The organism is Crystallibacter permensis, assembly GCF_025960875.1.
Classification (GTDB): Bacteria; Actinomycetota; Actinomycetes; order Actinomycetales; family Micrococcaceae; genus Crystallibacter; species Crystallibacter permensis.
The window spans coordinates 56,766-109,707 of record NZ_JAODLR010000007.1; the positions used below are offsets into that span (position 1 = coordinate 56,766).

Consider the following 52,942-nt stretch of genomic DNA (forward strand, 5'->3'; position numbering starts at 1 on the left):
CACTGAGCTACTGGGGCTGGTGGGACGGTACTTTGCGCCTTTGCGACGTCGATGCCACCCTGCATGGGGCCTACGGGTGGGACTGTGGCATACAAAGCTTGACCGGCCCTTCGACCGTCCCGGCCGGCGTCTCACGACGTGCGGCGTTGCGCTTGACCCTGCGCGGGAGATAGGGCCACCTAGCCTTTCAACTCGGCTGTACCTTATCCGTAACCATCCTGCGCGGTAGCGGTGCGCGTGAGGTTAGGTCTTCGGGGTCCAACGCAACGAGATGGGGCGCGAGCGATACACGCCGCCTTCGTCCTCGTCGTAGTCCAGGCTGATGCCACGATGGCCGGAATGCATTTCCGGTTGACTCGTGTACGCGTGTGCGTGCTCGGCTTGGCTGAACACATCACCCTGCGGTGCGTCCCCGGTCTGGTTGTTGGCTGCGTACGCTTCCAGTGCGGCGCAGAGTGCCCGATAGAGGCGCATACGAGACTCCTAGAAGATGCGGTAGTGTTCCCAACCGCCGGGCAACTGTGAGCCAGCGACGAACGTGGTAACACCGGGACGCGAGTACATGCCCGACTGGTCCAAGAAATACTTGGAACCAGGATCCACGGTGGTGGCCTGGATGCGCGTGTATGGTCCGTAGTCTTTTACGTCCGCGTGGTGTTTGTGGGCGGTGAACCACAGTTCGGGGATGAACCGGCGGGCTTGGGTGAGGTACTGGGATTGTTTGGCGAGCCAGTTCTCTTCGTTGCCGCTGATCTTGTGCCCGTGCGCGGAAGCAATGTTGAGGCCGGACGCGGTGAATGTGGTGATCATTTCGTCGCGGGGGATCACCCATTCGATGCGGGACAGATCGGGGTGGAGGTTGCACACGACTTTGAGGGTGTCGCCGATGAGCCCGGTGGCGTTGTCGGCGTCGTCGGTGACGTTGGTCTTCCCGGCGCCCCGGGCCAGTTGCCCGTGGTTGCACATGCAGGCGGCGTAGGTGGCCGTGTGGAACATGGGGACCAGTGTGCGGATCCATTGCATGTTGACTTCGAGGGCGAGGCTGATTTGGTCGCGGGTGTTGAGGTCAACTGTGTGTGTTTGGGATGCGTAGGATCCTTGGACGCCTTCGGTGTGGTCGCCGAGGTTGACCAGTGCGAGGTGTTGGAGGTTGACGCCCTGCCCGCGCAACTGTTCGATGTGCCCGGTGACGCCTTCAAGCGCCTTGTTGAGCCGGCGGAGTGTGCCGGGGGTGCCGTCGCCTTCACCTTTACCCAACTGTAGGTCTGCGAGGCCCACCACGTAGGAGAGCCCGGGCCCGGCGTGCGTTGCCGGGCGTGTAGTGGGGGTCCATGCGCGCAAATGGTTGATGATGTCCTGCGTGTCGGGTCCGGCCTGCGTGATGCGGCGGAAGGACGCCCGGTAGGAGAACAGGTTGACGATGTCGCGGGTGCCGTCTTCGAGTGCCTTGGACTGTTGCCAGGTGGAGACGCGCACGGTGTCGCCGACTACCTCGAATGCTTGGGGGTCGAGGTTGAAGCGTTGGAAGATGTGCGTCCAGTCGGTGACTGGTTCGGTGGTTTGGACGTCAATGAATTCGCCGCCGTCTTTGGTGACGTCTGCTTTGCCGGTGAGTGTCGGCTCGGCTGTCACTGGGGCGGTTGGCTTGGCTTCGCGGTGGCACATGCAGACGCCGGCGCGGTGGTCTTTGATGGATGTGAGGCCAACAACGATGCCGTTGCCGCGGAGGTGTTCGCGGATCCTATGGGCGCCGTACCCGTCAGGGATGGGGATGTTGGTGGTGGCTTTCGCGTATTTGCACTTCATCGTGCCGCTCACCCCTCGTTCCCCGGAAGTCTCAGGGCGCCCCGGTTGATCAGGGCGCCCCTATATTTTGTTGTTGCCTGCCCTAGTTATCAGCCGTGGGCATGGCTGAGGCCCCGGAGCGCTTGTGGGGGGACACATTGTGCGCTTCTACGGGGCCTCGTGTGCGGGGGAGTGGGGGTTTCCCAGCCACTTTTCGCACTATGAACAGACTACGGGGACAAACGATTCATTGTCAACTACTGATTGTGAGAACCGCTATTGCTGTTAGGGATCGGCCAGCATCTCCAGTTCGCGTGAAAGCTGCGCCGCGAGCAGCGGCGCAGCTGCTCTGAGAGCAGTCCGAGCTTGGCTGCGCCAGTACGCCACCGAGATTTGCGGTAGCCCTTCCCATGCTTTCTGCACGTCTCCGCCGAACACTTGACGGCCGAACATGGCAACAGCGGCTGCCTCGATAGCTTCGTCTGTGATACTCATTTCTTGATTATCCCTTCATCCAGTAAATCGGCTTCGTAGCGGTACATGGCGGTGAGTAGCATTTGGCGGGGGTTGATGGCGCCGGTGGCTTTGGTGAGTTTCATGAGGGTGCGGAGGTGTGGGCCTTTGAAGCTGATGTTGAAGTGGGCTTTCTTCTCCCGCGGCAGCATGTTGCCGTTCCCGGGGTTTTCTGGTGTCCCGCGAGAGTGTTGGCCTTGTTTCGGCGCGTTATTGCCGGTCGCGCCGCTCATGTCAGCGGCTCCCAGATGACAGTGACGGGCAGTGCAATGTCGTCGTCTGCTAGGTCTGGTGCTCCGGCGCAGCGCCAGTCATTGTTCCTTGATAGGAGTGACCAGCGCTCCCACACATACTCGTCGGCGTCACGAATAACCGTGTCCATCGGCAGTGCGTCGAGTTCTTCCGCCGTGGTGATGGTTCGCGGCTTGCGGTAGCCGGCTGCAAGGGTGGCTTCGGCGAGGTCAGCGCCCATCACGTCGTCGCCCGGGCTGTACGTTTCCTCGATTGTTGTGTCTATGAGTTGCGCTAGTTGCTGGGCGGGCGTAGGGACTGCTTCGCTCACTGGCCCGCCAAAGCCAAGTGCGGAAATTGCGGCCTCGATTGGCTTGCTCATGCTATCCTCTTTCCTGCTGCTGTCTCGGTGTAGTAGTCGTACACGGCGGCCGGGGTGACGCCGAGTGTTCGCGTGGCGATGTGGCACATGGTCGGAACCTTGCCGCGTTGCACCCACTTCTTAGCCCGTTCCAACGGGATCCTGGCATGCCCGGACTCTTTGAGCGCCCGGAGGACCAGTGGGAGCGGGGCGACGACGTGCCACGATTCTTTGATCATCCACACTTGCTGGCCCTTGACATCGAACTCTTGGCCGCAGGTGTCGCACCGGCCGATGGTGGCGTGTTCGAATGCTTTCAGGATGCCGGGGCATTCTTCGTCCCAGCAGTCGCCGAGCGTGATTTTGTGTGCAGCGCGGTCTGTTGCGGACCGGAGTTTGTTGAGCCATGCGGTCAAATCGTCGAGCAGTTGGCCGGCGTCGGTCCACCCGGTGATCTGTTGTAGTTGGGTGGGGAGCATGATCCAGGCTGCGAGGACGTGGGGTTCGCCGATGGGTGCGATCCCGTTGAGCCGGCGCGCCCATGAGCGGAGAAACAGGCGGAAGGCTTGCGCTTTGTCCAACGCATCGAGGTTCAACGGTTCGCGTGATCCGGCGTGGTTGCCGCCGCCACCGGGGGATGATGCGGCCCGGTCCCGCCGTTCGAGCGTGGTGACGAGGTCGGCCCACACGCCGGTGACCTCAGCGAGACGGTACTCGAGGGTGAGGGTGTCGCCGGGACAGAGGTGGATGCCGTCGGGGGTTGCCGCCCCGCAACCATTGGCCGTGCACTCACTCACTGGCAGGCTCCTGTGATGGGATCAACGGCGCCCACATCTTCCGCATGTACTCGGCATGTGGCAGCAACCATGCGCGCACGGCGTCCTCCTCGTTCGGCGTTACGGCTATGACGGACCGGGCCATGATGCCCTTGCGTGGCATCATCCAGAACAGTTCCAGCTCGTGGCCTTCTTTACCGTCGGGGTAGTCCTCCGGGTAGTCGATGTGCCATGCGTGCCAGTCCCAGCGGTAGAGGAAGTTGAGCCCCATGATTGCGCCATGCATGCTGTCGCCGTCGACGAAGCCGGCCCATGAATCGAACCGGTTGATGTACGGGCTTTGCTGCATGCCGTTGCCCCAGAATGAACCTTCCGGGCCGTAGAAGTCATGCTCGTGTTCCCATAGGCGATTGCTCATGGTTTTCCCCTTTGGCTGATAACTGCTGATATGTTCCATTCTATACCAGTAGTAGCGGTGGCGGGCATGGTCTCACCCGCTGATGGACCTCAGTATGGGTGGCACAACCTGGGGGATGAGCGCACGCTGATCCGGTGTGAGTTGCATGGCGGACAGGATCCGGTTGATCACATCAGCGACCTGCGCCGCCTGCCGCTCCTGCAAAGCGAGAGTACGTTCCTCAATCCCCGCCTTCAACGCCATCGAGGACCACTTCACGATCTGATCCTCAACCTCGTTCAACAGTTTATACCATGCGTTCAGGTCGGCTTTGAACGTCTGCTTATCAATCGGACCCTCAGGGCCTACACCTGTTTCGTGCTGGGCTAAACCCCACACGAGTTCTTCCTCTTTGAGCTCCCGGACCTTGGACCGCAACCATTCGCGTTCCGCGTACTTGGCTTGGATGATGTTCAGGATCATCTCAATGGGGTGTTCACGGGGGGCGTCGGGGTCTATTTGACCGAGGATCACGCGTGCATCCGCCAATCGTTTGGTTTGTGGTGCTTTGCCGCCGTGCCGCCAGCACCTGTCGCCGCCTTTGATGGGCGGGGATTTGTCTGGTTCGCCGTTCTTTTTCTTGGCGCCGCAGATGACTTTCCCGTTGACAACCTGGCCGGGCGCGTACTTCGGGTCACCCTTGTATGCCATTGGGTTCCTCCTGGTAGGCGTGGATGATGTTCCCGCCGGGGCTTATGCGTGTGGCGAGCTCGAACCTTATCCAATCGACGTCTCCCATGTGGCGGGGGCGGTCCATGAGTTCGGCCCGGTCGTAGGGTACGCCGGTTAGCTTCACGCCGTAGGCCCAATGGCGGGTGCCGTCACTGTCGAGGCAGCCTTGTGGGTTGGCGGTGCGGTGGTAGATGCGTGCGATGCTTTCAGCCATGCCGTGCCCTCCTATCCGCGTATGCCAGAGCGCGCTTGTGGTCTTTGAGTGGGAAGTTCCGGTCGGGGCGTGGCACGGTGTCGCCCGAATGGAACCACGCAGTGTAGGTGGAGGCTGGCGCCGCTACATGCCACATGTGGTGCCGCCGGTAGACGCGCCATTTCTCGGATTCGGGGCGGTGCCGGATGCGGGCGAGCGGGTTACCGCCGGGCAGGTACTTGAGGTCAGGCAAGGTATCCGCCTTTCGCCGGGAAGAACGAGTCCCCGGCGTGGTTGGGATTGCCGCCGTGCAGGATCGTGCGCATCCGCTGCGTGAACGCGCTCATGTCCGGTGCGATGTCCACCTCGACTGTCTGCGTGTACCTGTCGTCGAAGTCCCGTTGTTCTTCCATGAACGTGAGCAGGGTGAGGGCGTGGAAAGCAACAGCGGCCATATGCGGGGACTGGGTTTCTTCGTCAATGTCCTCGCCGCCCCAGAACGCGTTCAGGTGGCGTTGCAAAGCTGCGTAGGACTTGGACCATTCGTAGCCGCGCCGCCAGTTGTGGGCAGCGTATTTCCTTGCCCCGATGCCGTAGTGGCGTGCAACGGCGGCGAGCGCTCCGGTGGGGATGAGGTCGTAGCGTTCGTCTTTGGTGCCTTTCTCACCGCCGGTGGATGAGGTGGTGCGCACCTCGCTCATACTGTCACCTCGGCACGATCGAACAGCCGGTAGCCATGCGCCGGTATGCCTAGCGCGTTCGCCAGTGCCACCTCAGCGTTGGCGCCCTTTGACCTGGTCCAGCCGGGCAGGAGCGCGACGGCTTCGGCATGATCGCAAATCCAAGACAGATCATCTTTGAGTGCTGCCCGCAGGTCGAACCCGTGTTCTGCTGCATCGTGCCCGTTGGATCCTTCCGGGTTGTATCCGTTGTCGCGGTCGTTTTCGGCGGGGGAGAACACTTCGTGGCCGAGTTCGCGGAGGTGTGCGGCGGCGGCGTCGAAGGCGGGGAAGTTGTAGTTGGGGAGCCCTGTCATGGGGCCGGCAAGGTAGATTTTCAAGGGGCGTCTTCTTCCTTTTTGGGTGTGCCGTAGGGGCCAACGTAGGGTTGGTTGCCGCGGTAGACGTAGGGTTTCCACCATTCGGGGAGTACGGGGCCGGACACTAACCGGAGGGCGCGAATGATGGGTGGTTCAACGCTCATTGGTCGGCGCTCCTGCTGTAGGTGTTGTGTTCGGGGATGACCAGTGTGGCTTGCATGCGCTCACGGATGGCGGGGGCGGCGTGGCCGGGGATGATCACACTGACCAGTAGGGCGCCGCACAGTGTGGGGTGGGGTGTGGTGGCGTACACCCTTCCGCGTATCTCCCGGCTCACGCTGCTGCGTCCTTCACAGTGGCGAATGCCGGGCCGGGGAGTTCCCGCAACTGTGCGACGGCAATGTCTCGTTCGGCAGTAACCAGTGCTAGGGCGGCCAGCAGGTCGCGGATGGCGTCGGCACCGTGGATGAGGATGCTGTCGTCTTGTTCGCCGTGCATCCTGAATCGGCGTAGCCGTTCTTCCGTGTTTTCGGGTGTGCCGGCGATGCTGCGTGCGGGCATGGGCCGGTTGTAAATGGTGTCGGTGTACAGCGGGTAGGTGCTCATTGTTCCCCCTCGGTTCGGTACGGGTTTGGGCTAGGCGGGCCGGGAAATGCGGGGCGGCCTATCTTGTGGGCTGCGATAGCGCGGGATGCGTAACGCATGCCGGACTTCTGTCCTTCGTCCCATGCTTGTGCTTTGGCTGCCCGGATCAGCTGGTCCACCCACGGTTGAGCCCGTGACGTGATGCTGATGGTTCGGTCGGTGAGCGGGTACTCCACCGCGTCAATCATCCTGGCGGTGATGCTCATAGTTAGAACGCTTTCGCTGAGTAGTAGGCGTCACGTGCTGCAGCTTGTTCGGGGCCGTTCATGTCGAGCCAGTCCAGGTAGCTGATGTTCTGGTGCATGATGACCTGCAGTTCCTCAGCTGTGGGTGCCGGGATGTTCACGGGGCGGCTGTCGGGTTCCACCCCGTCGTGGCGGGTGGTTCCCCAGTAGATGAGGGTGGCGCCGGCCAATACGATGCCCACACCGATGATGATGAGCGCGGCGGTGAGAAACGTTTCCCCGCTCATGACGCGGCCTGTTCGAGTTCAATGATGCGGTCAATGAGCTTCTGCGTGTAGGGCAGCTGGCCGCTGTACCCCGGGACAGAGGTGAACTCATCCGCCAGAGCGTCCCGGCGCTTAGTCAAGGCTTCGGCTTTCGCACGTTCGGCGCGGCCCTCTTCGTGAACTTCCAGCGCAAGGATGGCTTCGTGGACCTTAGCGGGCGCTTCGAACGGCGGGTGTGCTGCATCGAGGATGGCCAGCGCGATGGCGGGCGCGTCTGCCGGGTTGAAGAATCCGCTGGTGGATGTGTGCGTGGTCAGTGAGATGCGGAGTCCGGACGGGACCTTGGTGATTTCGAGGCGGTCGAAGTCTCGGCCTTGTGTGACGATGCCGCTGAATTCGGCTCTTGGGTTGGCTTTCATGGTGTGTCCCCTTGGTTTGGCTGATGAAACGATCGTACCTACTAGCAGTTGTGTTGTCTACTACCAGCAGTAGTGTCAGCGGACATGAGTGCGGGCACCGGTCAGCAGTGCGACCAGGTCGGCCATGGTCATTGTCACCCACTGATCCTCCGGCTGGCCTTTGCCATGGCGTTTGTGCACGATCACCCCGGCCAGCGCGTCGTCGTTCCCGCGCTCGGTTTCGGTTTCGGCTGCCCATGTGCCGAGCATCGTTTTCGCGGTGTTCTTGCACTCGATGACGAGCCGGCCGCCCATGTGGCGGACGCCGCCGATGTCGCCGCGGTCCTTCGCGCCCGTCTTGGCGCGCCGTTCGATCCGGTCGTCCACGTGCTCGTTCAGGTAGCCGGCAATGGATGTTTCGAACCTGGTTCCTGCCTGTTTGGCGCTTGCCCTTGTGCGTGCCATGTTTCTCCCTTGCGCCCACAGAATCGTTTCTGCGGGCCTTATTGATGGTTGCTGGTCCAACTACTGCCAATAGGTATTCTAGGCAGCCCTACCCCGCAAAGAACCGTTACGGGCGGCACGTTCCGACCTAGGCCGCACCCGCTGATCCATAACACCCACCTTCGGAGCCCGGTAGTTCGGGTACAACTCAGCCACACACTCAGCCAACCTAGCCCGCCCCACAGCAAACGACGTAGGGTTCCGAGCCTCAGCGGCGGCCTTCACCGCCAACGCGCCCTTCATCACCGAATACGTGTCAGCCTTCGCCTCAAAATACCGGCGCCGACGCTGTGCCGCTTTGATCTTCGCCCGCAACAACTCAGACTGCACTACACGCAGTTCATCGGACATGGCTGCGTACTGCTCGGGGCTTACCGGTTCGGTGCTCATGATGGTTCTCCGTTCGTAGAATGTTGGTTCCCCGTAGGGAGGGTCTGCTCGTCTTCGTCGTCGGGGAGGTTGCTGCTCATGTGGTGGTGCCCGCAGAGGGGCCAGATCATTCCGCACCATGAGCAGTTGGGGCCGTTGCCGTCCATGTCGAACATGGGTTGCGCGGTGTTGGCACCGAATCGTTCCATTTTGTTGAGGATCCAGTCGGCGGCTTTGAGTGCTTGGTCGTCGTCGAGTTCGAGTTCGTCGCGGACTTCGCGCACGAATTTCATGGTTGCCTGGTACGGGGCCGGCTTGCTCATGACGGGCCGGTTCCCTTGGGCGGGGATCATTATTGCTTGGAATTCGGGGTTTAGGCTCATGGTGTTTTCCTTTCGGTGGCGGCTCGGATCATGTCCCTGAAATTCGGGGGAGCCGGTTTCTTCAACGGTTTGCAGTGCTTGCAGGTGGACATGTCTTCGAGCGGGTGTTCCTCGCATGGTGGTTCGTTCCCGATCGCGGCAGTGTGTGCTGGTGATGCGGCTTTCTCGTCGGTGAGCCAGTGCTTCCCGTCTTTGAAAATGATGATCGGGGTTTTCTTCTCCGGATTCCTGGCAACCTTCACGGCAGCTTCCACGAGGGCGGGGAATGGTGCGTAGGTCCGGTGCTCCCACAACAGTTTCATCATGGACGGGACTTCCCATTCCGGGCGGAGTTGCTTGAGTAGCTGGGCTAGTAGCGTGGCTTGGATTTCGGTTAGCTCGGATGAATGATTTTCAGCAGGCAAACGTCCGGTTGGGGAGTTCGGCGGTTGCGACGGTTCGAGCATTCTGGTTCGCGTCTCCTGGTTAGTTAACATCTTTGGTGAGTATTGCTTGCTGGTTGTAGGGATGATGGTTGTAGGAGTAGGTAGAAGGGTTAAGGGAGTAGGCCACCCCTTTCATGGAGGGGTCCAGTTACCCTTTCCGATACCCTTTATGGACCCCTATCGGGACCCCTTTTCGGTCATGTTCCCCAACCTGTTAGCGATACTGTTTCGGGGACCCTTTCCGCTGCTATTTCGGTGGGGTTGAGGGAGGGTTTCCGTAGGATTTCGGTGAGGCTATCCCACCCCTTCAACATGGGGTCATCGACCTGTAACCGCTTGAGCTCATGAACCAGTACCCCGCGCAGTTTCCGGGACGCGACAGCACCGTAAGCCTTGGCCACAGCGACACCCATTTTGGGTTGCTTGAGCAGCCCGTCGTGGCGGATGAACGAGCGGATGAGCGCTTCCTCCGTGTCCTCGTCAATGACCAGGTAGAGTGCGTCCTGCAGTTCGGTGGCAGCGGATTCGAGGACGTCGAGGGTGAGGCCCTTGGACTTGGGGATGATGCGCTTCGGCCGCCAGTCAGCGACACCAGCGAGGGACAGGTCGTCGGTGAGCAGGTAGAAGTACAGCCACTGCGCGATGGGTGACAGGTCTAGGAAGTCGTCGTCCAACCAGATGAGACGTTTGATGCGAGCGTATTCGCCGGCCATGGTGAGTCCTTTCCCCTACTGCTGATTGTTGCCAAGGCTACCAGCAGTAGGTTTGCCGGGCATGCTAAGCGGCGGCGGTTTCGGTGAGGTCGAACAGTGAGGGCATGTCGCGTTTGCGTTCCTCCGCCTGCAGGTACTTCACGGAGTCGAGGAAGTACCCGGTGTTGAGCTCGGATGCGCGTCCGCGGCGCCCTGCTTTGATGGCGCGGAGGGGTACGGTGCCGATGCCGCCGAAGGGGTCGAACACGAGGTCGTCTTCGTTGGAGTACCGGTTGATGAGCCTGTCGACGATGTCGAATTGGAGGGGGCAGACGTGCATGGCCAGGTTGCGGCGCTTCTGCTCCCCGTTGAGCGTGAGCATGCGGTTGACGTCGTGCCACACTTCGGGGTGCCAGGATCCGGGAGCCAATGACATGAACGTGGCCGGCAGTTTGCCTTTGCCTTCGAGCTCTTCACCAATGCGGATGTGGGATTCGTAGTCGTACACTTCGCGGAGGGTTTGCTGCGTGAACATGCGGGACATCTGATCACCGGGCAGTGCTGCGAGCTCGTCAGGCGTCATTGGCCGATCGCCGGAGGACCGCCAGAACGCGTGCGCGTCAACCTGCCAGCGTGCCCGCGTGTAGTCGGCCTTGTCCTTCGTCACAGGGGCGTCGGCGTAGCCCTTGGAACGGTCGGTCTGCGGCTTGTGGAACAGCAGAATGTACTCCGGTGACCCGGCACCCATTTTGGAGCCGTCCTTGCACTGCTCGGACCAGCCGAGCCGGTACGTCTGGTTGTTCTCGCGGACAACATCTGTGACGACGGTGATCATGCCCATGAAGTCGAAGCCGTGCTTGATGCCGTGCATCAGCGCTTCGGCGTGGAACGGGGAGACGGTGGGCACGCCGGCCCCGGTGACGTTGCCAAACAGGATCCGGTCTTTCACATGGCAGGCGTAGATCCTGCCGGGCGCCAGGATGCGGTGCAGCTGCGGGGTAAGGAAGTCCATTTGCGCCCAGAAGTGCTCGTTGTTATCGGTGTGCCCGAAGTCGTTGTAGGACGGCGTGTATTCGTAGTGGTTGGAGAACGGGATGCTGGTGACGATGAGGTCAACGGAGTTCTCGTCCATGATGCTGGTTTCGGCGACGCAGTCGTTGTTGGCGAGGGTCCAGCCTTCGCCGTTGGCTTCGATGCGGTCGATGCCCATGGAGCGTGTGAGAGCGTCGTTGATGGACGTTTGCGATAGACCGTGCTCTTGGATGATTTTGGTCATGTTCTTGGTCAGCTCCTTGTGTGCGGCCCATTTGGTTTTGAGGGTGGCGACGACTTCGCGCTCGGATTCGGCGTGCACAATGTGGACAGTGCAGGGCCGATCCTGTCCGAAGCGTTGGATGCGGTGGACGGACTGGATGAAGTCGTTGAATTTGTGGGTGATGCCCACGTAGACGGCGGTGTTGCACTGCTGCAGGTTCAGGCCTTGGCCGAGCATGACGGGCTTGCCGATGAGGGCGTAGGTTTCCCGGTTGCGCCACGCTTCGATGCGACTCTCTGTTTCCTCAATCGACAGCGAACCGTGCACAGATGAGTAGGTGAGGCCGGCCGCCTTGAGCGCTTGCTCGATGGCCGTTTGCTCGTCGTTCAAGTCGCACCAAAGAATGATCTGATCATCCGTAGAACCGCCATGCTCGAGGACGAGCTCGGTGAGACGTTCCACCCGGGCGGGCAGCGTGTCCCGTTTCTCCTTCGCAGCCTGGGGGAGTCCCATGCCGATGCCGCGCAGCAGCGTGCCCTGCCCGTCACGGTCCACGGCCGCGGTGGAGTGGTCTACCCCTACTTCGTGCCAGAGGTCGGTGAGCGGCGGCAGGTCGTAGCCGGTGGCGTCGAATCCGAGGTCGGCGGGGGATTGCAGGAAGATGGACCAGGAGTTCAGCCACAACCAGAACTCCTGTTCCTTGTGCGGGTACAGGGTGAGGTTGTTCGCCTGCGTCGAGTCGCGCTGAAAGAACCGGGTGAGCGCCTGCCCGGTGTCCATGACACCTAGGAATCCGGCGTAGTGGATGAGTTCCTTGTACCGGTTGGGGGACGGGGTGGCGGTGGCCACGAAACGGTAGGCGACGTCTTCGAACAGGGTGAGGAACGTCTGATAGGTTTTCGATCCGAACGAGCGGAGGACGCCGGCTTCGTCGAGGGACACGGCGGTGAATAGTGCTGGGTCGAGTTTGCCGTCGCGCACGGTTTCGTAGTTGGTGAGGTAGATGCCGGGCCCGTCGATTTCCTCGGCACGGCGGATGAACCTGGCTTCGATGCCGAGCTTGCGGGCGTCGGTCATGAACTCTTGGCGGACGCCGAGCGGGCAGACTATGAGTCCGGATCCTCCGGCTTCCTCCAAGGTGAGGCGTACGGTTTCGAGTTGCATGATGGACTTGCCTAGCCCGAACGCGGCGAAGATGGCGCGGCGCCCGCCCTCGACTGCCCACTGGACAATGGATTGCTGGTGGTCTTTGAGGATGGTATTGATCCGGTCCGCGTCGATTTCGAACCCGTACCGCTTATCGAAGTTCACCTTCTCCTTGAGAAAGTCGGCGTAGTCGATGCTGCTCATATTGTGGTTTCCTCTCCCCGCGCTTTGAGTCGTTCGAGTAGTTCAAGTTCGCCGCGGTGGCGGAGCATCGCATACATGGGCCGGACACTCTCGTATCCGATGCGCACAGCGATTTGGTCTGGTGGCGTGCCGTAAGACGCCAACCATGTGATGTCCTCCATGCGCTCTTCGTTGCGGCGGGTGCGGGCCTCGTTCATGGCCAACGTCGCTTTCGTGCTCATGCTGCAGCGTCCTTCCTCAGTTCATCCATGTCTGCGGCTGATTCAAGCTGTTGCATGAGTTGCCCGCCAATGAACCGCGTATATGCGGGTGGGATGGCTTCGGCGATGGACTTGCGGTTGTTGGTCCAGTCGATGCCCATGGCAACCTGCCATTCGGCTACGGTTCCTTTGCCGCCGCCTTCGCCGTGGACTGCGAGGTATGGGCCGTCGTAGTAGGTGCCGTGGCGCCATCCGCGGACCCTGCCGCGGTGTGGTTTGTGTCGGGTGGGGAATGCTTGCCAGCCTTCGACTTCGAAGTACCTGTGCCGGATGACGCCGAGGCCGAACATTTCACCGCACAAAGTGAGGTCGCGGCGCAGGTCGGAGCCTTGAACGTTCTCGATGACGGTAGGTTTGTCGATCTGTGCGAACAGTGCGCGGGTTGCCGGGATCAAGTTCACGTAGAGCTTTCCTTTGTTGGTCCCTTTGGTGAGGGCCGTTGATGCTTGGCATGGCGGGCTCGCGTGGATGGCGTCGAAGTCCTGCCAATGTGCGGCCAGGTAGGTGAGCGCGTCGCCCTGTACGAATATGTCTCCGGCGTAGTCGGGCTGGGCTGCGATGTCCACGCCGGTTACGTGGAAGCCGGCCTCTTTGTAGCCCTTTCCGGCGCCACCTGCGCCACAGAACAGATCGAGAATTTTCATGCGGCTGCCTTCCGAATGTCGGCTTGGGCTTGTCGTCGTTCGCGTGAGTAGTGCGTCCAGGCTTCGCGGCAACTGTCGCAGCGGCAGCCGTAGTTGGCGTAGCAGTTGGGTGTTCCGTGGCGTGGGTCTTGCGGGTTTGTGACCGGGTGTGCGGCCATTTTGTTCCCCCTATATCGTGCGGACCTTGTAATAACACTATATACCAGCAATATGTATTTACACAATCAACAGTAGTGGCCCCCGGCAAGGTTCTGCCGAGGGCCACAAGGGTGGGGGAGGGGTTAGGCGGCTAGTCGCGCCCGGCACTCGAGGTGCATGGATTCGATGGTGTCGCGCCAGTCGTCGCGGGCAGCAGTCCGCAGCTCGTCCACGTAGGCGCGGACGTCGCTCTGGAAGTCGTACTGCTCTCGCACGCATTCATCAAGGAAGTCCATGTCCATGATCTGAGTGCTTGCGTCGCGCAGGTTCTCAAGTACGGCCATGGTTAGGCTCCTGGCAGTCGGACCGGCATGAGCAGGTGCCGGAGGTCGGTGTCATCGGTGGGTGTGATCACAGCGGGCTTGGGTGAGGCGGTGAATCCGATGATCACAGTTTCGGTGGGCATCGTCTTGAGCGCGTGTTCAAGGTAGGCGGGGTTGAACGCGGCGGTGATCGGGTCGCCGTCGAGTTCGCAGTCCATGAACTCGCGGCCCTGCGCGTCCTCACCTGTCCCTGCGTCGAGCTCAATCTCCCCGTCGCGGACCTGCAACCGGAGCGGCGTGTTCCGTTCCGCCACCGTGGAGACGCGGGAGACGACGTCGGCGAGCATGGCCCGGTTCACGGTCACGTTGATGGGAGTGTTGTCGGGGAACAATGCGCTGATCTTCGGGTAATCCCCGTCCACGGTCAGGGATGTGGTTGCCCGGTTGCCGTTGCGGAATCCCACCTTGTCATCGGCGGACAGCACCTGCAGTTCACCGGCGGCGAGCTTGGACACATCAACGAGTGTCTTGGATTTGATCAGCCAGGCGAACGAGGTTTCCGGGTCGACGGGCTCCCACGGGATGGTGCGCTCGGCCAACCGGTACCGGTCCGTCGCGGAGAGCCGTAGTTCCTTGCCTTCGGCGACGACGTGCACGGCCGCGAGGATCGGCAACGTGTCGTCGTTGGCCGCGGTCCCAGCAACCTGGGCGACAGCCGCGGCGAACGCGTGCCCGTCCACGGTCCCAGCCTTAGCGGGGAGCTCGGGCATGGCGGGGAACTCAGCGGCGGGCATGGTGGATAGCGTGTACTTCGCCTTGCCCGATGTGATGGACACCCGGGTGCCGTCGACGGTGACCTCTACTGGTCGGTTCTTTGGGAGTTTGGACAGGATGTCCGTGAGCATGCGGCCCGGGACCAGCACGTGGCCGGCATCGAGCACTTCGGCGGGCGCGGTGATTCGGTTGGACACTTCATAGTCGAAACCGGAGAGGCGGATGGTTCCCTCAGCGGCTTCGATGAGCAGGCCGGAGAGTACCGGGGTCGCGGGTCGGGGGCTGATGGCTTTGGCAGCGAATACGGCGGCTTCGGCGAACGTGGTGGAGTCGATACGGATCTTGGTCATGTTCAGGCTTCCTTAGGTGGTTAGGCTGCGGCTTGGGCGGGCTTGCAGAACTCGGACAGCAGGTCCGGGCGGAATCCGAACCAGTGTTTTTCGTCGTGGGTGTCGCCGTTGTCGTTGACGATGACGACGGGGGCGGCCTCGTATCCGAGTGCTTTTACGGCGGCCAGGTCTTGCGGCGACTTGGAGAGGTCGACGGTGTTGTAGTCGGCATGGTTGCGGTCGAGCCATCTCTTTGTGCTTACGCACTGGCCGCATGCTGGTGTCGTGTAGACGGTGATTTTCAAAGCGTGTTCTTTCTGGTTGGGGTGGTGCCGCCCTTCCCCCAAGGTAGGGCGGCACCGGTTCATGGGTTTAGGTCCAGCCGTTGCCAGTGTTAGCGGGGGCGCCCCACGGGTCCGCGCCGTCGCCGTTCTGGCTGGTGTTGCCGCCGAAGCCATCGTTGCCGATGCCCTGCCGCTGTGCACGGTTGACCTGCGCGGACACCCAACGCAGGTCCGGGCCGATGGACTCGATGCGGGCCTCGGTCACGGTTCGCTTCTCGCCACTGGTGGTTTCGTAGGAACGGGATTCCAGTTCGGCCAGAGCGATGACCGCCATGCCTTTATCGAGGGATTCGGATACGTTCTCAGCCATTTCCTTCCATGCCGAGCAGCGCCAGAAGATGGCTTCCTTGTCCTTCCATTCGTTGGACTGTTTGTCGAACTGGCGGGCGTTCGCAGCAATGGTGAAGTTGGCGACTGCGGCGCCGGACGGCGTGAACCTGAGTTCGGGCGGGCCAGTCAGCCGGCCCCGGATGGTGATGAACTGTTCATTGGCCATGATTTGGCTACTTTCTTGCTAGGTGGACGAATCTGCAGATACCGCATTTGTAGGCTCTTGGTGTGCCGGTCATTTTGGCGGCGACCAGTGCGGCGTCCTCTTTGGTTTGGTATCGGTACTTCGCTAGGCATTGGCTCCCGGCGGGACGCCCATATCGCATGTGCGCCCGACGTTTCTTTGCCCCTGCGCTCACGCGGGTACGGGCGCGGGTTCGGGCCATGCTGCGTCATCGCCCTCAGCGGCTGGCAATGCCTCTGCTACGAGGTTGGTGAAGTGTTCGAGCATCCGGTTCGCTTCGTCGGCGGTGATGTCCTGGGGTCCACCGGTTTCGCGCTGCAAGAACCCGTTGACGGCGGCGCCCATGGACGGCTTCGTCTTGTGGCCGGCACCCTTGAGCGCCACGGTGAGGTGGGTCCACTGGTCAGGGGTGCACATCGGGATTTCGCCTGCGGTGTCGGAGGCAGCCTCATCCACGACTTCGGGATCCGCTTCCGGGGCGGCTTCCGGTTCGGGTTCCGGGGCGTCGTGCACAATGTCCGGCAGCGACGGGGCAGGGGCAGCTTTCCGCTTCACTGTGCGCTTCGGCTTATCCTCCACCGAGGCGGCCGGGGCTTCGCCCATATCCTCGATGGGGTCCATGAGTTCGACGTCGGCCTCGTTGTAGGCGAGGCCCGCCAGCACGTCCGGCGCCACAACCCGGCACACGTCGCCGATGGCACGGGCGCGCAGCATGGCGATCGGCTCCGTCAGGTACTTCTTGTTCGTGTCGTAGCCTGCCTTCTTGGCGCGCTCCGGCGTCCAGCGGGAAGTGCTCACCGTGTCGGCGCCCTTGCGCTTCCCCTTCACCACGACTTCCTGCGGCGACTCGGATTCCACCCACACCTGGTGGCCGGCGGCGAGGACGATGGCGTGCATGGCCTTGGAGTAGAGCCCGGGGCGGCCGGAGACAACGAAGATGGACGACATTGACGCCAGCGGATCCAAGCCCAGAGACTTGCCGTGCAGAATGGCTACAGCTGCGGCTTCTGGCTTGCCCTGAAAGTCGCGGGGCGCGAACGGGGTGCGGCAGATGCGTTCCGCCAGCGTGTAGGCGTTCCCAAGGTCGTTGACCCATGCCGCCAGGTCGGTGCCGTTGCCGACGTCGGAGAGTGCCACACCTGTGGCGGGCGCTTCGTTTACTGCTATCTCGGTCATGCTGCTTCCTGTTCTGTGATTGCGATGGTGATGGGGTCTGTGATGATGCCGTCCCGGTACTTCGTCATCTTGTGCGTGTACGCGGCAGCCAAGAACTGCCCGTACTGCACCTTGATTTCGTCCCGGTCAGCGGCGAGCTGGTAGAGGCTGGTGCCGAGCGGCCACCCGTCGTAGCGGGCGTTATCCCCGTCCCGGTCCAATGGGGTGACGTGTGCGACGTAGGTTGCCACGACTTCGGGGAGCGGTTGCTCGTCGCCGTTATCGTCCATGTAGAACTCACCCAACGAGTAGGCTGCGGTCTGCAACGCGGTTTCCCCGTACACGCCCTTGGACGTTTTCAGGTCGATCTGGATGACCTTGCCCGCGGCGATGTCCTCCGCGCTCATGAGCAGGGGGGAGGTGGCGAACAGGTCGAACGTTCCCGCCCACCAGTCCTTACGGTTCCCCACGGGGCGTTCCGCCAGGACTGCGGTGATCTGGAAGCGGTCCAAGAATTCGACGTACCCTTCCACGAAGCTGATCAGGTCTTCCGGCACGTCCGGCGCTTCCCCGGTGGAGTGTAGGGTTTCGGCGTGCCCGTGGACTGCGGTTCCTCGGATGCCGGCGGCGTCGCGTTCCTTCGTGGGCAGTTCCTTGAGTTCGCGGACGGCGGCGTCCGGGTCCCCGGCGAGCAGCTGCTCGAGTGCCTCCCGGTTGGCGGGGTTGGCCACCCATTCGGCAACAACCTTGGGCGCCCAACGGACCAGCGCGGGCTTGGGGATGCCGCCACCGAGCAGTGTGGTGACGCCGGAGACGGGAAGGAACTTGTTGTCCGGGCCGATGACGCCGGGCTTCTGTGACATGCGGTAGCGGTGGCCGGAGGGTGTGAACTTGAGCCCGCCCTTTTCGGGGGCCTTCGGGGTCCTGGTCTTGGCGGTCATGCTGCTACCTCTTCCTTGATCTGCGCAGTCTTGCTACGTACGGTTTCGACCGAACGGTCGATCTGATCTGTGGTGGTCAAGACGATCCCATGCTCGACCATGCCTTCGCGGTCCCAGAAGACGGCGATGGTCAGGTGTGTGGGCTTTGAGTACTGGCGGTTGTCGAACTTGAGATCGATGCTGAAACGTGCACTGGGCACAACCTCACGGAGTTCCTGAACTGCGGGGTTCAGTGTGTTGTATGCGTAGCGCGCCAACCAGAACAGGTCGTGCGCCGTGGTCTTGGTGGTCATTTCGTGAGTCCGATCATTCGTGCGAGCTTGTCGCGGTCCGGTTGGGTTGAGATGGCGAGGGCGGCTGCGATGCGTTCCTCGTCGGTTACGTGGATGGGTTCGTCGAGTTGCGTGGATTCGAGTTGCAGGGTGCTCATGCCTCGGCCTTGTGGTACTCGCAGTCCGGGTCGTTGACGAGCATCCCGGCTTTCGCTTCCCACTCCGGACATGTGCCGGCGGCGCAGATGCAACCGTCTTCCGGTTCGGCGAGGTTGGGCATCAGATCCACCCCTTCCGGCTGGCAACGAACAGGTACGCGCTGCAGGCGACGAGCGCCAGGAACTGGATGCCGTTCATGGCCGGACACCGGCGTTGTCGAGCATCGCCCGGATGCTGAACCGGAGCATGTCGCGGCAGTAGTCGAGCAGGTCCGCCGTGTTGTCCAAGGTCCCGGCCCGGTTCCGGTTGATTGCCGGGTGCGAGCCGTCGAGCACTGCGTCGAGCATCCGCCACGAGTCGATGACATCGTCCAAGTAGTGGGCTTTCACATCGGCGTGAATGGCGGCGGACAGTTCGCGGGCCGTCTGGTCAAGGTCCGAGTCCGGGTTTTCCACGAAGTTGCCGACGAAGTGGCGGCTGATCAGGTCCGCCTGGTTGCGGGTGACTGTATGCTGGATAACGGTCATGACTTCTCCTAGGTGGTCGTGTTCACTGGCCCCGGCGTTGCAGCGCCGGGGTTTTCTTGTTGAGCAGCTGGTTGAGCTTCCGGGTTCCGCCCTTGGCGCCGGCTGGCTTGGATTCGGTTCGTGCGAGGATCTGGTTGACATGGTTTTCGGTGAACCGGATGGTGCGTTCCCCGAACCTTTGTGACGGCCATTCGTTGCGCCGCGCCCGTTCCCTGACGAAGTCGGGTGTCACTTCGAACCGTTCGGCCAGTTCCTTCGGGGTGTAGAGCTTGTTCACAGCAGCATCCCTCTGTGTTCCGGCCGGCCCTGCCAGACAGCGCATACTCCGCCGGACCTGCCCGGGCGCCGTGACCGGTGGTAGCCGATCACATGGATGAGCTGATCCTTTGCCGCTGCGCTGAACAGTGCGCCCCACTGGTTCGGGTTTGCCGGGTCGGCCATGCTGTACCGTTCCTGCAGGTCGAGTGCGTCGAAGTGGCGGCCGGTTGTCGCTTCCTTGCGGATCGCGGTGAGCGCGTCTTTCTTCCAGTCCGTTTCAAGGACCATCGCGGTACTCATGCCAACTCGATGTGGTAGACGTTCAGGCGGACACCGTTGTCAGGTCCGAACTGGAACGTGGTGGTGTAGATGGTCCCGTCCTCGTCACGGTTTTCCCGGACGGGTGCAGCGAACCGCGCAGCGTACTCGTTGAGCGCTTCGAGAGTCTCTACACTTACGCGAACATCCAATGGCTGTTCGGGGTACGCCATACCAACAATTGGGTTGGCCTCTATGAAGTCCGCCAACACGCGGAAACCTTCAGCAAAATTTCTGGACATTTACGCCACCATCTTCTGATTGTCGAAAGCACTACTGGCAGTAGTGATCTTGGGTACGAAAATAGAATCAATCTCCACACCGAGAGACACCGAGATAAGTGCGGCCGTCTTGGGCGTGCAGGTGGACTTCCGGCCATCCTTCAAGTGGCTGATGAACGAGTAGTGGACTCCGGCCCGTCGGGCGAGCTCGGAGGCGGTGCAGATGAAACGCGGGCTGTTGCGTGTGAGCAGCTCCTTGAACTGCTCACGGTCCCTGATTTTCATGTATAACCCCTGGGTCTGACGTTTTCTGATCATGGTTACTGACATTGGTTTTTCTCCCCCTCTTGGTGTTTGTGTGGCTACCGACCCCCTAACAATTGGTAGTAGCTCAAATATCTACTACCGGTAGCAGTCTGTCAACTGCTGATTGTGTTGTACTTGCCAAGCGTGCTGCGTTTCACCATCGAAACCTAGGGTTTTTCCAAGTCAACGGCTGGTAGTGTCCAACTAAACCGGCAGGTAGCAGCAGGGGAGTTGCGGGCCATTGACCGGGGGGACACCTAGTAGGAATCTTGGGAGCATGACAACAAACCAGCCCCTCAGCGGGGGTATCCGTGAACTGATCGGCGAGAAGCGCGGCAAGCGCACCTACGCGGCACTGGCAGCAGACTGCGGCGGCATGCCATCAGCCATCAGGTTGCAGCAGCTGGCCAACTATTCGCCGGCGCCGAAGACGTTCCCGGACCCTGAAACCATTACGGGTTTGGCGCAGGGGTTGCGGGTGACGCCGGCTCAGGTGCTGATTGCGTGGGCCCGGACGTTGGGGGTGGAGGCCCGGCACATGGAAGTCGGCGGCCTAGTGATACCGGGTGCGCATGATTTGCCGTTGGAGCAGCAGGAGCTTTTGTTGTCGATGGGCAGGGAACTGGTGTCTCTACAACGGGAGAAAGATAAGCTTGAGGAAGCAGTGAGCAACACCACAGGGAAAAAGGTTTCAGTGAAAGGTGACATCATCGACCAAAATGTCGGTGATAAGCCGCATACTAAAGGTGTAATTTCAAATCGGTTGGGGGCCGAGAGTCAGGATGAGCTCGCTTTGGTTGCCCGCCGGATACACCCAAGAGAGCGCCGCACCAAAAATGGATACTCCCCCTGATATTGTTTTCCGCCACCTCCCCGAAGGCCTGGCAGGCCACTACGACCACAAGACCCGTGAAATAGTTTTGGATCCGCGGCATCCGCGCCGCACTGTGCGTCCCACCGTCGTGCACGAAATGGTGCACCACAACCTGGACCACATGCCCGTGCATTGTGCAGCGTCGAACACTGCCCGGGAAATCATGGTCGAGTCGATGGCGTCCCGATACCTGATCTGCTTTTCTGCGCTGCTCGACGCGTACATGACATTCGACAGTATCGAGGACATGGCCGAACATTTGGAAGTGGACCTTGGGGCGATCTACGCCAGGTTCGGTTCACTCACCGCGCTTGAGCAAACCATTCTTGCCGCGTGCGGCCGGCACTGTAAAAACATGTGGGCACAGCGCGAAAGCGCCGTACACCATGTACACCAAATAGCCGCATAAGGCCGTCCCAGCCGTGCTAAACGTGTTGGACTTCCCCTAGAATCCGCGGAAGTCCAACACCCGCACCGTTCCTAAGTGGGTTCGAGTCCCACCTCGGGCACGAGTATGCCCCTTCTCTTGTATCCCAGGAGAAGGGGCTTTTTTGATTTTGGCGTCCTGGCGTTCCACTGGCGGCCGAGTGCTGGTTCAGGCAAACAGCGTCCTTGACACGGCTGGAAAAGCGTGGACGCTCACCGTCCCCTCCGGGAGTTCGACCGTATCGAGGTTGCGCCGGAACGGGGACCGGAACATAGGTGCGAATCCAGCTGCGGATGGCGGGGCGACCCGTGGGTGGCGGGCGCGGGACATAACTTGTCGGAACATGATTGAAGCTCCTAGGAATGCTGGGATTTCTACCCAATGCCATACGGAGACGTTGGGGATATCGATGGAGCCACCAACGCCGATGCAACATTCGATGCGAATCGCATCGACTATCCGGGCGGCGATTCTCTGCGGTAGATGTACTCCTTGCGACCGGCAGCCGACTGCGGCAGGCATAGGCTGGGTCAGGGACCAACTATGACAGGAGCGGGCAGATGAAACATGAACCAGCAACTCCGGGGATCCGCGAGGTTGTAAGGGAACTGACGGATGATCTGGGACCGACTATGGTCTCTGCCCTGGCCGGCGACCGCGTCCGCCTAACCGCCGATGACTGGGTCATGGAAGACGGCCCGGAACCTGACGAAAAGGAGGCAGAACGTCTCCGGTTCGCCTACGACCAGTGGCAGCTGCTGGTTGCACAGGGAGCTGACCGTGCCCGGGCCTGGTTCATCGGAGACAACCCGAGGCTCGGTGATGAGTCTCCGGTGGTGGCTATCCACGACGGCCGGTTCGATGATGTGAGGAACGCAGTGCGTGCCTTCTTGGAGGAAGGCACTCCGGCTGACCGGTGGTAAACACAGAACTATGTATCACGAGTAGGCAGAGGCCTACGACCCGGCTCTCGGCCCGAAAACCTAACTCCGCTACACGAGGGGCCATGGGTAACGCATGCCGGTGTCATCGACTGGCAGCACCCGCTCACGCAGCAGGCGCTTCACCCGGAGCCGCAGGGCGGCAACTTCCATGTCGTCGAGGAGTTCGGCTACGTCGGCAGGTACAGCTTGTGCGAGCGGGGCAATGTCATCCAGCAGAGCGCACGGGATAGATTCACCGGCGAAATCCCAAATCACAGTGCGCAGTTTGAAGTGTGCTGCGAAGCACAGCCCGTGGTCGATGCCCCATACCCGTCCGTCGTAGCCGCGGAGCACATGCCCGCTTTTGCGATCAGTGTTGTTGGCAATGCAATCGAACAGGGCGATCTGCGCCAAGCAGTCATGGGTTTCGGCTGATTCTGCATAGAGCGTGAAGTAATGCTCACGCTGGTCGTTCTCGACGAACCACTGTAGCGACCCGATGCCCAAGGGACAGTCCTCGCGGATCACCGTCGGCGGAACTAGGCCCCACCCCAGATACTCGCTCAGCAGATAAGCCGCACGTTCCCGCCGGTAGAGCCCAGGCTCAAAATCGGACAGCGCCCGTTCCCCGGCCTCCGGCTTGTAAACTGCCCACGCCGAGTCCTCCCGGCAGGAGACTTGGACGAGGAACGTCGCGTTGCTGCTGCGCAGGATACGTCCGAGCATCTCGATGCGGCCCTCGGCGAGCAGTGTCAGCTGCTGTCCGGACACAGTTTGTCCCTTTTCACGACGCCCTCAGCCCGCTCAGTGATTCCAGAGTCGAGTTCACCATGAGCACGGCGGGCGCCTGACCCTCCACGTACGAGATGACCGAGACCGAGCACGGGCTGATAACGATCCTCTGGAAGAGGTCCAGGTGCGTGCCCAGGGCGTGGGCAACGGCGGCCTTGATCGGGTCGGCATGGGAGAAGCAAACGACGACGCCGCCAGCGTGGGCGGCACACAGCGCCTCGAGGGTGCCGACCATCCGTGCTTGCATCTGCGCGAAGCTTTCCCCGTCCGGGAAGCGGAAGTCGGACGGAGTGTGCTGTACGGTCTGCCACTGTGGCAAACCCATCAGCTGGGTGAGCGCGGCTCCGGTCCACGCGCCGAAGTCACACTCGATCAGTCCAGCGTGCTCGTTCACCTTGAGCCCAGTGCTGGCTGCCGTCGGTTCGGCAGTCTCGCAGGCGCGCTCCAGCGGGGAGGAGTAGATGCCGTCAATCGGAAGGGCTGCCAGCCGCTCCGCGACCCGTTGGGCTTGGACCTGGCCTTCGTCGGAGAGATGTAGTCCGGGGGCAAGCCCGGGCAGCACCGTGCCCGTCGTGGGCGTCTGCCCATGGCGCACCAGAAGGAGCAGGGTACTCGGCGGTTTTGCTGGCGCCGACGGTGTTGTTGCAGTCATCAAAATCCAGCGTATGCGGTTCCGGGGGCTGACGCGTTGGAATCATCAAGAAGTCGGATGCTCGATTCACGGCAGTTCGAGGACTACCTTTGAGGTGTGAGTGATCGTCCCGAAATCTTCACCGTTGGTGAACTACGTGCAGCCGGCCATGTCCACAAGGACCTGCGCCACGAAATCCGCGACAACCTGCTCGCCGCGCTTGCCGCAGACCGCGATCCGTGGCCCGGCATGTTCGGTTTCAGCCGCACGGTGCTTCCCCAGCTCGAGCGTGCCTTGATCGCCGGCCACGACGTTGTCCTGCTCGGCGAGCGGGGACAAGGCAAGACGCGGCTCCTGCGCACCCTGGTCGGGCTCCTCGACGAGTGGTCTCCGGTGATCGAGGGATCGGAACTGAACGAACACCCGTACGAACCGATCACCGAGCAGTCCCGGGCCCGTGCCCTCACGGAAGGGGACCGGCTGCGTGTAGCCTGGCGGCACCGCTCGGAACGCTACGTCGAGAAGCTCGCCACCCCTGACACCTCTGTCGCCGACCTTATCGGCGACGTCGACCCCATGCGGGTAGCCGAGGGCCGCCGGCTCGGGGACCCGGAAACCATCCACTACGGTCTCGTCCCACGCTCCAACCGCGGCATCATCGGCATCAATGAACTGCCCGACCTTGCCGAGCGCATCCAGGTCGCGATGCTCAACGTGATGGAGGAGCGCGACATCCAGATCCGCGGCTACGTCCTGCGGCTGCCCCTCGATGTGCTTGTCGTCGCGTCGGCGAATCCGGAGGACTACACCAACCGCGGCCGGATCATCACTCCATTGAAGGACCGCTTCGGCGCCGAGGTCCGCACCCATTACCCGATCGAGCTGGAAGACGAGGTTGCAGTCATTGCGCAGGAGGGCCGGCTGGTCGCCGACGTTTCGCCCGTCATCCTCGAGATCCTGGCCCGCTACACCCGTGCGCTCCGTCAATCGCCGGCGGTTAACCAAAGCTCCGGAGTCTCGGCGCGGTTCGGCATCGCGGGCGCCGAGACGGTCGCCGCGGCAGCGCTGCGCCGGGCTGCCGTGCGCGGGGAAGATGAGGCAGTCGCCCGGATCGTCGATCTGGAGAGTGCTGTCGATGTCCTCTCCGGCAAGATTGAGTTCGAATCAGGTGAAGAGGGGCGGGAGCGCGCCGTCCTCGATCACCTTGTGCGCACGGCCACTGCCGAGGCCGTGCGGACGCACTACCGCGGCATCGATTTCGGGCCGCTCGTTGCTGCGCTCAACGGCCACACGACCGTAACCACCGGGGAAGGAGTCACCGCGCGGGAGTTCCTCGCCACCCTCCCGGCGCTCGACGGATCCGACCTGTACGACCAGATCGGAGCGCGTCTGGGCGCGAAAAACGAGGGGCAGCGCGCTGCCGCCATCGAACTTGCACTGGAGGGACTTTTCCTCGCCCGGCGGATTTCCAAGGAGTCCGACGACGGGGAGACGATCTACGGCTAGGAATCAGGACTAGGGATAGGCAGCATCATGAGCGCTCACCACCGGTCCTCCCGGTACGGACGGTACACTGGCGGACCCGATCCGCTCGCCCCGCCGGTTGATCTGGCCGAGGCACTTGACGCGGTCGCCGAAGAAGTCATGGCAGGCTACTCGCCCCGGCAGGCCCTGCAGGAGTTCCTGCGCCGCGGCGGCCGGGACCGGGAAGGGCTGGATGACCTCGCCGGCCGTGTTCAGCAACGACGACAGGACCTGCTGAGTCGCCACCGGCTGGACGGCACCCTCAGCGAAGTCCGGAAGCTTCTCGACACCGCCGTGCTGGAGGAACGCAAGCAGTTGGCCCGCGACGCCATGATGGACAACACCGATCGCGCATTCCGGGAGATGCAGCTGCAGAATTTGCCCTCGTCCACCGCCGCAGCGGTCAATGAGCTCGCCTCCTATGACTGGCAGTCGAGCACGGCACGGGAGGCCTACGAACGGATCAAGGACCTGCTGGGCCGAGAGGTTCTTGACCAGCGGTTCGCCGGCATGAAACAGGCGCTCGAGAATGCCAGCGACGAAGACCGCGAAGCCGTGAGCGGTATGCTGCGCGATCTCAACAAGCTGCTCGACAAACACCGGCGCGGCGAGGACACCGACGAAGACTTTCAGAAGTTCATGTCTCGACACGGCAGCTTCTTTCCGGAGAATCCGGAATCAGTCGAGGAGCTGATCGATGCCCTGGCCCAGCGGGCAGCCGCAGCCCAGCGGCTCCTGCAATCCATGTCGCAGGAGCAGCGCGATGAGCTGATGCGTCTGTCGGCCCAAGCGTTCGGCTCGCCCGAACTGATGGCGCAGCTCGATCAGCTCGACGCGAGCCTGCGCACCCTGCGCCCCGGCGAGGACTGGACTGGTTCGGAACGTTTCGAGGGACAGGAAGGGCTCGGGCTGGGTGACGGCACAGGAGTGCTCCAGGACATCGCCGAACTCGACGAGCTCGCCGAACAGCTCTCCCAGTCCTACAACGGATCACGTCTGGATGATCTGGACTTGGACGCCCTCGCACGCCAACTCGGTCAGAATGCGGCCGTATCGGCCCGCGCTCTCGTGGACATCGAACGGGCGATGCAGGACGGCGGGTATCTGCGGCGCGGTCCCGACGGCGACCTCCGGTTGTCGCCACAGGCTATGCGGCGACTGGGGAAGTCGCTGTTGCGGGACACTGCCAAGCAGCTCTCCGGCCGCCAAGGACGCCGGGATACGCGTGTCGCCGGGGCCGCGGGCGATCAGACCGGTTCCAGCCGTGAGTGGCAGTTCGGGGACGCCGAGCCGTGGGACGTCACTCGCACCATAACGAACGCGATCCGCCGGACGATGGCCGACGGCGGCGATCCGAGCCGCGGCTTGCGCCTCGGTGCGGGTGACATTGAGGTGGCGGAAACGGAGGCCCGTACTCAAGCCGCCGTCGTCCTGCTCGTCGATGTGTCGTTCTCGATGGCCGCCGAGGGACGCTGGGTGCCGATGAAACGCACGGCGCTCGCCTTGCACCAACTCGTCTCAACCCGTTTTCGTGGGGACCGGCTGCAGCTGATTACTTTCGGCCGTTACGCGCAGTCGATGGACATCGGCGACCTCACGGCCCTACCGGCGCTCCGGGAGCAGGGAACAAACCTGCATCACGGCCTGCTGCTGGCCAATCGCTTCTTCCGGCGGCACCCTTCAATGCAGCCCGTCCTCCTTGTGGTGACCGACGGCGAACCTACTGCGCACCTGCTGGCGGAGGGCGAGTCGTGGTTCTCCTGGCCGCCCGATCCGGAGACAATCCGCGTAACAGTGGCCGAACTCGACCGGCTTGGACGTGCCGGCACCCAAGCCACGTTCTTCCGGCTCGGCGACGACCCAGGGCTCGCGCGGTTCGTGCAAAATATGGTCCGGCGGATCGACGGCCGGGTCGTCGCTCCAGAGGCCGGGGAACTCGGTGCAGCCGTTGTGGGGGAGTACCTCCGCGCCCACTTCCACGGCATCTACGACGACGTCGATTGGGGTTCGTAGACCCCCGCTGCCAGTCTCCGGTTCCTGACAGCAGTGCGAAGTTCCCCGGCTTCGGCACCCGCTACGCAGCGGGCGAACCTAGGGTGCTTCTGTAGGCGAAATAGCCAAGGCCCACATCCCTTTGGTGTTCGCTGCGTGCACCTTTACAGCGATTTCTCCTACTGGCAGTTCCATGGTGGTGGTAACAGCTGGGCCGCATGGAGTGATCCCGGATCCGAGCTCACCGCCGGTCCCGGTGATCTTCACCGAGATCGAAGTAGGACCCTTGCAAGCAATGCTGATGCTGTGCCAGCCGGGCTGTCCAGGTGTGAAGCTCATTCCGGCTTCGCTGCCCGGCGCTATGCCACCGGCGCCACCTGAGACTCCCTCGGCCTGCCACAGGTCAGAACCGAAGACTTCCTGAGCCCACGTATTCGGATCGCGTTCTTGGAAGCTCACTGAGTTCGTCGACTCGCCACCCACGCATGCAGTCAATCCAAGCAGCAGTATTGCGCCGGAAGCGACAGGTGTCCAACGACGGGTCATATCCGCAGCCTAGCCGACAACGCCAACGTTGGTCAGCAGTAAGTGCCGAAGGCTGCTCATGATGGCTTGTCGCACTCCGGTACGCACCACCGTCCGGGGACACAATCCCAAACTCGAGCTGCGGGAACCGCCGCGCGCGTCGCTGTGCTCACCGCGACCGGAGCCCTCCATTACGGACAGAAATTAGCTGCTATGAACGGCGTGCGCAGATCACGACTTAGGTGGGGTCATGATCCAGGGCGCCCCGGCCACTCCTTGCCTGCCCATGGGTCATAATCAGCGATGAGCTCTTCCTGCGGTGGACGCTCCGCTTCGGGGACGTGCTGCAGGTTCACCCGCACCCTGTACCAAAGCGAGCTCGATCCGCGCATTCCATCCACGAGCACATCGGCCGGGTGCAGGGCTTGGACGAGATCCGCATGCCGGGTCTTCCACTGATCGAGCGCCGCGAGTGCCTCGGGCTTGGTCTTGGTGCGTGCCACCTCGATGAGCGGCATCATCGACTGCCGGCGGCCGGAGCCGTCGCCGCCGCGTGGCGGCTTCTCGGCCGGGCCGAGCTCGGCTGCCAAGGCGAGGAGTCCGTCAAGTGTGCCGACCGCGTCGTCGATACCGGCGTGTGGATCTCCCAGCTCGGCGAACCGCTCGGGCACCGTGCGCACGGTGAATTGTTCGGGCCGGGTGGAGCGGACCTCCTCCCAGGCGAGCGGCGTCGAGACGCGGGCATCGGGCAGGGACCGGACCGAGTACGCCGACGCCACAGTGCGGTCCTTGGCATTCTGGTTGAAGTCGACGAACACGCTCTCGCCGCGCTCCTCCTTCCACCACCGAGCGGTGGCGAGGCCGGGAGCGCGGTTCTCGACCTCACGGGCGAGGGTCTCGGCGGCGAGCCGCACGTCGCGGTACGACCACTTCGGTGCAATGCGCACCAGAATGTGGAGTCCGCGTGACCCGCTCGTCTTCGGCCAACCCACCAGCCCCACGTCGTCGAGCACCTCGCGCGCTACATACGCGACGTCGACGATCTGCGACCAGTCGACACCCGGCATCGGATCGAGGTCGACCCGCAGCTCGTCGGGGTGCTCGAGGTCCTCGGCGCGCACAGGGTGCGGGTTGAGGTCCAGGCATCCAAGATTCACCACCCAGGCCAAGCCGGCTGCATCCCGGATGACAGTCTCTTCGGCTGATGTCCCCGACGCATAGTGCAGGGTTGTTGTGTCGATGAAATCGGGGTGGTTTTCTGGCACGCGCTTCTGAAAGAAAGGCTCAGCGTCGATGCCCTTCGGGAAGCGTTTGAGCACCATCGGGCGGCCGCCGGCGCCACGCAGCGCACCCTCCGCGACGGAGAGGTAGTAACGAACCAGATCGAGTTTCGTCAGCCCGGGCTCGGGGAAAACCATTTTGTCCGGACTCGAGATGCGGACCTCGGAGCCGGCGATGGTGAGGATTTCGGCCGGGGTTTTCGACGGCGTCATTCCACCACGCTAGCAACGATCGGCGGTCCCAGCCACAGGTTGGTGATGTCGACTGGACGGTGCTACTCGGCAGACGGTCGCTTTCGTTGCTGTTTCGTCGCCGCACGCTGTTGCTTTGCGGCGAGGCGCCGTCGGTTCGAACCACGGGTGGGTTTGGTCGCCCGGCGGCGAGCAGCCTCGGGAGCAAGACCTTGCGCCACGAGGTCGGCGAGTTTGGCCAGTGCTATCTCGCGATTGCGCAACTGGGAGCGCCGCTCGGAGGCGGTCACCGTGATCACTCCGGCGGTGAGTCGTGACCCGAGACGCTCGACCAGCATCTGCCGTTGCACATCCGAAAGCGCTGCCGAGTCGGCGACGTTCCACGAGAGCTCGACGCGGCTGTCCGAAGTGTTGACGTGTTGGCCCCCTGGCCCGGACGAACGCGAGAACCGCCAGCTCAGTTCCGACGCGGGAATCGTGAGCGCGCGCGACACCTCCAGATCCATATAACCAGCCTTGCACAGTATTGGAGTTTTCCCTGCTGCAGGGAGTTCCCAGCCGCGTCATGAATGACTAGGCTGTGCGGATGGATAGGAGCCAGTCATGACCACGCGTACTTATCCACCAGGTGTCCCGTGCTGGATCGATACGGAGCAGCCCGATGTCGAGGCAGCCATCGAATTCTACGGCGGCATCTTCGGCTGGATGTTTGAAGACGTGATGCCTCCGGAATCGCCGGACCGCTATGTGATTGCCAAGCTCGATGGCCAGGACGTCGGCGCTATCGCCGGCCCCCGCGAGGGGACTGCCAAGTGGAACACCTACGTCTCCGTGGACAGCGCGGATGCCGCGGCAGAGCGTCTGGTTGCAGCCGGTGCCGTTCTCCGATCGGCGCCGGCCGATGCGGGAGAGGGCGGCCGCGGTGCCTTGCTGACCGATCCGGAGGGGGTCGAGTTCCGCATTTGGGAAGCCAAACGGCGGCCGGGCGTGCAGCTGGCCAACCAGCCGGGAGCATGGAATTTCAGCGATCTTCACACGAGCCGTGCCGATGCCGCCACCGCGTTCTATGAGCAGGCGTTCGGCTGGCAAGTAGACGACGTCGGCTTCGGCAAGTTGATCCGCCGTCCCGGCTATGGCGACCACCTGGAAGCGACGATCGACCCAGGCATTAGAGCACGGCAGTCGGAGATCGCCACCCCGGTGGGTTTCGAGGATGCGGTCGCTTGGCTGGCTCCGGTTGCCCCTGACGAGGTGCCGCATTGGCATGTCTCGTTCACAGTGGCCGATCGCGACCAGACCGTGGTTGACGCTGAGCGGCTGGGCGCGAAAGTCCTTGGGCAGGACGACAACGAATGGACCCGCAGCGCATTGATCCGTGACCCCCAGGGAGCGGAGTTCACCGCCAGCCAATTCGCGCCGACTGGCTTCTGAAAGAGAAGCGGGTCCGGCGGGAGGGACGTGGCGCCGTCGTCGTAATTCTTCAATCAGCGGGTGGGGAGGGGCTCGCCGCCCTGCAGGCCGGCGTGGTGGTCTGCGACGATCATCCGCCGGGCGATGATGGAGCCGATCAGCGAGGTTAGCGCGATGGCAAACAGCAGGATGGCCGGGCCCAGCGAGCTGCCGCCCGTCATGGTGAGGATCCAGGCGGCGAGCGCCGGCATGAACCCGGCAATGATGCCGGAGATGTTCGCCGAAAGTGCAATGGCGGAATAGCGCAGCCGGATCGGGAAGAGCTGGGTGAGCGTTGTTCCCACGGGTGCGTAGGGAATGGAGGCGAACCCCAGCCCCAGGATCATGGCCACGGTGATCAGCAGGGAACTGCGCGTGTCCACCAGCCAGAAGATCGGGAAGGCAACGACGACGGCGATCACGTAGCCGATCACCACCATTTTGGCCGGGGTGATCCGGTCTGCCACCTTGCCGGCGATCGTCATCGAAATGATCTGTGCGACGGCGCCCCACGAGATGGCGGTGAGGATCACCGTGGGCTCCAGCTCCAGGACTCTGCTGACGTAGCTGATCATGAACGTGGTGAGCAGGAAGAAGCCGGCGTTGCCGAACAAATAGGTGCAGATGCCCACAACCAGGCGGCCGGGGATGTGCCGGAAGATCTCGACCACCGGGATGGTCTTGTGCGCGCCCGGTGCGGCGTCGGCGGCGGCGGCACGGTAGTCGGGCGTTTCGTCCACGGCCAGCCGGAGCCAGACACCGACTGCCACGAGCACGATCGAAATCAGGTACGGGATCCGCCAGCCCCATTCGAGGAACTGGTCCCCGGTCCAGGCCACCACGCCGGCCACGATCAGGCTGGACAGCAGGGTGCCGGTGGGGGAGCCGAGCTGGACGACGGCGCCGTAGAATCCGCGCTTCTCCGGCGGTGCGGACTCGACGGCCATCAGGGTGGCACCGCCCCATTCGCCGCCGGTTGCCAGTCCCTGGACGAAACGCAGCGCGGCCAGCAGGATCGGCGCCACGATGCCCGCCGTCTCGAAGGTCGGCAGCACGCCGATAAGGGCGGATGCCACACCCATAACCACGATCGTGATGACGAGGATGCCCTTACGGCCCAGCCGGTCGCCGAAGTGGCCGAAGACCAGTGCTCCGAGCGGCCGGCCGATAAAGCCGACGCCGAAGGTCAGGAAGGCCTGGATGGTGCGCAGCGCGGGGTCGTCGCCGCCGAAGAACAGCGGGGCGAAGACGATCGCGGCGGTGGTACCGAACAGGAAGAAGTCGTACCACTCCAGGGAGGTTCCCACGTAGGAACCCCAGAGTGCTCTGCGCGCTTTTTTCGGGTCGGTCTGGATAGGGGCCAGCGGTGCGGCGTCGTCGGTTTCTCCGGGGATATGGATGCGCCGATGGTGGGGGTGGCCTGACCGCCCGGGTTCGGAGGGAGGCGTTGTATTCAAGGTTCCGTCCTTATCGTCGTCGTAACGGTCTTCGGCAGCGGTTGTTGCCACTCATGATGCTCCTTTGGCCCGACGAACGGAAGGGCTGCGCCCCTGCAACAGGACCAAGGCACAATGGAGGCGTGACTTCTGCGTACCTCTCCTCCGGCCCCGCAAACAGCCCCGGCCTCTTCGACCTGGCCGCCATCGGTGCCGGCCTGGTCTTTGCCGAGTCGTTGGGGGAGCTGGCCGAGGCGATCAGTGCGGGCGGCCCGGCCGGATCCGCGGTGGTGCAGGCTCCTCCCGGTACCGGCAAGACCACCCTGGTGGCGCCGCTGCTGGCGAACCTGGCTTGGAGCAGGGGCGGAGGGGATGCCCGGGACAAGGGCGGCCTTCCCCGCGTTGTGGTCACCCAGCCGCGGCGTGTTGCTGCACGCTCTGCTGCACGTCGTCTCGCCGCTTTGGACGGCACGCGGCTGGGCGACCGCGTTGGGTACACGGTCCGGGGTGAACGCCGGACCGGCGCTGGAACGCTGGTCGAGTTCGTCACGCCGGGCATCCTGCTGCGCCGTCTGCTCGCGGATCCGGGGCTGGAAGGCACGGATGCGGTGATCCTTGACGAGGTCCACGAACGCGGGCTCGAGACCGACCTGCTGCTGGGCATGCTCGCCGAAGTCCGCGAACTACGCGGCGATCTGACGTTCGTGGCAATGTCCGCTACCCTCGACGCCCCGCGCTTCGCCGCTTTGATCGGTAAGTACGACGGCGAGGGGCCGGCTACCGTTGTCGATTGTCCTTCCGCACTCCATCCCTTGGAAACAGTCTGGGCGCCGGCAGCGGTGGCACGGCTGGACGGACGCGGCGTCACCCGCGCCTTCCTGGACCACGTCGCGGATACGGCGGCGGCGTCGCATCAGGAAGCGCTCGCAGCCGACGCGGGGATTGATGCGCTGGTCTTCGTGCCCGGTGCCTGGGAAGTTTCCCACGTCGCCTCCCGCATCCGGAACCGGGTGCGCAGCCACGGTGCGGGGACCGAGGTACTGGAACTGCATGGGCAGGCCGGGCCGGCGGCGCAGGACCGGGCGGTCTCCGGCCGGGAGCCAGGCGAACCGCCGCGGATCATCGTGTCCACGGCGCTCGCCGAATCCTCGCTGACGGTTCCGGGCGTCCGGCTGGTGGTCGACGCGGGTCTGTCGCGGGAGCCACGGCGGGATGCCGCCCGGGGCATGTCCGGCCTGGTCACCGTGTCCTGCTCCCGTGCGTCCGCCGAGCAGCGTGCGGGACGCGCCGCGCGGCAGGGCCCGGGCACGGTGGTGCGTTGTTATGACCAGAAGACTTTCGGGGCTGCAGCGGCCCACCGGACACCCGAGATCATGGCCGCGGACCTGACCGGTGCGGCGCTGGTTCTGGCTTGCTGGGGCGCGCCCGGCGGCCAGGGACTTGCCCTGCCGGACGATCCTCCCCGGAATGCGATGGACGAGGCCGTCGAGGTGCTGCGCGATCTCGGCGCCGTGGAGCCCTCCGGGCATGCCACGGAGCTGGGCAGGACTCTCGCCCGGATTCCGGCGGACCCAAGATTGGGGCGCGCCTTGCTGGACGGCTCCGCTCTGCTGCGGCGTTCCGCCACAACAAAACAGACCACCGCGGCGGAGATTGTCGCTATGGTCTCCGGCGATCTGCGAGCGCCGGGGGCAGACCTCACCCGCCTGCTGTCCGCGCTGCGTGCGGGGCAGGAACCCGCGGCCGCGCGCTGGGTAGAGGAGGTGCGGCGGCTGGAGGGAATCGTGCGCGAGGAGGTTTCCGGCGTCGTACTTGATGGGGAACCATCGGAGCCTGTGCCGGAGGGTGATGCGGTGGGGTTCGTCGTCGCGCTGGCGTTCCCCGGCCGGGTGGCCCGCCGTGTTCCGGGCGGGGGACCGGAACAGTATCTGCTGGCCTCCGGTACCCGGGCTGGCCTGCCCTCCGGCAGCACGCTGGCCGGACACGAATGGCTGGCCGTCGCCGAGGTATCGAGGGCACAGGGGCGCGCTGCGGCCGGAACCGGCGCCGTGATCCGTTCGGCCGCACCGCTGGCTACGGAGACCGCGGAGGCGGCGGCCCGCCACTTGCTGGCCGAGGCCGTGGAAGCCTCCTTCGCAAACGGCAGGGTGACGGCCCGGCGGCAACGCAGGCTAGGCGCCATTGTGCTGTCCTCGACTCCGATCCGGCCCCCGCTGTCCGAGGGGCGCGCCGCAGTGGTCCGCGCGCTGGAGCAGGACGGGCTGTCGGTCATCGGATGGTCGACGGCGGCGGACACTCTGCGCCGCCGGCTCGCCCTGCTGCACCGCGAACTGGGCGAACCCTGGCCGGACGTTTCCGACGAGGCACTTATTGCACGGCTGGATGAGTGGCTGGCGCCGGAGATCGAGGCCCTGGCCGGCGGCACTCCGGCGAATGCGGTCAAACTGACCGATCCCTTGCGGCGGCTGCTGCCCTGGCCGGAGGCGGCACGGCTCGGGGAACTGGCACCCGAGTCGCTGGAAGTACCGAGCGGTTCGCGGGTGCGGATCGACTACCCCGCGATGGAGGACGGAGGCGGCCGCCCGGTGGTGGCGGTCAAGCTACAGGAGTGCTTCGGCTGGGCACGGACGCCGCGGCTGGTGGATGAGCGGGTGCCGGTGTTGTTCCATTTACTCTCGCCGGCCCGGCGCCCACTGGCCGTCACGGATGATCTTGCCTCGTTCTGGTCCGGACCCTACGCGCAAGTCCGGGCGGAAATGCGCGGCCGCTATCCGAAGCACCCCTGGCCCGAGGATCCCTGGACGGCGCGGGCGACGGCACGGGTGACGAGGAAAGCATGACCCGAACGGTGTCCGCGCATGCGGCTCAGCCCGGGGTGAGGACGCAGAACTCGTTGCCTTCCGAGTCGGCGAGGCATACCCATGGCACATCGCCCTGGCCGACGTCCAGGTCACTGGCGCCCAAAGCCTTCAGCCGGGCCACCTCCGCCGCCTGATCGCCACCTGGGTACGGCATCAGGTCGAGATGGACGCGGCCGCACTCGGTCTTCAGGGCGGGCGTGTGGAGGAACTCCAGATACGGGCCGACGCCCTTGGCCGAACGCAGCCTCGCATGATCGTCGGTCACCTCGTGCAGGGTCCAGTCCATCGCCTCGCTCCAGAACCGGGCCATGGCCCGAGGATCTGCGCAGTTGACCATCACCGCAGCGATCGGCCCGGTGTCCCGGTAAACCGGTCGAGGCTCCAGCACACGGAACAGGTTGCCCTCCGGGTCGGCCAGAACTGTCCACGGCACATCACCCTGGCCCACGTCGACGGGCGTCGCGCCGAGCTCCTTCAGGCGTGTGACCAGCTCTGTCTGATGGGCGGCAGAGGTGGTATTGAGATCGAGGTGTGCGCGGTACCTCACGGTCTCAGGGTCCGGGACGGTGACCACATCGACGCAGACGGCGACGGGGTCCGGCCAGTCGAAGCCCACGGGTTCAACGTTGGTTACACCGGGGCCTTCGCTGGAAACGCCCCAGCCGAGCGCCTCCGCCCAAAACCGCCCGAGCGCCGAGTCGTCCTGAGCCTTGAAATTCACCTGAACAAGTCGCAACGCCATACCGCCTGACCCTATACCGAGGCACACCCGAGATAAAGAGGCACATCTGGCTGTCCGTTGCCGGTGCCGCAGGGTGCTGGGACGATAGTGGCATCAGAAATGGGCGTGGTTCAGTACCCAAGGCGGTGGCAGATGATGGGCGGCATGAGCTCCGGCGAGCATGAGCGAAGGCTGGCGCGCGCGGCCGAACTGCGTGCCGCGCGTGCTTCCGGCGGCCGCCGGACTCACAGCACGGACGCGGACGAGGAAGCGCGGCGTAAGCGCAACAAGATCAGCGACGCGGCCAAGGCGGACTACCTCATCCGCGACGCAATGGCGCGCGGTGAATTCGACAATCTGGAGTACGCCGGAAAACCAATCCCGGGGCTGGGGGAGCGCTACGACCCGGACTGGTGGATCAAGGGCCTGATCCAGCGCGAACACATCACCGGGCTGGGACCGGCAGCCATCATGCTGCGCACTGAGGACGCCGGGCTGGACCAGGTGCTGGACAAGCAGTACAGGGAGAAACAGGTCCGCGAGATCGTCGAGGACTTCAATACCCGCGTGATCGAAGCCCGGCGCCAGCTGCTCGGCGGACCGCCGGTCATTACCAAGACCAGGGATGTCGACGGCGAGGTGGCCCGTTGGCGTGAACGCAAGGCAGCCCGTGCGGCAGCAGCCCCGGCCAGGCCGGCACCGGAAATCAAGCGTCCCTGGTGGCGGCGGATCTGGAGCCGGCCGGCGTAAGCGACTTCAGCCGCGTTCCGTCGGGTTCCGGCCGAAGCGGAGTCAGCTCTTGGCTTGCAGGAACGCCGCGGCGGGTTCGGCCAGGGAAGCACCGACCTGGTCCGCGGTGCGCTTCAAGCCCGCGACCTCCAAGGAATGGCCGCCGCCCTCCAGCCACTGCAGCACAGCGGTTGCCCCGATGCGGGAAACAACATTCTCCAGGATTTCAGGCGTGGCGAACGGATCGCGCGTCCCTTGGAGGAAAAGCATCGGCAGGGTCAGTCCGTAGAGGTGCTCGTCACGGAGCTTCTCCGGCTTACCCGGCGGATGCAGCGGGTAGCCAAGGTAGACCAGTCCTGCCGCAGGCATACCTTCGGCGACGGCCATCGAGGCCATGCGCCCACCGAAGGATTTGCCGGCCGCCCAGAGCGGCTCGCCGTTCGCTTCCGCGGCGGCAAAGTCCATGGCGGCGCGCCAGGCGGCGATTGCGGCCGGCGGGCGGTCCGGGAACTTCCTGCCTGCCTCGCGGTAGGGGAAGTTGAAGCGCAAGGTGGCTACGCCGTCGTCGTTCAATGCCCGGGTGAAGCCCTGCAGGAACGGATGCTCCATGCCGGCGCCTGCCCCGTGGGCCACGACCATTGTGGCCAGCGGGTTATCGGGCCGGGCATAGACGCCCGAGACCGGTGTCTCGCCGACGGAGATGGTGACGGGGGATTCGGAGGTGGCCATGTATCCATCATGCTGGATGCGCCGCCCAACCCTTGCCGTTTCCGCTGCCGCGGGTGTCGAATCTAATCACAGGAAATGGGCACAGGCGGCTGCGGCTAGGGGAGGGCTAGGGGAGATGTCATGTCGGTAAAAGGGACAAACGGTCAGGGGAAGGGGCCCGGGCGCTCCGGGACTGCACTGCGACGGGCCGGCGGGTCCACCGCGATGCAGGCCGAGCGGCCGGAGCAGATCCGCAACGTCGCGCTGGTGGGGCATTCGGGGGCAGGGAAGACGATGCTGGCCGAGGCATTGCTGGCCGCCACCGGAGCCATCGGCAGGATGGGCTCCATCGCCGACGGGACGACGGTCAGTGACTCGGATCCCGCGGAGATCCACCAGCAGCGGTCGGTGTCGCTGTCCGTGCTGCCGGTGGTTTTCAACGACATCAAAGTAAACCTGCTCGACACGCCCGGCTACGCGGATTTCATCGGCGAACTGCGGGCCGGACTGCGCGCCGCGGATGCAGTGCTGTTCGTGGTGTCGGCCGTGGACGATATCGATGCGGCCACCATCGCACTATGGAACGAGTGCGAAGAAGCCGCAATGCCCCGGGCCGTGGCGATCAGCCGGCTAGATCATCCCCGGACCGATTACGCACGGGCGCTCGCAGATGCCCAGCAGGCATTCGGTGATGCCGTCCTGCCGCTCTTCCTCCCGGTGGGCGCCGGCGAAACGTTCCGGGGATTGCACGGGTTGCTCTCAGGCACGGTGTCGGAATACCCGGCCGGGGAGTTGCAGCCTGCCCAACGTGCCGCGACGGAGGCGGAACTGGCGGCGGCTGAGTCCGCTCGCGGTGCGCTGATCGAAGGGATCATCGCCGAAAGCGAGGACGAGACGCTGATGGACCGCTATCTCGGTGGTGAGCAGATCGGCGAGGAAACGTTGGTCGGGGACCTGGAAACCGCCGTCGTCCATGGTTCCTTCTTTCCGGTGGTGCCCGTCTCGGCGGAGACGTTGGTCGGGACCGCCGAAGTGCTGCATCTGCTCATCCGGGCCTTCCCCTCGCCCGCCGAGCGCGACCTGCCGGCAGCGATGAACCTCTATGGCAAGCCTGCCCGGGCGCTGAGCTGCGATCCGGAGGGTCCGCTCGCCGGTGAGGTGGTGCGGACCAGCATCGATCCCTTTCTGGGCCGCGTCTGCCTGGTGCGTTTGTTCTCCGGCACTTTACGCGAGGACACTGCTATTCACGTGAGCGGGCATGGCATGGCTGAACGCGGGCACCCGGACCACGACAGCGACGAGCGGGTCACCCATCTGCATGCCCCGGTCGGGTCGGCCCTGCAGGCGGTGCCGTTCTGCGTGGCGGGTGACATCTGTGCGCTGACCAAGGTGGGCAATGCCGAAACGAGCGACACGATCTCGGCCAAGGACACACCGTTGCTGATCGAACCGTGGCCTATGCCGGAACCGCTGCTGCCGGTGGCGGTCGAGGCAGCTTCGCATGGCGATGAAGACGCCCTCGCCCGCAGCCTGGCGAAGGTGGCTTCAGGGGATCCGACGCTGCGGGTGGAGCGGAACGCCGAAACCCGCCAACTGGTGCTGTGGTGCATGGGCGAAGCCCATGCGGACGTGGTGCTGGGGAGGCTGGCCGACCAGGGAGTCCAGCTCCAGACGGTCAATGTCATCACGCCGCTGCGGGAGACCTTCGCGGAGCCGGCCAAGGGGCATGGCCGGTACGTCAAGCAGTCCGGTGGCCACGGCCAGTTTGCCATCTGCGACATAGAGGTTGAGCCTCTCGGGCGCGGGGCAGGATTCGAATTTGTCGACAGGATCGTCGGAGGGGCCATCCCGGGGCCGTTCATCGGGTCGGTGGAGAAAGGCCTTAGGGCACAGCTGCTCAAGGGCGTTTCCGCGGGGTTCCCTGTTGTGGACATCCGCGTGACGCTGGTCGGCGGCAAGGCGCACAGCGTCGACTCCTCGGATGCCGCCTTCCAGTCCGCCGGGGCGCTGGCCCTGCGCGAAGCGGCGGCGGGGGCGCGCATCCAGCTGCTGGAACCGGTGTCCGCGGTGACCGTCATGGTGCCGGACGAATACGTTGGCGCCGTGCTCAGCGACTTGTCCTCCCGCCGCGGTCGGGTGACGGGAACGACGTCGGTGGGCGGCGACCGTACTGAAATCAGCGCCGAAGTGCCGGACGAGGAATTACTGCGGTACGCCATCCACTTGCGCTCGCTGACCGCAGGCACCGGGAGCTTCCGGCGCGGCTACCTGCGGCATGAGCCGGTGCCTTCCAATGTCACACCGGCAGCTGTAGGCGGCTAAGACCCTTACTCGAACCTGGAGGGATCGCCCATACCGCGCCGAACAACCTCGGCACCGCCGCCCGAGAAGTCGATCACGGTGGTCGGCTCGGCACCGCAGTCCCCGGAGTCGACCACGCCGTCGACAACGTGTTCCAGGTGCTCCTTGATCTCCCACCCCTGCGTCAGCGGCTCCTCCTGGCCGGGAAGCAGCAAAGTGCTGGAGAGCAGCGGTTCGTTGAGCTCGGCCAGGATGGCATGGACCACTTTGTTGTTGGGAATGCGGACTCCCACGGTCTTCTTCTTCGGATGCAGCAGGCGACGCGGAACTTCCTTTGTCGCCGGCAGGATAAAGGTATAGCTGCCCGGCGTGACCGACTTGATGCTGCGGAAGACGTCATTGTCGATCAGGACGAACTGCCCGAGCTGGGAAAAATCCTTGCAGACCAAGGTGAAGTGGTGCTTGTCATCGAGCTGGCGGATGGTGCGGATCCGCTCCAGCGCCTCCTTGTTACCGAGTTGCGCACCCAGCGCGTAACAGGAATCCGTGGGGTACGCGATCAGCCCACCCGACTGCACCAGGTCGACGATCTGCCCTACGGTGCGCGGTTGGGGGTTCTCAGGATGAACATCAAAGTATCTCGCCATGGAACGAGCTTACGGACCACGGTCGGCAGATGCACCTGCCGGAAGTGGGTGACGGCCGCCGTGGTTGTCGGTATGTTGTTCCCATGGCCAGCGAAGCAACGACGCTCACGGTTGAGGGACCCCACGGCGAGCGGGAAATGCGCATTTCCAGTCCCAGCAGAGTGCTGTGGCCCGACCTGGGCCTGACGAAGCTGGACCTAGCCCGCTACATCGCCGACGTGGGCGAGGCCTTCGTGGTCGCGAACGGGGACAGGCCCGTCTCCCTCCAGCGGTTTCCCGAGGGAATCGACGGCGAAATGTTCTTTTCGAAGAACCCGCCCAAGGGTGTGCCCGAATTCGTGCGGTCCGTGAAGGTGGTGTACCCCAGCGCCAGATCGCACCCCCAGCTGGTTATCGATGAACCTGCCGCCGCCGTCTGGGCAGTGCAGATGAACACGATCGTCTTCCACCCCTGGCCCTCGCGCGCCGGGAACTCGGACAATCCGGACCAGCTGCGCATCGACCTCGACCCGCAACCCGGGACCGACTTTGACGACGCCGTTCCAGCCGCCCTGGAACTTCGATCGGTACTCGCCGAGGCCGGACTGACCGCCTTCATCAAGACGTCAGGCAACCGCGGGCTGCACGTGTTCGCGCCGATCGAACCTACCCGCGAGTTCCTGGACGTGCGCCACGCCGTGATAGCGGCCGCCCGCGAGCTAGAACGCCGCATGCCGCAGCAGATCACCACCAACTGGTGGAAGGAAGAACGCGGAGAACGGGTGTTTGTGGACTTCAACCAGGCCAACCGTGACCGGACCATGGCCGGTGCGTATAGTCCGCGGGCCTTGCCCCAGGCCCCCGTTTCCTGTCCGCTCGAATGGGACGAGCTGGAAACGGCGGACCCGAAGCAATTCACTATCGCCACGGTGCCTGACCGGCTCAGGACCACCGGCGACCCTTGGGCGGACATGCACGCCAGTCCCGGCACCATCGACGTGCTCCTGAAATGGTGGGAGCGAGACCTGGCGGCAGGGCTCGGTGAGATGCCGTTCCCGCCCGATTACCCGAAGATGCCGGGTGAGCCGCCGCGGGTGCAGCCGAGCCGGGCGAAGAAGAAGAGCTAGACGCGTTGGGGATGGCTGCAACCGAGCTGGAGCAGTTGGCTACGAAGGGTCGCTCTGGTCCATCCACCACTCGGTGAACTCCCGGGCCAGGCCCTCGGCCGTTAGCTTGATCACCCACAGGTTGCTGTAGGTCGGCCCGTCCCGGTAAACCGTGGTGCCCTGGATGATCGACACGTCCGGGGTGGCGACCAGTTCGGACCATTCGAACGCCGTGCTTCCCGGAGCATCCTGTTTCTCCAGCCACCCGGCCACGATCTCCTCGTGTCCCCGCCACGGCACCACCCACGGATCGGTCCGGTATTCGGCGTCCTCGGTAAACAGCGCGCGGATATCGTCCGGCTCATTCGATTCCCACGCCCGCCTATAGCCGGTGATCCATGACTCAAGATTGCCGCTCATGGACCAGTTGTACTGCCAGCGAGTTCGCGCCACAAGCCCAAGGATCCGCCGCTTCACCGACCTATGGCTGCCGGATGGGGTTTGTCGCTGCTCCGGCGGCATCTACAATCGGTTAGCGCCGCACCCGCAGCTGAACCAATCATGACCCCCGGGTGAACGGCAGCCGAACTTTCCCGCTGACCAGATTGGGCACCAGGTGGATCTCACCTTAATGGTCGTGCTTGTCATAGCACTGGCCTTGTTCTTCGACTTTACGAACGGCTTCCACGACACGGCGAATGCGATGGCAACCCCCATTGCCACCGGTGCCATCAAGCCCAAGGCCGCGGTCCTGCTGGCAGCCATCCTGAACCTGGTGGGCGCGTTCCTGTCCACCGAAGTGGCCCAGACCATCTCCGGCGGGCTGATCAGGGAAGGCGAGGGCGGAATCCAAATCAGCCCCGTCATGATCTTTGCCGGCCTGATCGGGGCCATCGTGTGGAACATGATCACCTGGCTGCTGGGGCTGCCATCGAGCTCCTCGCACGCCTTGTTCGGCGGCCTGATCGGTGCCGCCATCGTCGGTGCCGGATTCGCCGCGGTGGACTACGGCGTCGTCGTCTCCAAACTCCTGCTGCCGGCCGTGCTGGCGCCGTTGATCGCCGGCACCGTGGCCTACCTGGGTACCAAGTTGGCGTATGCCATAACCCGTCGCCAGGGAAATTCTGCTGCACCCAAACGCGGTGGCTTCCGCTATGGACAGATCTTCTCCTCGTCGCTGGTGGCCCTGGCCCACGGCACTAACGATGCCCAGAAGACCATGGGCGTCATCACCCTGGTACTGATCGCCGGCGGCTTCCAGTCGGCCGGCAGCGGACCGGTTTTCTGGGTGATCGCCGCCTGCGGTCTGGCCATCGCCCTGGGCACGTACTCCGGTGGCTGGCGGATCATCCGTACCATGGGCTCGGGGCTGACCGAGGTGAAGCCGGCGCAGGGTTTCGCCGCCGAGACGTCCACCGCGTCGGCGATTCTGGCGTCGTCGCACTTGGGTTTTGCGCTCTCTACCACGCAGGTCGCTTCCGGCTCCGTGATCGGCTCCGGGCTGGGCCGCAAAGGGGCCAAGGTCCGCTGGAACACCGCGGGCCGGATCGGTATCGGCTGGCTGCTGACCCTGCCTGCCGCCGGCGGCGTCGGTGCACTGGCGGCCTGGGTGGCCCACCTCGGCGTCGCGGGCATCATCATCGACGCGGTCGCGGGAATCCTGATCATCCTCGCGATGTACGTCGTTTCCCAGCGGTCCAAGGTCGGCCATGACAACGCCATCAGCGACGTCGACCAGGCAGGCGAGGTAGTCAAGATCAAGCGCAAACGCAAGAAAAAGAAGGACCGGCTGGAGGCAGGACAATGAGTATCGACTGGTTTGCATTTGTTATTGTCGCCGTCGCCACGCTGGTGGCTTCCATGGTCGTGGTCGGGTTTTACGGGCTGGGCATGCGTCTGCTGGCGGTAGCCACGGACGCCGCTCCAACGCGGCAGCCCGCGGTCCGGCTAAGTGCCTACGCCTGCTTTGCGGTGTGCGTCGCCGCCGTGCTGTACGGCATCTATCTGATCGTGCCTGCTTTTCACTGATGAACCGGGCTAGCATGGGCCCATGGCACGCACGCTCTACTACGTTGCAAGCTCGCTGGACGGGTACATCGCGGACGAAAACGACAAGCTGGACTGGTTGTTCCGGTTTAACGACGCCGAAGGCGTGGCGGACACCTACAAGTCCTTCATCGCGGGGATCGGCGCCATTGTCATGGGCTCCCAGACGTACAAGTTCATTCTGGACCAGGGCGGTGCCGATGCCTGGGAGTACGGACAGATGCCTACCTGGGTCTTTACGCACCACGAGCTGCCGGGCATCGCCGGCGCGGACATCACCTTTGTCCGCGGGGACATCTCGCTGTTCCACGCGAACATAATTGCCGACGCCGGGGACAAGGACGTCTGGGTGGTCGGCGGCGGTTCCCTGGCCGCGCAGTACCTGGACGCCGGGTTGCTCGACGAGTTGATTGTCACATACGTGCCGGTCGCGATCGGCCGGGGCAAGAGCCTGCTGCCCGTGGGGTCGGCGACGGAACCTGCCCAGCTGCTTGGCTCGCGGACCCTTGGCGCCGGCATGGTGGAACTAAGCTACCGCTTCACCGCTGGCGGTCCCGCAACCGAAGCGGGCCGGTAGGCCAGGATTTACTCGTAATCCCTGCTTTACGCGTTGGCCCTGATCATGTTGGTGATGCGGGCGGTGGAAAGCCGGCGCCCCTGGTCATCGGTCATGGCCACTTCGTGGACCGTCAGAGTCCGGCCCAGGTGGATGGCGGTGGCCGTGCCGGTCACCAGCCCCGCGGCCGCGGCACGGTGATGGGTAGCGCTGACTTCGATGCCCAGCGCGTGCCGGTCAGGCCCGGCATGGATGGCAGCGGCGAAGGATCCCAGAGTTTCGGCCATCACCGTGTGCGCACCCCCGTGCAGGATCCCGGCCACCTGCGTGTTGCCCTCGACCGGCATGGTGGCAACCATCCGCTCGGCGCTCATGTGCGAAAAAACGATCCCCATTTTCACCACCAGGGCGCCCACGCCCATATGCCGCAGCCACGGACGCAGTTCCACCGGCACCCCTGCGGAAACAAGCTCTTCAGTCAAATCCGGGGCTGCCGCCGGAACCGCTTCCGGTGTGAAATTGTCGCTCATGGGAACTAGGCTGGCACCTGTGAGTGAAACTAACAAACCGGTGTCCCCAGCCGGCGATACGCTGACGGCCACGGCCGCAGCCCCTGAAGGAAATTCCAGCCAGGAACGAAAGCGCCTGCTGGTCATCGATGGCCATTCCATGGCATTCCGGGCGTTCTACGCCCTGCCGGCGGACAAGTTCTCCACGGATACAGGGCAGCACACCAACGCTGTCTACGGTTTCACTTCCATGCTGCTGGTCATGATCCGCGAGCACAAGCCGACCCACGTGGCGGTGGCGTTCGACCTTGACACTCCCACATTCCGCGACCAGGAATACAGCGAATACAAGGGCGGGCGGAGCAAGACCCCGCAGGAATTCCATGGCCAGGTGGACCTGATCATCAAGCTCATGGAGGCCATGCGGATCCCCACCATCTCCATGGACGGGTTCGAGGCCGATGACATCATCGCCACCCTTGCCACCCAGGGCGAAGCAGCCGGCTGGGATGTGCTGGTGGTCTCGGGCGACCGCGATGCGTTCCAGCTCATTACGGACAACGTGACGGTGCTCTACCCGAAGAAGGGCATCAGCGACATCCCGCCCATGGACGCCGCGGCTGTGGAGGCCAAGTACTTCGTGTCCCCGGCCCGCTACTCGGATCTGGCGGCGCTCGTTGGCGAGACCGCGGACAATCTTCCCGGCGTGCCGGGCGTGGGGCCGAAGACGGCCGCCAAGTGGATCAACCAGTATGGCGGTCTGGACGGCATCCTGGAGAACCTGGATTCCATCGGCGGCAAGGTCGGTGACGCCCTCCGGGCCAATGTCGAGGACGTCAAGCGCAACCGCCGGCTCAATCATCTGCTCAGGGACATGGATCTGCCGGTCAATCTGGAAACCATGCTCCTGCAGCAGCCGGACCGGGACGCCATCGAGGAACTCTTCGACGCCCTCCAGTTCAACACTTTGCGCAAGCGGTTGATCGACACCTTTGGCGGCGAAGAGCAGGTCGAGGACACCGAGGTCCACGCACCGCAGCACGTGGTTTTGACGAATGAGAAGGAACTGGACGACTGGCTCGACAGCACCAACCAGCTCCCGGTCGCCGTGCAGTTGGTCACCGAGCAATCCACAGCAGGGGACGACGGCGTGGGCCTGGCCTTGGTGAGCCCCACGGCTGCCGCTTACGTTGCCTTTGAAGGCCTCGACGCCGACGCCGAGCGCCGGCTTGCGGAGTGGTTGGAGGATCTGGATGCGCCCAAGGTCATCCACGATTTCAAGTCGGCCTACAAGCTGCTCGCCGTCCGGGGCCTCGAGCTGGCGGGCGTCGTTGATGACACCGCGATCTCCGCGTACCTGATCCAGCCGGACCGCCGCAACTACGATCTGGCCGATCTGGCGCAGTACCACTTGAAACTCTCGGTAGCATCGGCGGCATCGCCCGGCGGCGGCCAGCTGGAGCTGAGCCTCGGGGGAGACGATGTGGCGGCTCCCGCCGTCGCAAAAGCTTTTGCCTCGCTGGAACTGAGCGAGCACTTCGCTGGCCAGCTCATCGAGCGCGGCGCGAACCAGCTGCTGGCGGGACTGGATCTGCCGCTGTCGCTGGTGCTGGCCCGGATGGAGCTGGACGGCATTGCTGTTGCCGTGGACAAGCTGGACGGTCTGATGGACGGCTTCAACTCCACTATCAACGCCGCAAGCTCGGAAGCCTTCCGGATCATCGGCAAGGAGATCAATCTGGGTTCGCCGAAACAACTCCAGACGGTCCTGTTCGACGAGCTGGAACTGCCCAAGACCAAGAAGATCAAGACGGGCTACTCCACTGATGCGGACGCCCTGAATGATCTGATCGCCAAAACGCAGCATCCGTTCCTGGTGCAGCTGCTGGCTTACCGGGATGCCACCAAACTCAAGCAGACGGTGGAAGGGCTGAAAAAGTCGGTAGCCGAGGACGGCCGCATCCACACCACGTACGCGCAGACGGTGGCTGCGACCGGGCGCCTGTCATCGAACAACCCGAACCTGCAGAACATCCCCGTCCGCTCCGAAGAGGGCCGCCGCATCCGCGAAGTCTTCATCGTGGGGGAAGGCTATGAAACGCTGCTCACCGCGGACTACTCGCAGATCGAAATGCGCATCATGGCGCACCTGTCCGGTGACGAGGGACTGATCCAGGCCTTCCGCCAGGGCGAGGACCTGCACAGGTTCGTCGGCGCCCACATCTTCGGAGTGGCCCCGGAAGAGGTCACCAGCGAGATGCGCGCGAAGGTGAAGGCGATGTCCTACGGCCTGGTGTACGGCCTGAGTTCCTTCGGGCTGTCCAAACAGCTGAAGATTTCGGTTGATGAGGCCCGGACCCTGATGAAGGACTACTTCGCGCGGTTCGGGGCCGTACGGGACTACCTGCGCGGCATTGTCGAGCAGGCACGCAAGGACGGTTTCACTTCCACGATTGAAGGCCGCCGCCGCTACCTACCGGACCTGAACAGCGATAACCGCCAGCTGCGCGAGATGTCGGAGCGGGCTGCGCTGAACGCACCCATCCAAGGTTCGGCAGCGGACATCATCAAGAAGGCAATGCTCGGTGTTGAGGCCGGGCTCAGGCGCCAGAAGCTGTCCTCAAGGATGCTGCTGCAGGTGCATGACGAACTGGTACTTGAGGTGGCCCCGGGGGAGCGCGAGACGGTGGAGAAGCTGGTGCGGGAGCAGATGGCGGCAGCAGCCGAGCTGACTGTTCCGCTGGATGTGTCGGTCGGTGTCGGCAACAACTGGAACGAAGCCGGCCACTGATCCGGATGGCTGAAGCCGGCCGCGTGGGCCGGCTTCAGCGGTGCGGTCTGCGCCGCGCCAGACAGGCCCCCTCTCATTTTTGTCTCATTTACTGCCGGTAGGGTTTCCTTGATCGTTTAAGCCGGCTATGCCAGGAGAATTCAATTGCTTTTCGGCCAACAGCCACGTGCCCGCGCGGCCGTCCGCTTCCTTCTGCTGGTTACAGCCCTCATCATGGCGCTGTTCGTAGCCGTGTTCGCGCTCCACTACGTGACCCCGCTGGACGAAGTGAAGGAATTCGTGGACATCGGGGCCGAGGCCAATCTGCCCACCTGGTGGAACTCGGCGCTGCTGTTCCTGGTGGCCGCGCTGGCCGCAGCCTCCGCGCTGACTGCCCACGGCAGGACACGCTTCTCCTGGACGGTGATTGCGGCGGCGGCCGCGTACCTGAGCCTCGACGAAGCAGCGCGGCTGCACGAGCGGCTCGCCCGGCCGCTCCTGGCCGCAGGGCTGGACACCCCGACCTACCCCTGGCTCGCGCTGGGTGCGGTCGTCGGGATTGCCGGTGCCACTGTGCTGTTCTTCGCCGGACGGTCGCTGCCCAGGGAAACGGGACGGCGCCTCGCCCTGGGGCTGGGCTGCTACGGTGCAGGCGCCCTGGGCGTCGAAGCGTTCAACGGCTGGATCCGTCAGAACGGCCCCGAGTACGTCTTCTCCGCGGGCTTGATCCTGGAGGAAGGCCTGGAGATGTTCGGCTGCATCATCGCTGCCGGCGCCATCGCTGATCACCTCGCGCGGCGGCTGCAACGCTCCCAGTATCTGGTGGAAGCCGAAAATGCCCACTAGGCTCGTAAACCGTGGACACCAACGCGGCAACCGCATCCTCGACCCTGCGGATTGAACAATTCCCTGCCGATACTGGGACCGGCACTCCGTCAGCCCGGTTCCAGGGCTGGTTCAAGGCCGTCGATGCAGGTTTCCATGAAAGTTCTACCGATGCAGCGCACGTAGCCGAATACGCGAAGGGCTACGCCGCGGACAACCGCATGTTGTGGGGAGTTTACGACGACGAGCCCCGCCCCGGTGTGTGGAGTGCCGATATTCCGGTAGCCACCTACGCCACCATGGTGAACAGCATGAATGTCGGCGGCGGCCGCCTGCTCGATGCCCACCAGATCACCGCCGTGACCGTCCGGCCCACCCACCGCCGGCGCGGACTGCTGCGGCGCCTGATCACCAGCGACTTAGAACAGGCCGCCCGCTCCGGTCTGGGCATCGCCTCGCTGACCGCATCCGAAGCGACGATCTACGGCCGCTTTGGCTTCGGAGCGGCAACTTTCACCCGCGAGGTGGAGGTGGACGTCCAGGAGCGTTTCGGCCTCCGGACGCCGCAGGCCGGCACAGTCGAGATGGCGGACCCGGCATCCCTGCAGCAGCTGGGGCCGGAGATTTTTACCCGGTTCCATGCCAGGACTCCGGGGTCGGTGGCCCGGCAGTATGCCTACGCGAAGAGAATCTCCGGCCAATGGGGGCATGACAAACCGGAACCGGACAAGTCGATCCGGGCGGCCGTCCACTATGACGGCAGCGGGACGCCCCAGGGTTACGTGAGCTACCGGTTCGCCGGCTGGTCCAAGGAACCGTACACAATGAAGGTCGTGGATCTGGTGGCGGCCACCGCGGAAAGCTACCGGGAACTGTGGCGGTATCTGGGCTCCATTGACCTGGTGCAGCGGATCAGCTGGCCCCTTGCTCCGGTCGAAGACCCGTTGCCGTGGGCGCTGCAGGACGGACGTGGATACGCGGCGAAATCAGCCGAAGATGTCCTCTGGCTGCGGATTCTGGATCCGGTCAACGCATTACAAGCGCGTCATTACGACGGCGAGGGCCGGCTGGCACTGGAGATTGTTGATCCGCTCGGCCTGGCCGCAGGCCGGTTCCTGCTGGAGGCCGCCGGCGGAAACGCACGGGTGCAACCGCTGGCACCGGACGCCGCGGTGGACCTGAGCGTTGATGTCGACGTGCTGGGCTCGCTCTACCTGGGCGGCGTCAGGGCCGGGACGCTGGCGGCCGCCGGTAGGCTGCCCGGTGCAACCGAGGACGCCGTGGGAAGGCTGGAGCGGATTTTCGCCACCACAGCACAGCCGTACTGCATCACGCACTTCTGAGTAGCGACTGCCCGCTCGGGATGTGGAAGATAGCCGGCCCCGCGGGGCTTCAACGCTTTGACCGCGGTTGGCTCAAGCGGCTAGACTTATCGGGCGCGTAATGCGTACGCACTACCCTTTTATTAAAGTCCACCTCCGGACGGTCGATAACCGCAAGGCTGCAGCTATTTTGTGCTGGCGCTGAGCATGGAGTCAAACCGCCTGGAACTAAGAAATCTATCCACATCGGAGCCCCTACTACATGACCATCACCTCCACCGAGAAGCCCGGTACCCCGCAGGTCGCCATCAACGACATTGGTACCGCCGAAGACTTCCTCGCTGCCGTCGACGCCACCATCAAGTACTTCAATGACGGTGATCTCGTCGAAGGTACCGTCGTCAAGGTTGACCGCGATGAAGTTCTGCTCGACATCGGTTACAAGACCGAAGGTGTCATCCCGTCCCGCGAGCTTTCCATCAAGCACGACGTTGATCCCGGCGAAGTTGTCGCCGTGGGCGATCAGGTCGAAGCCCTTGTCCTGACCAAGGAAGACAAGGAAGGCCGCCTCATTCTCTCCAAGAAGCGTGCTCAGTACGAGCGTGCTTGGGGTGACATCGAGAAGGTCAAGGAAGAGGACGGCGTCGTTACCGGTACCGTCATCGAGGTCGTCAAGGGTGGTCTAATCCTCGACATCGGCCTGCGCGGCTTCCTGCCCGCCTCCCTCGTCGAGATGCGCCGTGTGCGCGACCTGGCTCCGTACATCGGCCAGAAGATCGAAGCCAAAATCATCGAGCTGGACAAGAACCGCAACAACGTTGTGCTCTCCCGCCGTGCATGGCTTGAGCAGACCCAGTCCGAGGTCCGCTCCACCTTCCTCAACAAGCTGGAAAAGGGCCAGGTCCGTCCGGGCGTCGTTTCCTCCATCGTCAACTTCGGTGCATTCGTGGACCTGGGCGGCGTCGACGGTCTGGTTCACGTCTCCGAGCTGTCCTGGAAGCACATCGACCACCCGTCCGAGGTTGTCGAAGTTGGCCAGGAAGTCACCGTTGAGGTTCTGGAAGTCGACCTGGACCGCGAGCGTGTTTCCCTGTCGCTGAAGGCCACCCAGGAAGATCCGTGGCAGACCTTCGCCCGCACCCATGCCCTTGGGCAGGTTGTTCCGGGTAAGGTCACCAAGCTGGTTCCGTTCGGTGCGTTCGTCCGCGTTGAAGACGGCATCGAAGGTCTGGTTCACATCTCCGAGCTGGCCGTCCGCCACGTCGAGCTGGCCGAGCAGGTTGTCTCCGTGGGCGACGAGCTGTTCGTCAAGGTCATCGACATCGACCTCGAGCGCCGCCGCATCTCCCTCAGCCTCAAGCAGGCCAACGAGGGCGTTGACCCGGAGGGTACCGAGTTCGACCCGGCCCTGTACGGTATGGCTGCCGAATACGACGAAGAGGGCAACTACAAGTACCCGGAGGGCTTCGATCCGGAGTCCAACGAGTGGCTTGAGGGTTACGAGACCCAGCGCGCCGCTTGGGAGCAGCAGTACGCTGATGCCCAGGCCCGCTGGGAATCCCACAAGAAGCAGGTTGCCCAGCACCTGCAGGAAGACACCCAGGCTACTTCCGAGCCCGGCGAATCCGCTGCCACCAGCTACTCCTCTGAGCCCGCTCCGACGGAGACCGCCAGCACCGGTGGCGGAACGCTCGCTTCGGATGAGGCCCTCGCCGCACTGCGCGAGAAGCTCACCGGCAACTAATTGCGCCGGCCCTAACGGGTAAGCAGACAAAAGAACCCCTGTCGCCTGACAGGGGTTCTTTTGTCTGCCCGGAACGGTTCTAAGGCTGGCGGGTACTCACGGTGACGGTGAATTTCGGGTTCCGGGCAACCTCTCGGGTCGGTCCGACCAGCCGGTTCAGGGCCGGTTTGTAAGCGAGGTGGCTGTTCCACACCGTCCAGAGCTCGCCGCCGGGAACCAGCACACGGCCGGCATCGGCGAAGAGCTTGAGGGCGATGCCGGCATGTACCGCGTTGCCGATGTGGAACGGGGGATTGAGCACAATGAGTTCCTCGCTGGAGCCGGGAAGCGCGGACAGGGCATCGTCCCGCTGAACGGTCACCCGCCCGCTGACTCCGTTTGCCTCCGCGGTGGCCCGGGCCGAGGCGACGGCGGACTCGGACTGGTCCGTGGCCAGGACAGCCAGGTCCGGGCGCGACACGGCGAGGTAGGCCGCAATCGTCCCGTTGCCGCAGCCCAGGTCCACTGCTCGCCGGGCAGCGCGGGCATCCGCGAGGGCCGGGAGCAGGAAACGGGTGCCCGTGTCGAGCTTGGCTCCGCCGAAAGTACCGCCAAAGGCGACGATCCGCAGCGGAGCCGGCAGCCCGACGTCGTACTCTTCCTGGAGCGGGAAACGGCTGCTGACGCCGTCCCGGGGAACGGTTGCCGTCAGCACCCGGGCCTTCTGCCGGCCCCGCCCCGCGCTCACAGAGGCGAACGCCGCTCCCAGCACCTGGTTCATCGCGGGGGACATATGTTTGTCGCGCCCGCCGGCAACCACCGTCACCTCCGTTGCTGCCGCGGCAGCGATGACGGCCGCAGTTTCTTCGAGGGCATCCAGTGACCGGGGCAGCTGCATCAGCACCAGACGGACGCCCGTAAACAGCTCAGGACCCAGCGGGGAGTGCGTGTAGCCGCCGAGTCCGAGTAGGCGGGCGTTGTTGTCCAATGCACGTGCGGCCGAGAGCGGATCCTGATGGACCCGCAGCCCGGTGAAACCTGTGGCAGCCAGGGAAAGGGTCAGCGCACCGTAGTGGTCGTTGACGACGGCGATCTGGCTGCCCTGCAGTCCGGCTAGCAGGGTGGTGGCCGAGTCGAGCAGCAGCCGGTCTGCAGCATCTGCCGCATAGAGGTTATTCGCCTCCACATCAGGCCAGCGGCGTAAGCGGGCCAAGTCCAGTTCAGGCAAGATCCACCCACTCGGTTCCGCGAGGCGCGGCTGGTTCTCCGCCCGCGGTGAGCGAAGCCAGCTGCTCATGGAAGCGGGCCAGCACCGCCGGGTCATCCGCGAGTGCCACATTGATCTCCACTCCGGCCGCCCCATAGTCGCTGCCGAGCACGGTAACTCCTGCAGCGCGCAGCTCGTTCTCGAGCCGGCCGGCCTGGGCGTGTCCAGCAGCGATTGCATACAGCTGCATGCGCCGCCGCTGCACCAAGCGGGCGGAGGCTACGGCTTGCGAAACCGACTCCGAGTACGCCCGTACCAGACCGCCGGCGCCCAACAGGATCCCGCCGAAATAGCGTACGACGACGGCCGCAATGTCGCTGAGGTCTGTCACGCCGGGCGCTGTCTCGCGTCTGGTCAGAGCTTCCAGCATCGGGAGCCCGGCGGTACCGGAGGGTTCGCCGTCGTCGTTGGAGCGTTGCACATCGCGATCCGGACCCAGGACGAACGCAGAGCAATGATGCCGGGCATCATGGAACTCCTTGCGCAGGCCGGCGACAAGATTCCGGGCGGTTTCCTCGGTCTCGGCCCGGCGAAGTACCGTGATGAAGCGGGAGCGCTTAATCTCGATTTCGTGCCGGTGTTCGCCAGCAATAGTCGTATAGCTGGTCACCGTGGACTGGGAGGCTGGATGCACCCAACCAGCCTAGTACGGCGGCCGCCATCCTGCGCCCCTCCCTCCGTTGCCCGTGCCAGGGGCTCTGTCTGGGCTTGGGGCAAGTGGTTGGCGGGGGAGGGCTAGTCGCCTCGATAGACTGATGCTGTGCTTAAGGTCGGTCTGACAGGCGGAATTGCCGCGGGTAAATCTCTGGTGGCGCGGCGGCTGCGTGAACGCGGCGCGCTGCTGA

68 protein-coding genes and 1 tRNA gene (2 of these 69 only partly in view) are annotated in these 52,942 nt (G+C 63.9%); 18 read left to right on the forward strand and 51 right to left on the reverse strand.

Annotation, left to right across the window (positions count from 1 at the left end; all coding sequences use genetic code 11):
- The 39 genes from B0G38_RS10330 to B0G38_RS10520 form a co-directional block, all read right to left on the reverse strand.
- A tRNA-Lys gene (locus tag B0G38_RS10330) sits at positions 1–17 on the reverse strand (it extends 55 nt beyond the left edge of the window).
- Between the two features lie 226 nt (positions 18–243).
- Complete coding sequence (locus tag B0G38_RS10335; protein WP_264669366.1) at positions 244–474, reverse strand: hypothetical protein; 231 nt, start codon at positions 472–474, stop codon at positions 244–246.
- 9 nt (positions 475–483) lie between these two features.
- Positions 484–1,818 carry a hypothetical protein gene (locus B0G38_RS10340; protein ID WP_264669367.1) on the reverse strand — a complete coding sequence of 445 codons (1,335 nt, stop codon included), beginning with the start codon at positions 1,816–1,818 and terminating at the stop codon, positions 484–486.
- Positions 1,819–2,070: 252 nt separating this feature from the next.
- On the reverse strand, positions 2,071–2,280 hold the full coding sequence (locus B0G38_RS10345; protein WP_264669368.1) for a hypothetical protein: 210 nt from the start codon (positions 2,278–2,280) through the stop codon (positions 2,071–2,073).
- A complete protein-coding gene (locus B0G38_RS10350; protein WP_264669369.1) occupies positions 2,277–2,531 on the reverse strand; it encodes a hypothetical protein in 255 nt (84 codons plus the stop codon). Before B0G38_RS10350 ends, B0G38_RS10345 begins: the two co-directional genes overlap by 4 nt.
- Positions 2,528–2,911 carry a hypothetical protein gene (locus B0G38_RS10355; protein WP_264669370.1) on the reverse strand — a complete coding sequence of 128 codons (384 nt, stop codon included), beginning with the start codon at positions 2,909–2,911 and terminating at the stop codon, positions 2,528–2,530. Before B0G38_RS10355 ends, B0G38_RS10350 begins: the two co-directional genes overlap by 4 nt.
- Positions 2,908–3,687 (reverse strand): hypothetical protein, encoded by a 780-nt coding sequence (locus B0G38_RS10360; RefSeq protein ID WP_264669371.1) that lies wholly within the window; start codon positions 3,685–3,687, stop codon positions 2,908–2,910. Before B0G38_RS10360 ends, B0G38_RS10355 begins: the two co-directional genes overlap by 4 nt.
- Positions 3,680–4,084 (reverse strand): hypothetical protein, encoded by a 405-nt coding sequence (locus B0G38_RS10365; protein ID WP_264669372.1) that lies wholly within the window; start codon positions 4,082–4,084, stop codon positions 3,680–3,682. Before B0G38_RS10365 ends, B0G38_RS10360 begins: the two co-directional genes overlap by 8 nt.
- Before the next feature lie 72 nt (positions 4,085–4,156).
- Entirely contained in the window at positions 4,157–4,774 is a 618-nt protein-coding gene (locus B0G38_RS10370; protein WP_264669373.1) for a hypothetical protein, read from the reverse strand.
- Positions 4,758–5,009, reverse strand: a complete 252-nt coding sequence (locus B0G38_RS10375; protein WP_264669374.1) for a hypothetical protein — start codon at positions 5,007–5,009, stop codon at positions 4,758–4,760. Before B0G38_RS10375 ends, B0G38_RS10370 begins: the two co-directional genes overlap by 17 nt.
- Positions 5,002–5,241 carry a hypothetical protein gene (locus B0G38_RS10380; RefSeq protein ID WP_264669375.1) on the reverse strand — a complete coding sequence of 80 codons (240 nt, stop codon included), beginning with the start codon at positions 5,239–5,241 and terminating at the stop codon, positions 5,002–5,004. Before B0G38_RS10380 ends, B0G38_RS10375 begins: the two co-directional genes overlap by 8 nt.
- A complete protein-coding gene (locus B0G38_RS10385; RefSeq protein WP_264669376.1) occupies positions 5,234–5,689 on the reverse strand; it encodes a dATP/dGTP diphosphohydrolase domain-containing protein in 456 nt (151 codons plus the stop codon). The genes B0G38_RS10380 and B0G38_RS10385 overlap by 8 nt, the downstream gene beginning before the upstream one ends.
- Positions 5,686–6,048 (reverse strand): DUF4406 domain-containing protein, encoded by a 363-nt coding sequence (locus B0G38_RS10390; protein WP_264669377.1) that lies wholly within the window; start codon positions 6,046–6,048, stop codon positions 5,686–5,688. The genes B0G38_RS10385 and B0G38_RS10390 overlap by 4 nt, the downstream gene beginning before the upstream one ends.
- Complete coding sequence (locus B0G38_RS10395; protein WP_264669378.1) at positions 6,045–6,191, reverse strand: hypothetical protein; 147 nt, start codon at positions 6,189–6,191, stop codon at positions 6,045–6,047. The genes B0G38_RS10390 and B0G38_RS10395 overlap by 4 nt, the downstream gene beginning before the upstream one ends.
- Entirely contained in the window at positions 6,188–6,364 is a 177-nt protein-coding gene (locus B0G38_RS10400; RefSeq protein WP_264669379.1) for a hypothetical protein, read from the reverse strand. Before B0G38_RS10400 ends, B0G38_RS10395 begins: the two co-directional genes overlap by 4 nt.
- A complete protein-coding gene (locus B0G38_RS10405) occupies positions 6,361–6,633 on the reverse strand; it encodes a hypothetical protein (RefSeq protein WP_264669380.1) in 273 nt (90 codons plus the stop codon). Before B0G38_RS10405 ends, B0G38_RS10400 begins: the two co-directional genes overlap by 4 nt.
- 247 nt (positions 6,634–6,880) lie before the next feature.
- On the reverse strand, positions 6,881–7,144 hold the full coding sequence (locus tag B0G38_RS10410) for a hypothetical protein (protein ID WP_264669381.1): 264 nt from the start codon (positions 7,142–7,144) through the stop codon (positions 6,881–6,883).
- On the reverse strand, positions 7,141–7,542 hold the full coding sequence (locus B0G38_RS10415) for a hypothetical protein (RefSeq protein WP_264669382.1): 402 nt from the start codon (positions 7,540–7,542) through the stop codon (positions 7,141–7,143). The genes B0G38_RS10410 and B0G38_RS10415 overlap by 4 nt, the downstream gene beginning before the upstream one ends.
- A 75-nt stretch (positions 7,543–7,617) precedes the next feature.
- Positions 7,618–7,986: a hypothetical protein gene (locus tag B0G38_RS10420; protein ID WP_264669383.1), complete on the reverse strand. Its 369-nt coding sequence runs from the start codon at positions 7,984–7,986 to the stop codon at positions 7,618–7,620.
- A gap of 425 nt (positions 7,987–8,411) precedes the next feature.
- Positions 8,412–8,777 (reverse strand): hypothetical protein, encoded by a 366-nt coding sequence (locus tag B0G38_RS10425; RefSeq protein WP_264669384.1) that lies wholly within the window; start codon positions 8,775–8,777, stop codon positions 8,412–8,414.
- Positions 8,774–9,082, reverse strand: coding sequence for a hypothetical protein (locus B0G38_RS10430; RefSeq protein WP_264669385.1), 309 nt, complete (start codon positions 9,080–9,082; stop codon positions 8,774–8,776). Before B0G38_RS10430 ends, B0G38_RS10425 begins: the two co-directional genes overlap by 4 nt.
- A 317-nt stretch (positions 9,083–9,399) precedes the next feature.
- Positions 9,400–9,915: a hypothetical protein gene (locus B0G38_RS10435; RefSeq protein ID WP_264669386.1), complete on the reverse strand. Its 516-nt coding sequence runs from the start codon at positions 9,913–9,915 to the stop codon at positions 9,400–9,402.
- Between the two features lie 64 nt (positions 9,916–9,979).
- Positions 9,980–12,499: a DNA methyltransferase gene (locus tag B0G38_RS10440; RefSeq protein WP_264669387.1), complete on the reverse strand. Its 2,520-nt coding sequence runs from the start codon at positions 12,497–12,499 to the stop codon at positions 9,980–9,982.
- The gene (locus B0G38_RS10445; RefSeq protein WP_264669388.1) at positions 12,496–12,720 is read right to left on the reverse strand and encodes a hypothetical protein; all 225 of its coding nucleotides are present in this window, start codon (positions 12,718–12,720) and stop codon (positions 12,496–12,498) included. Before B0G38_RS10445 ends, B0G38_RS10440 begins: the two co-directional genes overlap by 4 nt.
- Positions 12,717–13,403 carry a class I SAM-dependent methyltransferase gene (locus B0G38_RS10450; RefSeq protein WP_264669389.1) on the reverse strand — a complete coding sequence of 229 codons (687 nt, stop codon included), beginning with the start codon at positions 13,401–13,403 and terminating at the stop codon, positions 12,717–12,719. The genes B0G38_RS10445 and B0G38_RS10450 overlap by 4 nt, the downstream gene beginning before the upstream one ends.
- 281 nt (positions 13,404–13,684) lie before the next feature.
- Positions 13,685–13,885, reverse strand: a complete 201-nt coding sequence (locus B0G38_RS10455) for a hypothetical protein (protein ID WP_264669390.1) — start codon at positions 13,883–13,885, stop codon at positions 13,685–13,687.
- Positions 13,886–13,887: 2 nt separating this feature from the next.
- Positions 13,888–14,988, reverse strand: coding sequence for a DNA polymerase III subunit beta (gene dnaN / locus B0G38_RS10460; protein ID WP_264669391.1), 1,101 nt, complete (start codon positions 14,986–14,988; stop codon positions 13,888–13,890).
- Positions 14,989–15,008: 20 nt separating this feature from the next.
- Positions 15,009–15,272, reverse strand: coding sequence for a glutaredoxin family protein (locus B0G38_RS10465; protein WP_264669392.1), 264 nt, complete (start codon positions 15,270–15,272; stop codon positions 15,009–15,011).
- Positions 15,273–15,339: 67 nt separating this feature from the next.
- Positions 15,340–15,807: a single-stranded DNA-binding protein gene (ssb, locus tag B0G38_RS10470; RefSeq protein ID WP_264669393.1), complete on the reverse strand. Its 468-nt coding sequence runs from the start codon at positions 15,805–15,807 to the stop codon at positions 15,340–15,342.
- 189 nt (positions 15,808–15,996) lie between these two features.
- Positions 15,997–17,001, reverse strand: coding sequence for a hypothetical protein (locus B0G38_RS10475; RefSeq protein ID WP_264669394.1), 1,005 nt, complete (start codon positions 16,999–17,001; stop codon positions 15,997–15,999).
- On the reverse strand, positions 16,998–17,921 hold the full coding sequence (locus B0G38_RS10480) for a hypothetical protein (protein WP_264669395.1): 924 nt from the start codon (positions 17,919–17,921) through the stop codon (positions 16,998–17,000). The genes B0G38_RS10475 and B0G38_RS10480 overlap by 4 nt, the downstream gene beginning before the upstream one ends.
- Complete coding sequence (locus B0G38_RS10485) at positions 17,918–18,214, reverse strand: hypothetical protein (RefSeq protein WP_264669396.1); 297 nt, start codon at positions 18,212–18,214, stop codon at positions 17,918–17,920. Before B0G38_RS10485 ends, B0G38_RS10480 begins: the two co-directional genes overlap by 4 nt.
- The gene (locus tag B0G38_RS10490; RefSeq protein ID WP_264669397.1) at positions 18,211–18,351 is read right to left on the reverse strand and encodes a hypothetical protein; all 141 of its coding nucleotides are present in this window, start codon (positions 18,349–18,351) and stop codon (positions 18,211–18,213) included. The genes B0G38_RS10485 and B0G38_RS10490 overlap by 4 nt, the downstream gene beginning before the upstream one ends.
- The gene (locus tag B0G38_RS10495) at positions 18,348–18,473 is read right to left on the reverse strand and encodes a hypothetical protein (protein WP_264669398.1); all 126 of its coding nucleotides are present in this window, start codon (positions 18,471–18,473) and stop codon (positions 18,348–18,350) included. Before B0G38_RS10495 ends, B0G38_RS10490 begins: the two co-directional genes overlap by 4 nt.
- Positions 18,474–18,546: 73 nt before the next feature.
- Positions 18,547–18,879, reverse strand: a complete 333-nt coding sequence (locus B0G38_RS10500; protein WP_264669399.1) for a hypothetical protein — start codon at positions 18,877–18,879, stop codon at positions 18,547–18,549.
- Between the two features lie 22 nt (positions 18,880–18,901).
- Complete coding sequence (locus B0G38_RS10505) at positions 18,902–19,156, reverse strand: hypothetical protein (RefSeq protein WP_264669400.1); 255 nt, start codon at positions 19,154–19,156, stop codon at positions 18,902–18,904.
- A complete protein-coding gene (locus B0G38_RS10510; RefSeq protein WP_264669401.1) occupies positions 19,153–19,437 on the reverse strand; it encodes a hypothetical protein in 285 nt (94 codons plus the stop codon). The genes B0G38_RS10505 and B0G38_RS10510 overlap by 4 nt, the downstream gene beginning before the upstream one ends.
- On the reverse strand, positions 19,434–19,697 hold the full coding sequence (locus B0G38_RS10515; protein ID WP_264669402.1) for a hypothetical protein: 264 nt from the start codon (positions 19,695–19,697) through the stop codon (positions 19,434–19,436). The genes B0G38_RS10510 and B0G38_RS10515 overlap by 4 nt, the downstream gene beginning before the upstream one ends.
- On the reverse strand, positions 19,698–19,961 hold the full coding sequence (locus tag B0G38_RS10520; RefSeq protein ID WP_264669403.1) for a helix-turn-helix domain-containing protein: 264 nt from the start codon (positions 19,959–19,961) through the stop codon (positions 19,698–19,700).
- Between the two features lie 298 nt (positions 19,962–20,259).
- Here B0G38_RS10520 and B0G38_RS10525 point away from each other — a divergent pair, with 298 nt between their 5' ends.
- From B0G38_RS10525 to B0G38_RS10535, 3 genes are all read left to right on the forward strand, one after another.
- Positions 20,260–20,835 carry a hypothetical protein gene (locus B0G38_RS10525; RefSeq protein ID WP_264669404.1) on the forward strand — a complete coding sequence of 192 codons (576 nt, stop codon included), beginning with the start codon at positions 20,260–20,262 and terminating at the stop codon, positions 20,833–20,835.
- Positions 20,819–21,265 (forward strand): ImmA/IrrE family metallo-endopeptidase, encoded by a 447-nt coding sequence (locus B0G38_RS10530; RefSeq protein WP_264669405.1) that lies wholly within the window; start codon positions 20,819–20,821, stop codon positions 21,263–21,265. The genes B0G38_RS10525 and B0G38_RS10530 overlap by 17 nt, the downstream gene beginning before the upstream one ends.
- A 578-nt stretch (positions 21,266–21,843) precedes the next feature.
- Positions 21,844–22,206 (forward strand): hypothetical protein, encoded by a 363-nt coding sequence (locus B0G38_RS10535; protein WP_264669406.1) that lies wholly within the window; start codon positions 21,844–21,846, stop codon positions 22,204–22,206.
- Positions 22,207–22,275: 69 nt separating this feature from the next.
- Here the strand turns inward: B0G38_RS10535 and B0G38_RS10540 are convergent, their stop codons facing one another.
- Positions 22,276–22,977, reverse strand: a complete 702-nt coding sequence (locus B0G38_RS10540; RefSeq protein ID WP_264669407.1) for an SCO1664 family protein — start codon at positions 22,975–22,977, stop codon at positions 22,276–22,278.
- A 13-nt stretch (positions 22,978–22,990) separates the two neighbouring features.
- Positions 22,991–23,650, reverse strand: coding sequence for an MSMEG_4193 family putative phosphomutase (locus B0G38_RS10545; protein WP_264669408.1), 660 nt, complete (start codon positions 23,648–23,650; stop codon positions 22,991–22,993).
- Positions 23,651–23,746: 96 nt separating this feature from the next.
- Here B0G38_RS10545 and B0G38_RS10550 point away from each other — a divergent pair, with 96 nt between their 5' ends.
- Together B0G38_RS10550 and B0G38_RS10555 are read left to right on the forward strand one after the other, a co-directional pair.
- A complete protein-coding gene (locus tag B0G38_RS10550; RefSeq protein WP_264669409.1) occupies positions 23,747–25,135 on the forward strand; it encodes a magnesium chelatase in 1,389 nt (462 codons plus the stop codon).
- 27 nt (positions 25,136–25,162) lie between these two features.
- Complete coding sequence (locus tag B0G38_RS10555; RefSeq protein ID WP_264669410.1) at positions 25,163–27,166, forward strand: vWA domain-containing protein; 2,004 nt, start codon at positions 25,163–25,165, stop codon at positions 27,164–27,166.
- A gap of 752 nt (positions 27,167–27,918) precedes the next feature.
- On the opposite strand, the gene ligD (B0G38_RS10560) is transcribed toward B0G38_RS10555, so the two are convergent.
- Together ligD (B0G38_RS10560) and arfB are read right to left on the reverse strand one after the other, a co-directional pair.
- Positions 27,919–29,163: a non-homologous end-joining DNA ligase gene (gene ligD / locus B0G38_RS10560; protein WP_264669411.1), complete on the reverse strand. Its 1,245-nt coding sequence runs from the start codon at positions 29,161–29,163 to the stop codon at positions 27,919–27,921.
- 62 nt (positions 29,164–29,225) lie between these two features.
- On the reverse strand, positions 29,226–29,648 hold the full coding sequence (arfB, locus tag B0G38_RS10565) for an alternative ribosome rescue aminoacyl-tRNA hydrolase ArfB (RefSeq protein WP_264669412.1): 423 nt from the start codon (positions 29,646–29,648) through the stop codon (positions 29,226–29,228).
- 97 nt (positions 29,649–29,745) lie between these two features.
- On the opposite strand from arfB, the gene B0G38_RS10570 reads away from it, so the two are divergent.
- Positions 29,746–30,573, forward strand: a complete 828-nt coding sequence (locus B0G38_RS10570; protein WP_264669413.1) for a VOC family protein — start codon at positions 29,746–29,748, stop codon at positions 30,571–30,573.
- 53 nt (positions 30,574–30,626) lie between these two features.
- Here B0G38_RS10570 and B0G38_RS10575 read toward each other — a convergent pair whose 3' ends face one another.
- The gene (locus B0G38_RS10575; protein ID WP_264669414.1) at positions 30,627–32,099 is read right to left on the reverse strand and encodes an MFS transporter; all 1,473 of its coding nucleotides are present in this window, start codon (positions 32,097–32,099) and stop codon (positions 30,627–30,629) included.
- Positions 32,100–32,101: 2 nt separating this feature from the next.
- Between B0G38_RS10575 and hrpB the strand changes: the two genes are divergently transcribed.
- Positions 32,102–34,867: an ATP-dependent helicase HrpB gene (gene hrpB, locus B0G38_RS10580; RefSeq protein WP_413542055.1), complete on the forward strand. Its 2,766-nt coding sequence runs from the start codon at positions 32,102–32,104 to the stop codon at positions 34,865–34,867.
- A gap of 25 nt (positions 34,868–34,892) precedes the next feature.
- Here hrpB and B0G38_RS10585 read toward each other — a convergent pair whose 3' ends face one another.
- Positions 34,893–35,630 (reverse strand): VOC family protein, encoded by a 738-nt coding sequence (locus tag B0G38_RS10585; RefSeq protein WP_264669416.1) that lies wholly within the window; start codon positions 35,628–35,630, stop codon positions 34,893–34,895.
- A gap of 135 nt (positions 35,631–35,765) precedes the next feature.
- Here B0G38_RS10585 and B0G38_RS10590 point away from each other — a divergent pair, with 135 nt between their 5' ends.
- Entirely contained in the window at positions 35,766–36,359 is a 594-nt protein-coding gene (locus tag B0G38_RS10590) for a DnaJ family domain-containing protein (RefSeq protein WP_264669500.1), read from the forward strand.
- 42 nt (positions 36,360–36,401) lie between these two features.
- On the opposite strand, the gene B0G38_RS10595 is transcribed toward B0G38_RS10590, so the two are convergent.
- On the reverse strand, positions 36,402–37,067 hold the full coding sequence (locus B0G38_RS10595; RefSeq protein WP_264669417.1) for an alpha/beta hydrolase family protein: 666 nt from the start codon (positions 37,065–37,067) through the stop codon (positions 36,402–36,404).
- 120 nt (positions 37,068–37,187) lie between these two features.
- Between B0G38_RS10595 and B0G38_RS10600 the strand changes: the two genes are divergently transcribed.
- Complete coding sequence (locus B0G38_RS10600) at positions 37,188–39,368, forward strand: elongation factor G-like protein EF-G2 (RefSeq protein WP_264669418.1); 2,181 nt, start codon at positions 37,188–37,190, stop codon at positions 39,366–39,368.
- 5 nt (positions 39,369–39,373) lie between these two features.
- Here the strand turns inward: B0G38_RS10600 and B0G38_RS10605 are convergent, their stop codons facing one another.
- A complete protein-coding gene (locus tag B0G38_RS10605; RefSeq protein ID WP_264669419.1) occupies positions 39,374–39,994 on the reverse strand; it encodes an L-threonylcarbamoyladenylate synthase in 621 nt (206 codons plus the stop codon).
- A gap of 83 nt (positions 39,995–40,077) precedes the next feature.
- On the opposite strand from B0G38_RS10605, the gene ligD (B0G38_RS10610) reads away from it, so the two are divergent.
- Positions 40,078–41,100, forward strand: a complete 1,023-nt coding sequence (gene ligD, locus B0G38_RS10610) for a non-homologous end-joining DNA ligase (RefSeq protein WP_264669420.1) — start codon at positions 40,078–40,080, stop codon at positions 41,098–41,100.
- Positions 41,101–41,139: 39 nt separating this feature from the next.
- Here the strand turns inward: ligD (B0G38_RS10610) and B0G38_RS10615 are convergent, their stop codons facing one another.
- Positions 41,140–41,499 carry a nuclear transport factor 2 family protein gene (locus tag B0G38_RS10615; RefSeq protein ID WP_264669421.1) on the reverse strand — a complete coding sequence of 120 codons (360 nt, stop codon included), beginning with the start codon at positions 41,497–41,499 and terminating at the stop codon, positions 41,140–41,142.
- 196 nt (positions 41,500–41,695) lie between these two features.
- Between B0G38_RS10615 and B0G38_RS10620 the strand changes: the two genes are divergently transcribed.
- From B0G38_RS10620 to B0G38_RS10630, 3 genes are read left to right on the forward strand one after another with little or no spacing between them, the layout of a single operon-like run.
- Positions 41,696–42,886, forward strand: coding sequence for an inorganic phosphate transporter (locus B0G38_RS10620; RefSeq protein WP_319801239.1), 1,191 nt, complete (start codon positions 41,696–41,698; stop codon positions 42,884–42,886).
- Positions 42,883–43,107, forward strand: coding sequence for a hypothetical protein (locus B0G38_RS10625; protein WP_264669423.1), 225 nt, complete (start codon positions 42,883–42,885; stop codon positions 43,105–43,107). Before B0G38_RS10620 ends, B0G38_RS10625 begins: the two co-directional genes overlap by 4 nt.
- A gap of 22 nt (positions 43,108–43,129) precedes the next feature.
- Positions 43,130–43,702, forward strand: a complete 573-nt coding sequence (locus B0G38_RS10630) for a dihydrofolate reductase family protein (RefSeq protein WP_264669424.1) — start codon at positions 43,130–43,132, stop codon at positions 43,700–43,702.
- A gap of 26 nt (positions 43,703–43,728) precedes the next feature.
- On the opposite strand, the gene B0G38_RS10635 is transcribed toward B0G38_RS10630, so the two are convergent.
- Positions 43,729–44,211, reverse strand: coding sequence for a hotdog fold thioesterase (locus B0G38_RS10635; RefSeq protein ID WP_264669425.1), 483 nt, complete (start codon positions 44,209–44,211; stop codon positions 43,729–43,731).
- On the opposite strand from B0G38_RS10635, the gene polA reads away from it, so the two are divergent.
- The 4 genes from polA (at position 44,210) to rpsA (ending at position 50,851) form a co-directional block, all read left to right on the forward strand.
- Complete coding sequence (gene polA, locus B0G38_RS10640) at positions 44,210–46,981, forward strand: DNA polymerase I (protein WP_413542056.1); 2,772 nt, start codon at positions 44,210–44,212, stop codon at positions 46,979–46,981. The genes B0G38_RS10635 and polA overlap by 2 nt on opposite strands.
- Before the next feature lie 144 nt (positions 46,982–47,125).
- On the forward strand, positions 47,126–47,806 hold the full coding sequence (locus B0G38_RS10645; protein ID WP_264669427.1) for a hypothetical protein: 681 nt from the start codon (positions 47,126–47,128) through the stop codon (positions 47,804–47,806).
- Between the two features lie 11 nt (positions 47,807–47,817).
- On the forward strand, positions 47,818–49,128 hold the full coding sequence (locus tag B0G38_RS10650; RefSeq protein ID WP_264669428.1) for a GNAT family N-acetyltransferase: 1,311 nt from the start codon (positions 47,818–47,820) through the stop codon (positions 49,126–49,128).
- Between the two features lie 241 nt (positions 49,129–49,369).
- Entirely contained in the window at positions 49,370–50,851 is a 1,482-nt protein-coding gene (gene rpsA, locus B0G38_RS10655; protein ID WP_264669429.1) for a 30S ribosomal protein S1, read from the forward strand.
- Between the two features lie 79 nt (positions 50,852–50,930).
- Here rpsA and B0G38_RS10660 read toward each other — a convergent pair whose 3' ends face one another.
- Positions 50,931–52,058, reverse strand: a complete 1,128-nt coding sequence (locus tag B0G38_RS10660; RefSeq protein ID WP_264669430.1) for a class I SAM-dependent methyltransferase — start codon at positions 52,056–52,058, stop codon at positions 50,931–50,933.
- On the reverse strand, positions 52,051–52,731 hold the full coding sequence (locus B0G38_RS10665) for a YigZ family protein (protein WP_264669431.1): 681 nt from the start codon (positions 52,729–52,731) through the stop codon (positions 52,051–52,053). The genes B0G38_RS10660 and B0G38_RS10665 overlap by 8 nt, the downstream gene beginning before the upstream one ends.
- A 126-nt stretch (positions 52,732–52,857) precedes the next feature.
- On the opposite strand from B0G38_RS10665, the gene coaE reads away from it, so the two are divergent.
- Positions 52,858–52,942 carry the beginning of a dephospho-CoA kinase gene (coaE, locus tag B0G38_RS10670; protein WP_264669432.1) on the forward strand. The gene runs 1,127 nt beyond the window's last position, so only the first 85 of its 1,212 coding nucleotides appear in the window; the start codon lies at positions 52,858–52,860; its stop codon lies off the right edge, out of view.

Bases quoted from the DNA above. Each gene is read 5' to 3' on its own strand.
- B0G38_RS10415 (WP_264669382.1), bottom strand. From the start codon at position 7,542: ATGAAAGCCAACCCAAGAGCCGAATTCAGCGGCATCGTCACACAAGGC.
- polA (WP_413542056.1), top strand. From the start codon at position 44,210: ATGGGAACTAGGCTGGCACCTGTGAGTGAAACTAACAAACCGGTGTCC.
- ligD (WP_264669420.1), top strand. From the start codon at position 40,078: ATGGCCAGCGAAGCAACGACGCTCACGGTTGAGGGACCCCACGGCGAG.
- B0G38_RS10555 (WP_264669410.1), top strand. From the start codon at position 25,163: ATGAGCGCTCACCACCGGTCCTCCCGGTACGGACGGTACACTGGCGGA.
- B0G38_RS10485 (WP_264669396.1), bottom strand. From the start codon at position 18,214: ATGACCACCAAGACCACGGCGCACGACCTGTTCTGGTTGGCGCGCTAC.
- B0G38_RS10600 (WP_264669418.1), top strand. From the start codon at position 37,188: ATGTCGGTAAAAGGGACAAACGGTCAGGGGAAGGGGCCCGGGCGCTCC.
- B0G38_RS10500 (WP_264669399.1), bottom strand. From the start codon at position 18,879: ATGACCGTTATCCAGCATACAGTCACCCGCAACCAGGCGGACCTGATC.
- B0G38_RS10450 (WP_264669389.1), bottom strand. From the start codon at position 13,403: ATGAAAATTCTCGATCTGTTCTGTGGCGCAGGTGGCGCCGGAAAGGGC.
- B0G38_RS10335 (WP_264669366.1), bottom strand. From the start codon at position 474: ATGCGCCTCTATCGGGCACTCTGCGCCGCACTGGAAGCGTACGCAGCC.
- dnaN (WP_264669391.1), bottom strand. From the start codon at position 14,988: ATGACCAAGATCCGTATCGACTCCACCACGTTCGCCGAAGCCGCCGTA.
- B0G38_RS10475 (WP_264669394.1), bottom strand. From the start codon at position 17,001: ATGACCGAGATAGCAGTAAACGAAGCGCCCGCCACAGGTGTGGCACTC.
- B0G38_RS10625 (WP_264669423.1), top strand. From the start codon at position 42,883: ATGAGTATCGACTGGTTTGCATTTGTTATTGTCGCCGTCGCCACGCTG.
- arfB (WP_264669412.1), bottom strand. From the start codon at position 29,648: ATGGATCTGGAGGTGTCGCGCGCGCTCACGATTCCCGCGTCGGAACTG.
- B0G38_RS10490 (WP_264669397.1), bottom strand. From the start codon at position 18,351: ATGAGCACCCTGCAACTCGAATCCACGCAACTCGACGAACCCATCCAC.
- B0G38_RS10520 (WP_264669403.1), bottom strand. From the start codon at position 19,961: ATGAAAATCAGGGACCGTGAGCAGTTCAAGGAGCTGCTCACACGCAAC.
- B0G38_RS10435 (WP_264669386.1), bottom strand. From the start codon at position 9,915: ATGGCCGGCGAATACGCTCGCATCAAACGTCTCATCTGGTTGGACGAC.
- B0G38_RS10425 (WP_264669384.1), bottom strand. From the start codon at position 8,777: ATGAGCCTAAACCCCGAATTCCAAGCAATAATGATCCCCGCCCAAGGG.
- B0G38_RS10510 (WP_264669401.1), bottom strand. From the start codon at position 19,437: ATGAGTACCGCGATGGTCCTTGAAACGGACTGGAAGAAAGACGCGCTC.
- B0G38_RS10370 (WP_264669373.1), bottom strand. From the start codon at position 4,774: ATGGCATACAAGGGTGACCCGAAGTACGCGCCCGGCCAGGTTGTCAAC.
- B0G38_RS10585 (WP_264669416.1), bottom strand. From the start codon at position 35,630: ATGGCGTTGCGACTTGTTCAGGTGAATTTCAAGGCTCAGGACGACTCG.
- B0G38_RS10515 (WP_264669402.1), bottom strand. From the start codon at position 19,697: ATGTCCAGAAATTTTGCTGAAGGTTTCCGCGTGTTGGCGGACTTCATA.
- B0G38_RS10375 (WP_264669374.1), bottom strand. From the start codon at position 5,009: ATGGCTGAAAGCATCGCACGCATCTACCACCGCACCGCCAACCCACAA.
- rpsA (WP_264669429.1), top strand. From the start codon at position 49,370: ATGACCATCACCTCCACCGAGAAGCCCGGTACCCCGCAGGTCGCCATC.
- B0G38_RS10535 (WP_264669406.1), top strand. From the start codon at position 21,844: ATGAAACATGAACCAGCAACTCCGGGGATCCGCGAGGTTGTAAGGGAA.
- B0G38_RS10365 (WP_264669372.1), bottom strand. From the start codon at position 4,084: ATGAGCAATCGCCTATGGGAACACGAGCATGACTTCTACGGCCCGGAA.
- B0G38_RS10440 (WP_264669387.1), bottom strand. From the start codon at position 12,499: ATGAGCAGCATCGACTACGCCGACTTTCTCAAGGAGAAGGTGAACTTC.
- ligD (WP_264669411.1), bottom strand. From the start codon at position 29,163: ATGACGCCGTCGAAAACCCCGGCCGAAATCCTCACCATCGCCGGCTCC.
- B0G38_RS10445 (WP_264669388.1), bottom strand. From the start codon at position 12,720: ATGAGCACGAAAGCGACGTTGGCCATGAACGAGGCCCGCACCCGCCGC.
- B0G38_RS10355 (WP_264669370.1), bottom strand. From the start codon at position 2,911: ATGAGCAAGCCAATCGAGGCCGCAATTTCCGCACTTGGCTTTGGCGGG.
- B0G38_RS10345 (WP_264669368.1), bottom strand. From the start codon at position 2,280: ATGAGTATCACAGACGAAGCTATCGAGGCAGCCGCTGTTGCCATGTTC.
- B0G38_RS10630 (WP_264669424.1), top strand. From the start codon at position 43,130: ATGGCACGCACGCTCTACTACGTTGCAAGCTCGCTGGACGGGTACATC.
- B0G38_RS10495 (WP_264669398.1), bottom strand. From the start codon at position 18,473: ATGCCCAACCTCGCCGAACCGGAAGACGGTTGCATCTGCGCCGCCGGC.
- B0G38_RS10615 (WP_264669421.1), bottom strand. From the start codon at position 41,499: ATGAGCGGCAATCTTGAGTCATGGATCACCGGCTATAGGCGGGCGTGG.
- B0G38_RS10385 (WP_264669376.1), bottom strand. From the start codon at position 5,689: ATGAGCGAGGTGCGCACCACCTCATCCACCGGCGGTGAGAAAGGCACC.
- B0G38_RS10635 (WP_264669425.1), bottom strand. From the start codon at position 44,211: ATGAGCGACAATTTCACACCGGAAGCGGTTCCGGCGGCAGCCCCGGAT.
- B0G38_RS10480 (WP_264669395.1), bottom strand. From the start codon at position 17,921: ATGACCGCCAAGACCAGGACCCCGAAGGCCCCCGAAAAGGGCGGGCTC.
- B0G38_RS10410 (WP_264669381.1), bottom strand. From the start codon at position 7,144: ATGAGCGGGGAAACGTTTCTCACCGCCGCGCTCATCATCATCGGTGTG.
- B0G38_RS10350 (WP_264669369.1), bottom strand. From the start codon at position 2,531: ATGAGCGGCGCGACCGGCAATAACGCGCCGAAACAAGGCCAACACTCT.
- B0G38_RS10420 (WP_264669383.1), bottom strand. From the start codon at position 7,986: ATGGCACGCACAAGGGCAAGCGCCAAACAGGCAGGAACCAGGTTCGAA.
- B0G38_RS10545 (WP_264669408.1), bottom strand. From the start codon at position 23,650: ATGACTGCAACAACACCGTCGGCGCCAGCAAAACCGCCGAGTACCCTG.
- B0G38_RS10595 (WP_264669417.1), bottom strand. From the start codon at position 37,067: ATGGCCACCTCCGAATCCCCCGTCACCATCTCCGTCGGCGAGACACCG.
- B0G38_RS10455 (WP_264669390.1), bottom strand. From the start codon at position 13,885: ATGGCCGTACTTGAGAACCTGCGCGACGCAAGCACTCAGATCATGGAC.
- ssb (WP_264669393.1), bottom strand. From the start codon at position 15,807: ATGGCCAATGAACAGTTCATCACCATCCGGGGCCGGCTGACTGGCCCG.
- B0G38_RS10405 (WP_264669380.1), bottom strand. From the start codon at position 6,633: ATGAGCACCTACCCGCTGTACACCGACACCATTTACAACCGGCCCATG.
- B0G38_RS10590 (WP_264669500.1), top strand. From the start codon at position 35,766: ATGGGCGGCATGAGCTCCGGCGAGCATGAGCGAAGGCTGGCGCGCGCG.
- B0G38_RS10430 (WP_264669385.1), bottom strand. From the start codon at position 9,082: ATGATGAAACTGTTGTGGGAGCACCGGACCTACGCACCATTCCCCGCC.
- hrpB (WP_413542055.1), top strand. From the start codon at position 32,102: ATGATGCTCCTTTGGCCCGACGAACGGAAGGGCTGCGCCCCTGCAACA.
- B0G38_RS10395 (WP_264669378.1), bottom strand. From the start codon at position 6,191: ATGAGCGTTGAACCACCCATCATTCGCGCCCTCCGGTTAGTGTCCGGC.
- B0G38_RS10525 (WP_264669404.1), top strand. From the start codon at position 20,260: ATGACAACAAACCAGCCCCTCAGCGGGGGTATCCGTGAACTGATCGGC.
- B0G38_RS10570 (WP_264669413.1), top strand. From the start codon at position 29,746: ATGACCACGCGTACTTATCCACCAGGTGTCCCGTGCTGGATCGATACG.
- B0G38_RS10605 (WP_264669419.1), bottom strand. From the start codon at position 39,994: ATGGCGAGATACTTTGATGTTCATCCTGAGAACCCCCAACCGCGCACC.
- B0G38_RS10530 (WP_264669405.1), top strand. From the start codon at position 20,819: ATGGATACTCCCCCTGATATTGTTTTCCGCCACCTCCCCGAAGGCCTG.